The sequence below is a fragment of the Streptomyces sp. NPDC046909 genome, from assembly GCF_040644695.1.
Taxonomy (GTDB): Bacteria; Actinomycetota; Actinomycetes; order Streptomycetales; family Streptomycetaceae; genus Streptomyces.
Map to the genome: position 1 here is coordinate 736,887 of NZ_JBEYXC010000005.1, position 57,671 is coordinate 794,557.

General features: G+C 70.1%; 46 protein-coding genes and 5 pseudogenes (1 of these 51 only partly in view). 18 read left to right on the top strand and 33 right to left on the bottom strand.

What is annotated here, in order from left to right; all coding sequences use genetic code 11:
- Positions 1-134: 134 nt before the first annotated feature.
- From ABZ928_RS20405 to ABZ928_RS20465, 13 genes and pseudogenes are all read right to left on the bottom strand, one after another.
- Positions 135-764 (bottom strand): annotated as a pseudogene (locus ABZ928_RS20405) (DUF2637 domain-containing protein); the annotation flags it as partial.
- Between the two features lie 146 nt (positions 765-910).
- Entirely contained in the window at positions 911-3,442 is a 2,532-nt protein-coding gene (locus tag ABZ928_RS20410; protein WP_361520507.1) for a hypothetical protein, read from the bottom strand.
- Positions 3,443-3,453: 11 nt separating this feature from the next.
- Positions 3,454-4,047, bottom strand: coding sequence for a hypothetical protein (locus ABZ928_RS20415; RefSeq protein WP_361520509.1), 594 nt, complete (start codon positions 4,045-4,047; stop codon positions 3,454-3,456).
- 117 nt (positions 4,048-4,164) lie between these two features.
- Complete coding sequence (locus tag ABZ928_RS20420; protein ID WP_361520512.1) at positions 4,165-4,398, bottom strand: hypothetical protein; 234 nt, start codon at positions 4,396-4,398, stop codon at positions 4,165-4,167.
- A gap of 444 nt (positions 4,399-4,842) precedes the next feature.
- The gene (locus tag ABZ928_RS20425; protein WP_361520515.1) at positions 4,843-7,470 is read right to left on the bottom strand and encodes an ATP/GTP-binding protein; all 2,628 of its coding nucleotides are present in this window, start codon (positions 7,468-7,470) and stop codon (positions 4,843-4,845) included.
- A 35-nt stretch (positions 7,471-7,505) separates the two neighbouring features.
- Positions 7,506-8,093 carry a hypothetical protein gene (locus ABZ928_RS20430; RefSeq protein ID WP_361520518.1) on the bottom strand — a complete coding sequence of 196 codons (588 nt, stop codon included), beginning with the start codon at positions 8,091-8,093 and terminating at the stop codon, positions 7,506-7,508.
- On the bottom strand, positions 8,090-9,196 hold the full coding sequence (locus ABZ928_RS20435; protein ID WP_361520521.1) for a bifunctional lytic transglycosylase/C40 family peptidase: 1,107 nt from the start codon (positions 9,194-9,196) through the stop codon (positions 8,090-8,092). Before ABZ928_RS20435 ends, ABZ928_RS20430 begins: the two co-directional genes overlap by 4 nt.
- 41 nt (positions 9,197-9,237) lie before the next feature.
- On the bottom strand, positions 9,238-12,105 hold the full coding sequence (locus tag ABZ928_RS20440) for a hypothetical protein (protein ID WP_361520524.1): 2,868 nt from the start codon (positions 12,103-12,105) through the stop codon (positions 9,238-9,240).
- A complete protein-coding gene (locus ABZ928_RS20445) occupies positions 12,106-12,519 on the bottom strand; it encodes a hypothetical protein (RefSeq protein ID WP_361520527.1) in 414 nt (137 codons plus the stop codon). It lies immediately after the preceding gene.
- Positions 12,519-15,206 (bottom strand): ATP-binding protein, encoded by a 2,688-nt coding sequence (locus ABZ928_RS20450; RefSeq protein WP_361520529.1) that lies wholly within the window; start codon positions 15,204-15,206, stop codon positions 12,519-12,521. The genes ABZ928_RS20445 and ABZ928_RS20450 overlap by 1 nt, the downstream gene beginning before the upstream one ends.
- On the bottom strand, positions 15,203-15,793 hold the full coding sequence (locus ABZ928_RS20455; protein ID WP_361520532.1) for a hypothetical protein: 591 nt from the start codon (positions 15,791-15,793) through the stop codon (positions 15,203-15,205). The genes ABZ928_RS20450 and ABZ928_RS20455 overlap by 4 nt, the downstream gene beginning before the upstream one ends.
- Positions 15,790-16,131: a hypothetical protein gene (locus tag ABZ928_RS20460; RefSeq protein WP_361520535.1), complete on the bottom strand. Its 342-nt coding sequence runs from the start codon at positions 16,129-16,131 to the stop codon at positions 15,790-15,792. The genes ABZ928_RS20455 and ABZ928_RS20460 overlap by 4 nt, the downstream gene beginning before the upstream one ends.
- The gene (locus ABZ928_RS20465) at positions 16,128-17,069 is read right to left on the bottom strand and encodes a conjugal transfer protein (protein ID WP_361520538.1); all 942 of its coding nucleotides are present in this window, start codon (positions 17,067-17,069) and stop codon (positions 16,128-16,130) included. Before ABZ928_RS20465 ends, ABZ928_RS20460 begins: the two co-directional genes overlap by 4 nt.
- 982 nt (positions 17,070-18,051) lie before the next feature.
- Here ABZ928_RS20465 and ABZ928_RS20470 point away from each other — a divergent pair.
- The 5 genes and pseudogenes from ABZ928_RS20470 (at position 18,052) to ABZ928_RS20490 (ending at position 23,662) form a co-directional block, all read left to right on the top strand.
- On the top strand, positions 18,052-19,488 hold the full coding sequence (locus tag ABZ928_RS20470; protein ID WP_361520540.1) for a hypothetical protein: 1,437 nt from the start codon (positions 18,052-18,054) through the stop codon (positions 19,486-19,488).
- Positions 19,485-20,951, top strand: coding sequence for a hypothetical protein (locus ABZ928_RS20475; protein ID WP_361520543.1), 1,467 nt, complete (start codon positions 19,485-19,487; stop codon positions 20,949-20,951). Before ABZ928_RS20470 ends, ABZ928_RS20475 begins: the two co-directional genes overlap by 4 nt.
- A 324-nt stretch (positions 20,952-21,275) precedes the next feature.
- Complete coding sequence (locus ABZ928_RS20480; RefSeq protein ID WP_361520546.1) at positions 21,276-21,827, top strand: GNAT family N-acetyltransferase; 552 nt, start codon at positions 21,276-21,278, stop codon at positions 21,825-21,827.
- Between the two features lie 246 nt (positions 21,828-22,073).
- Positions 22,074-22,268: pseudogene (locus ABZ928_RS20485) on the top strand (transposase); the annotation flags it as partial.
- Positions 22,269-22,492: 224 nt separating this feature from the next.
- Entirely contained in the window at positions 22,493-23,662 is a 1,170-nt protein-coding gene (locus tag ABZ928_RS20490; RefSeq protein WP_361520548.1) for a UDP-N-acetylglucosamine--N-acetylmuramyl-(pentapeptide) pyrophosphoryl-undecaprenol N-acetylglucosamine transferase, read from the top strand.
- Between the two features lie 18 nt (positions 23,663-23,680).
- Here the strand turns inward: ABZ928_RS20490 and ABZ928_RS20495 are convergent, their stop codons facing one another.
- The 5 genes from ABZ928_RS20495 to ABZ928_RS20515 form a co-directional block, all read right to left on the bottom strand.
- Complete coding sequence (locus tag ABZ928_RS20495; RefSeq protein WP_361520551.1) at positions 23,681-24,100, bottom strand: low molecular weight protein-tyrosine-phosphatase; 420 nt, start codon at positions 24,098-24,100, stop codon at positions 23,681-23,683.
- A complete protein-coding gene (locus ABZ928_RS20500; RefSeq protein WP_361520554.1) occupies positions 24,097-25,227 on the bottom strand; it encodes a DegT/DnrJ/EryC1/StrS family aminotransferase in 1,131 nt (376 codons plus the stop codon). The genes ABZ928_RS20495 and ABZ928_RS20500 overlap by 4 nt, the downstream gene beginning before the upstream one ends.
- Complete coding sequence (locus ABZ928_RS20505) at positions 25,227-26,234, bottom strand: ATP-grasp domain-containing protein (protein ID WP_361520557.1); 1,008 nt, start codon at positions 26,232-26,234, stop codon at positions 25,227-25,229. Before ABZ928_RS20505 ends, ABZ928_RS20500 begins: the two co-directional genes overlap by 1 nt.
- A gap of 2 nt (positions 26,235-26,236) precedes the next feature.
- Positions 26,237-27,253 carry a dTDP-glucose 4,6-dehydratase gene (rfbB, locus tag ABZ928_RS20510; protein WP_361520559.1) on the bottom strand — a complete coding sequence of 339 codons (1,017 nt, stop codon included), beginning with the start codon at positions 27,251-27,253 and terminating at the stop codon, positions 26,237-26,239.
- A gap of 342 nt (positions 27,254-27,595) precedes the next feature.
- Positions 27,596-28,159 carry an ATP-binding protein gene (locus tag ABZ928_RS20515; protein WP_361520752.1) on the bottom strand — a complete coding sequence of 188 codons (564 nt, stop codon included), beginning with the start codon at positions 28,157-28,159 and terminating at the stop codon, positions 27,596-27,598.
- Between the two features lie 243 nt (positions 28,160-28,402).
- On the opposite strand from ABZ928_RS20515, the gene ABZ928_RS20520 reads away from it, so the two are divergent.
- Complete coding sequence (locus tag ABZ928_RS20520) at positions 28,403-29,656, top strand: helix-turn-helix transcriptional regulator (protein WP_361520561.1); 1,254 nt, start codon at positions 28,403-28,405, stop codon at positions 29,654-29,656.
- Positions 29,641-30,171 carry a GNAT family N-acetyltransferase gene (locus ABZ928_RS20525; protein WP_361520564.1) on the top strand — a complete coding sequence of 177 codons (531 nt, stop codon included), beginning with the start codon at positions 29,641-29,643 and terminating at the stop codon, positions 30,169-30,171. Before ABZ928_RS20520 ends, ABZ928_RS20525 begins: the two co-directional genes overlap by 16 nt.
- Positions 30,172-30,499: 328 nt before the next feature.
- Here the strand turns inward: ABZ928_RS20525 and ABZ928_RS20530 are convergent, their stop codons facing one another.
- Positions 30,500-30,637 (bottom strand): hypothetical protein, encoded by a 138-nt coding sequence (locus tag ABZ928_RS20530; protein WP_361520566.1) that lies wholly within the window; start codon positions 30,635-30,637, stop codon positions 30,500-30,502.
- A 485-nt stretch (positions 30,638-31,122) separates the two neighbouring features.
- Here ABZ928_RS20530 and ABZ928_RS20535 point away from each other — a divergent pair, with 485 nt between their 5' ends.
- On the top strand, positions 31,123-31,662 hold the full coding sequence (locus tag ABZ928_RS20535; RefSeq protein ID WP_361520755.1) for an AAA family ATPase: 540 nt from the start codon (positions 31,123-31,125) through the stop codon (positions 31,660-31,662).
- A 101-nt stretch (positions 31,663-31,763) separates the two neighbouring features.
- A complete protein-coding gene (locus ABZ928_RS20540) occupies positions 31,764-32,018 on the top strand; it encodes a hypothetical protein (RefSeq protein WP_361520568.1) in 255 nt (84 codons plus the stop codon).
- An 85-nt stretch (positions 32,019-32,103) separates the two neighbouring features.
- Here the strand turns inward: ABZ928_RS20540 and ABZ928_RS20545 are convergent, their stop codons facing one another.
- From ABZ928_RS20545 to ABZ928_RS20555, 3 genes are all read right to left on the bottom strand, one after another.
- The gene (locus ABZ928_RS20545) at positions 32,104-33,756 is read right to left on the bottom strand and encodes an ISL3 family transposase (RefSeq protein WP_361520571.1); all 1,653 of its coding nucleotides are present in this window, start codon (positions 33,754-33,756) and stop codon (positions 32,104-32,106) included.
- 138 nt (positions 33,757-33,894) lie between these two features.
- Positions 33,895-34,140 (bottom strand): hypothetical protein, encoded by a 246-nt coding sequence (locus ABZ928_RS20550; RefSeq protein ID WP_361520574.1) that lies wholly within the window; start codon positions 34,138-34,140, stop codon positions 33,895-33,897.
- A gap of 343 nt (positions 34,141-34,483) precedes the next feature.
- Positions 34,484-36,130 (bottom strand): helix-turn-helix domain-containing protein, encoded by a 1,647-nt coding sequence (locus ABZ928_RS20555; protein WP_361520576.1) that lies wholly within the window; start codon positions 36,128-36,130, stop codon positions 34,484-34,486.
- Between the two features lie 479 nt (positions 36,131-36,609).
- Between ABZ928_RS20555 and ABZ928_RS20560 the strand changes: the two genes are divergently transcribed.
- Both ABZ928_RS20560 and ABZ928_RS20565 read left to right on the top strand, forming a co-directional pair.
- Positions 36,610-37,137: a hypothetical protein gene (locus tag ABZ928_RS20560; protein WP_361520579.1), complete on the top strand. Its 528-nt coding sequence runs from the start codon at positions 36,610-36,612 to the stop codon at positions 37,135-37,137.
- Complete coding sequence (locus ABZ928_RS20565; protein ID WP_361520582.1) at positions 37,122-38,591, top strand: amidase domain-containing protein; 1,470 nt, start codon at positions 37,122-37,124, stop codon at positions 38,589-38,591. Before ABZ928_RS20560 ends, ABZ928_RS20565 begins: the two co-directional genes overlap by 16 nt.
- 138 nt (positions 38,592-38,729) lie before the next feature.
- Here the strand turns inward: ABZ928_RS20565 and ABZ928_RS20570 are convergent, their stop codons facing one another.
- A complete protein-coding gene (locus ABZ928_RS20570; RefSeq protein ID WP_361520584.1) occupies positions 38,730-38,933 on the bottom strand; it encodes a hypothetical protein in 204 nt (67 codons plus the stop codon).
- 280 nt (positions 38,934-39,213) lie between these two features.
- Between ABZ928_RS20570 and ABZ928_RS20575 the strand changes: the two genes are divergently transcribed.
- Complete coding sequence (locus ABZ928_RS20575; RefSeq protein WP_361520587.1) at positions 39,214-40,053, top strand: IS5 family transposase; 840 nt, start codon at positions 39,214-39,216, stop codon at positions 40,051-40,053.
- A gap of 122 nt (positions 40,054-40,175) precedes the next feature.
- Here ABZ928_RS20575 and ABZ928_RS20580 read toward each other — a convergent pair.
- Positions 40,176-40,494 (bottom strand): annotated as a pseudogene (locus ABZ928_RS20580) (transposase); the annotation flags it as partial.
- 310 nt (positions 40,495-40,804) lie between these two features.
- Here ABZ928_RS20580 and ABZ928_RS20585 point away from each other — a divergent pair.
- From ABZ928_RS20585 to ABZ928_RS20600, 4 genes are all read left to right on the top strand, one after another.
- Positions 40,805-43,057, top strand: coding sequence for a DUF2278 family protein (locus ABZ928_RS20585; protein WP_361520590.1), 2,253 nt, complete (start codon positions 40,805-40,807; stop codon positions 43,055-43,057).
- 147 nt (positions 43,058-43,204) lie between these two features.
- Entirely contained in the window at positions 43,205-43,990 is a 786-nt protein-coding gene (locus ABZ928_RS20590) for a pentapeptide repeat-containing protein (RefSeq protein WP_361520593.1), read from the top strand.
- Between the two features lie 107 nt (positions 43,991-44,097).
- A complete protein-coding gene (locus tag ABZ928_RS20595) occupies positions 44,098-44,493 on the top strand; it encodes a tetratricopeptide repeat protein (RefSeq protein WP_361520596.1) in 396 nt (131 codons plus the stop codon).
- 296 nt (positions 44,494-44,789) lie between these two features.
- Positions 44,790-45,443 carry a hypothetical protein gene (locus ABZ928_RS20600; RefSeq protein ID WP_361520761.1) on the top strand — a complete coding sequence of 218 codons (654 nt, stop codon included), beginning with the start codon at positions 44,790-44,792 and terminating at the stop codon, positions 45,441-45,443.
- Here ABZ928_RS20600 and ABZ928_RS20605 read toward each other — a convergent pair.
- The 3 genes and pseudogenes from ABZ928_RS20605 to ABZ928_RS20615 form a co-directional block, all read right to left on the bottom strand.
- Positions 45,424-45,516, bottom strand: a pseudogene (locus tag ABZ928_RS20605) (GNAT family N-acetyltransferase); the annotation flags it as partial. The gene ABZ928_RS20600 and the pseudogene ABZ928_RS20605 sit on opposite strands and share 20 nt — an antisense overlap.
- Positions 45,517-45,607: 91 nt before the next feature.
- A pseudogene (locus ABZ928_RS20610) lies at positions 45,608-46,345 on the bottom strand (radical SAM protein); the annotation flags it as partial.
- Between the two features lie 34 nt (positions 46,346-46,379).
- Positions 46,380-46,943, bottom strand: a complete 564-nt coding sequence (locus tag ABZ928_RS20615) for a hypothetical protein (protein WP_361520599.1) — start codon at positions 46,941-46,943, stop codon at positions 46,380-46,382.
- A gap of 129 nt (positions 46,944-47,072) precedes the next feature.
- Between ABZ928_RS20615 and ABZ928_RS20620 the strand changes: the two genes are divergently transcribed.
- Positions 47,073-48,410 (top strand): transcriptional regulator, encoded by a 1,338-nt coding sequence (locus ABZ928_RS20620; protein ID WP_361520602.1) that lies wholly within the window; start codon positions 47,073-47,075, stop codon positions 48,408-48,410.
- 18 nt (positions 48,411-48,428) lie between these two features.
- A complete protein-coding gene (locus ABZ928_RS20625; protein ID WP_361520604.1) occupies positions 48,429-48,995 on the top strand; it encodes an NUDIX hydrolase in 567 nt (188 codons plus the stop codon).
- Positions 48,996-49,612: 617 nt separating this feature from the next.
- Here the strand turns inward: ABZ928_RS20625 and ABZ928_RS20630 are convergent.
- The 6 genes from ABZ928_RS20630 to ABZ928_RS20655 form a co-directional block, all read right to left on the bottom strand.
- Positions 49,613-50,527, bottom strand: a complete 915-nt coding sequence (locus ABZ928_RS20630; RefSeq protein WP_361520607.1) for a replication-relaxation family protein — start codon at positions 50,525-50,527, stop codon at positions 49,613-49,615.
- 260 nt (positions 50,528-50,787) lie between these two features.
- A complete protein-coding gene (locus tag ABZ928_RS20635) occupies positions 50,788-51,519 on the bottom strand; it encodes a hypothetical protein (protein ID WP_361520609.1) in 732 nt (243 codons plus the stop codon).
- A 124-nt stretch (positions 51,520-51,643) separates the two neighbouring features.
- A complete protein-coding gene (locus ABZ928_RS20640; RefSeq protein ID WP_361520612.1) occupies positions 51,644-51,988 on the bottom strand; it encodes a hypothetical protein in 345 nt (114 codons plus the stop codon).
- A 648-nt stretch (positions 51,989-52,636) separates the two neighbouring features.
- The gene (locus tag ABZ928_RS20645; protein ID WP_361520614.1) at positions 52,637-56,809 is read right to left on the bottom strand and encodes a trypsin-like peptidase domain-containing protein; all 4,173 of its coding nucleotides are present in this window, start codon (positions 56,807-56,809) and stop codon (positions 52,637-52,639) included.
- Entirely contained in the window at positions 56,793-57,104 is a 312-nt protein-coding gene (locus ABZ928_RS20650) for a trypco2 family protein (protein ID WP_361520616.1), read from the bottom strand. Before ABZ928_RS20650 ends, ABZ928_RS20645 begins: the two co-directional genes overlap by 17 nt.
- A gap of 381 nt (positions 57,105-57,485) precedes the next feature.
- Positions 57,486-57,671 carry the 3' portion of a hypothetical protein gene (locus ABZ928_RS20655; protein ID WP_361520619.1) on the bottom strand. Its footprint extends 174 nt past the window's final position, so only the last 186 of its 360 coding nucleotides appear in the window; its start codon lies off the right edge, out of view — the gene reads right to left on this strand; it ends in the stop codon at positions 57,486-57,488.

The window sequence follows — 57,671 nt, forward strand, 5'->3', positions numbered from 1 at the left end:
GGCTGAGGGCGGGGTTGCGGCCGGGTGCGGGGCTGTGAGGGGCTGCCCGGGTTGTCGGTTCGGGTGGTTGCCGGCGGCGGGCTGGGCGCCGGGCGGGTGGCGGGTGTGGTGGGTGTCGGTGGTGTGGGGGGTGTGAGGGGGATGCCGTAGCGGGTGAGGCGGAGGGGGAGGAGGGCTTGCACGGGGGCGTTGCGTCGCCATCGGCGTCCGTAGCGGCTTTCCAGGTGGGCTTGGTAGGTGAGGCGGTGTTGTTCGAGGGTGAGGACGTGGGTGTAGGAGCGTTGTTCCCAGAGTTTCATGCGCCGCCAGAGTAAGAACGTGGACGCGGGGGCGAGGAGCCAGCGGGCGGGCCGGATGTGGTCCATGTGGGTGCCGGCGGTGATGTGGGCGAGGCGGCCGGTGGCGTGGCGGGCGGCTTCGATGGTGGTGATGAAGAGGAGGGGGATGACGGCGTGCATGCCGGTGGCGAGGGGGTCGGGCCAGGCGGTCGCGGCGTTGAAGGCGATGGTGGCTGCGGTCAGCAGCCAGGCGGTGTGCCGGAGCAGGGGTAGCGGGATGCGCAGGCGGGTCAGCAGGAGGTCGAGGGCGAGCAGGACGCAGATGCCGGCGTCGATGCCGAGGGGGAAGAGGTAGGCGAAGGTGCCGAAGCCTTTGTCCGTGGCGAGGTTGCGGACGGCGGTGTAGGAGCCGGTGAACCCGATGCCGGCGATGAGGACGGCCCCGGCGGTGATGGCGGCGATGAGGGCCGGGTGCACCCGCGGCACCGCCGGCGGTGCCGATGCGGCGGGCGCTGGCCCGGACGGTTGTCGGCTGTGGCTGCGGTTGTGCTGTACGGGATGGGGGATGCGGCGGCCGGGGGCTGTGGTGCGGCTGGTGGGTTGTTGGGGCTGTGTGGCCTGGGGCGCGGTGGTCATGGTCGGGTGGCCTGGGTGTGACGGGCGGGGCCGAGGAGCGAGTTGATGAGCTGTTCGGTCTCCTTTCCCAACGGGCAGTTGAGGGTGCGACTGATGTGCTGGACGCGGCTGATGGCGGTGTGGACGCCCTGCCGGTTGCCTGCGGCGTCCTCGACCAAAATCCAGTCCCTGTAAAGCACTTCAGCCGTGCCGTCGACGTCGATGCCGCAGGCGATGGCCTGACGGGCCTTGCCGAGATCGTGGTGCGGGCCGGGGCTGGTGCGGTGGGCGGCGATGGCGTGGACGACGGCGGTGATGGCCGTGGTTATTTCCTGTTGGAGGGGTTCGGCCCAAGGCAGGGCTTTGCCGTCGAAGGGTGTGCCGCGGACCAGAGCGAGTGCCGCTTCGAGCCGCTCGACGTCGATGTGTGCGGCGCTTTCGCTGGAGCGGGCGTGGCGGGTGAGGTGCTGGAATCGGGTCCAGTCGCTGGTGATGGCGGGGTGGAGGTGGTAGGGGTCGTCGCCGGATTTGCGGCGGGGGACATAAGGCCTGCCGTCGGGGTCGTTGCCCAGGGCGGCGCGCAGGCCGTGCAGGCGTGCGTTGAGGGTGGCGGCGGACCAGGGGTGGGTGGGGTCCATGTCGGTGCAGAGGGTGTCGGCGGTGCGGCCGGGTTTGAAGTAGATCAGGGCGGCGAGTTGGGCGATGCGGGGGCCGTGGCCGCTGGCGTCGACGCCGTCGACCTCGACCGGTCCCAGGACCCGGATCTGCGGCGCGCTCGGGATCTGGCCTTCGTCGGTGCCGGCCGCCGGAGGGGTGTGGTTCTTGGCGGCCCGGACCGTGCCAGTGCTTGTTGCCGGGGGCCGGCCTGCGGCCGTGGCGGCGCCGGTGTCCTGGCCGCCGGCCGGAGGAGCCGGCTCGGCAGCTGCTGTAGGGCCGGTGCCGGTGCCGGCGGTGCGGGCGGCGGTGAGCAGGGCAGGAAAAACACCATCGTCCTCGCCGGGAACGTCCTGATGCGGCGCTGCCGGGGCGGCTGTCGGGCTGGGTCCCGGCGGCATGCCGTCCGGCGGCGCCGCGGCCGTGGCGGATGACCCCGACAGTTCGGTCTCGCGGGTGCTGCCCGCTGCGTTGTCTGGTCCGGTGTGCGTGCCGCTGTCGTGGAGGGTGGTGATGATCTCCTGGTAGGCGGCGGGGGTGAGGTGTTGCAGGCGGATGCGGGCACCGATCTGTTCGAGGTGCTGGGGCTGGTGGTGGGAGGCGTCGAGCACGGGGGCGTGTGGGAAGTGGGGTGCGGTGCTCGGTGCGGGGGCGATGAGGGTGAGTGCGCGGAGGCGGGTGGTGGTGAGGTCGGCGAATTGCCGGGCGGTGTCTGCGGGCAGTGGGCCGGCGCAGACCACGATCAGTGGTTGCCGGCTGGCGCGGGGGAGCTGGTGGGCTTCGAGGAGGCGTTCGCTGGTTTCCTGCAGCGCTTGGGCGGCATCAGCCACCTGGGTGAGGTGGGTGGCGGGTAGGTGGCGGGCCAGGTCGGGGGCGCATCCGGTGGTGATGATCTCGGCGTCGTGGGCCCAGGGGCTGATGGCCACTTCCACGGTCAGCGCCGTGCACACCTCGGCCACCTGGTGGGGTTCGCCGTCGAGGAGCAGGGCGGGCAGCAGGGCGAGGTTGACCAGCGCCAGTTCGCCGTCCTCGGTGGTGCCGAGGGTGACCAGTGCGGGGTAGGGGGCGGGCGCCTGCGAGGTGGCGGCCGTGGGGAGGGCGGCGTCGGCGGGCAGGATCCAGCGGCCGTCGTCGCCGGCGGTGAAGGGGGCGAGCGGCGGGCTTGCCGGGTCGGCGGGCAGCACGTGCACGGCGGCGGCGTCGATGAAGGCGCCGCGCAGCGGCGGCCAGCCGTCCAGCCGCGCCTTGGGGCTGTGGCCGGCCAGCGTCCGAAGTGCCGCATCGAGGAGCGTGACGCCGTCCGGCGCGGCCGCCACCGGCGCCTGTCCGGGTGCGGGCGTGGTGGCCGTCTGGCCGGGGCCGCGGCGTACGGTGCGGCGCCGCCGTATCCGGTGCAGGGCCAGGGCGCCGGTGACGGCGGCTGCCAGGAGCGTGCCCGCGCCGATCAGTGCGGGCCCGCTCGCCGGGTGGCCGGTACCGAAGGGCTCCGGCTGCGAGGACTGCGCGGCGGAGGAGGCGGGGGTGGTGGACGGCGTGCCGGGGGTGTTGGCGGACGGTAGGGCGGACGGCGTGCCGGGCTGTGCGGCGCCGGGGGTGTCCGCGGATGGCAAGGCGGACGGCGGCTGCGTGCTGTGGCCCTCGCTGGGTTCGCTGGCGCCCTGGTCGGTGACGACGGAACTGAGGGCCAGCGGGGTGGAGTAGATGTCGAGGATGCGAGGGGGTGCGAGGCGGGCGCCGTTGCGCAGCGCGAGGCCGGCAGCGGCCGAGGGTTCATCCGATCCGCTGCCGCCGTGCGGAGCGGCGGCCAGGGTGCTGCTTTGAGCGGTGCCGGCGGCCAGGACCAGCAGCAGGGTGGGGGTGAGGAGGAGGGCGAGGCGCATACGGACGGGATGCATGCCGGCGCGCCTCACCCGGGGATGGTGATGGTGGCGGTGTCGAACAGGGGCATCTGGAAGCCGACCTGGCGGCTGGTGGCGGGCGGAGCGGGGAACTGCATGAACACCTCTGCGCTCTGGCCGGCTTTGAGCCGGGTCAGGCCGATGGTGGTCAGCGGGTTGCCGTCGGTGTCGCGCAGCACGTAGTAGCGCTTGTGCCGGGCGAAGTCGATGAGGGTGGCGCCGGCCAGGGAGGGGCTGGTCTTGACGATGTCGTCCTCGGTGCCACGTAACTGGGCCGGCACGACGACGAGGTCGGGGCCGTTGTTGCGCAGCGTGCCGCGCAGGGTGAGGTAGCCGGCCCGGTCGCGTTCGGCCGCGGTGAGGGACAGCGTCAGGCCGGACGGCCCCTCCAACTCGGCCAGCGGCGCTTGTTCCTGCCCGGTCTGGGCGCGCGGCGCACTGCGGCTGGCCGGGGCGGCCGCGCTGGGGGTCGGGGTGGGGCTGCCGGTCGGCTGCGGCGGGTGGGGGGAGTCGGCACAGCTGGTCGTGGTGAGCGTGAGCCCTGCCGCGATCGTCAGGGCGGACAGGCGCCGGGTGACCCATGTGGTGCCCACTCTGGTCATGGAACGCGGTCCTTTCGGCAGGAAAGACGGGAGGGAGACGGGGCGATCGGAGGAGGGGCTGGGGCGCGGAACGCCGTCCGGGCCGGGGCCGGGGCCGGGGCCGGCGGGCCGTGCGGGTCAGGGGCGGGGCGGGGGCCAGACGGTGATGACGTCGCCGTCGAGGGTGACGTGGCGGGCCGGGAACAGGCCGCGGACCAGATTCAGGTCGTCGGGGCCGAAGTCCGCGAGGCCCTCGATGACGCAGGCCCGGCCGATACGGGTCACGGCCCGCGTGGCGGCCGGCCAGACACCCCTGCCGTCACCGGTATCCAGGTCTTCGTTACTGCGAACGTCACGGGCGGGATGGTTCATCGGACACTCCCTCAAGTGCGGTATGTAGTCAGTGGGATGTGGGGCTGCGTGCGGAGTGGCAGAAGTGAATCTATGATTCGCTTACGCAAATATCAAGGGGTTTGGTGCGCGTTACAAACCTGCGACATTCGCCCCGGCGTCGGGCCGCAGCGTCACAGCTGTGTCCATGGCCGCTGCGCTCCTCCGGTGACCGGCGTCCATACGTCGGTGGCGGGTCCGCCTTCTGCGAGGTCTTCGCGGACGGCGGCGCCCATGGGCACTTGACGGGACAGGGCGGTCCCGCGGGCGTGCTGGGCGGTCTGCCGTGCGGCGTGGGGCCGCAGCAGGGTTTGGAGCCGGCGGAGGGTGGCGGTGCGGTGCGCGGCGAGGGCGGCGAGCAGCTGGTGCGGCAGGGGTTCAACCGGGCAGGGGCGGCTGGAGCGGAGTGGCTGGTGGTGGGGGTGGTCACTGGTAGCCCTTCTGCGGGTTGTGGTGTGCGGGTGGGGTGGTGGGGGTGTGCTGGGTGAGGAAGGCCAGGACGCGGGAGTGCTGGGTGGCGGCGGTTGCGGTCAAGTCGTGCAGAGGCCGGGCCCGGGCGGTGGTGTGGGCGGCGCGCTCGAGTGCGGGCACGTTGCGGGGGCGGGCGAGGTGGGCGAAAACCTCGTCGAGGTGCGGGCCGGTGAGGCGGACCGGTCCGATGCGCCGGCCGTGGACGGTGAATGATGCGTAGTGCTCGAACCGGTCCAGGGCGGCGACCTCGTCCGGGCTGGGTTTGTCTCCCCACTCGGCGGTGATCGGGGCGATCGCGGCCTGGGAGCCGGCGGTGGAGGCCAGCGTGGAGGCGTTCTGGGTCAGTGACATCCGTACCGGGGCGGGCAGGCGGCCGAGGAGCTGGGTCATGCCGTGCACGGTGACCCGGTATTTGCGGAAGTCCTCGAACATGGAGGCGATGGTGTCGGGGGCGGCGCCGGTGAGGGTGATGAGTTCGTCGAAGTACAGCCGGAACGGGCGGCGTTGGTTGTGGGGGGTGTCGCGGCGGGAGCGGACCGCGCGCAGCAGGTCGCGGGCGAGGAGTGCAGTCAAAAGCCGGTCGGTGGGTCCGGTGCCGGCTGTGCAGATCCACACGATGAGGCCGTTGTCCATGGCGGCGCGGCTGTTGTAGACGCCGGTGGGCTGGCCGAGGAAGGCGCGGGTGACGGGGTGGGCGGCGAGCCGGGCGAGGGGGTTGAGGACGACGCCGAAGGCGTCGGCGGGGAAGGTGGGGAAGACGGTCTGCCACCAGGTGCGGGTGTCGTCGTCGAGGCGGTCGGCCGTCGCGGCCAGGGCTGCGGTGCGGAAGTGGGGGTCGGTGATCAGGGAGCGGATGTGGAAGAGAGTGGCCTGGTCTTCGGGCCGGCCGGCTTGGCAGGCGGCCTGGTTGACGGCGCTCAGCACGCTCAGGGCGGCGGTGAGGATGGTCAGCGCGCGGGGCGCGGTGGCGTCGTCCCAGCCCAGGACGGAGGCGAAGGCGTCGGTGACGGCCTCGGTGACCTCGTGGGGCGCCTGCCCGTGCTGCAGGGACAGCGGATTCCAGGAGCTGAGCAGGGGGTTGGGGCCGAGTGCGTTGAGGTCGATGAGGGCGATCCGCCGCATCAGCGGGGGGTGGGCGAGGTAGGGCAGGGCGCGTGGCCAGGAGTCGCGGTGCGGGTCGAGGAACATCAGTGCGCCGCTGGCGTGGGCCCAGGCGATGGCCTGGGCCAGGGCCCGCTCGGTCTTGCCGGCGCCGGCCTTGCCGACCGCGCACTCGAACAGCGTCTCGGCCGCATACGTGGCGACCAGGCGGCGCCGTCCGTCCGGGCCGCGGTAGATGCCCTGCAGCAGCAGGTCGGGGTCACCGAAGGCGAAGGTGGGCAGGTCCGCGGCCAGCAGCGGCAGCCGGCAGTGCACGGTGGGCGGTTTGAGTAGCCCGGTGAGCTCGTCCAGGCGGACCCAGTTGGCGCGGGGCGGCTGGCAGTGTCCCAGGTTCCAGCGCCGTTCGAAGGCGTGCCGGGTGGGCCAGTGGTCGGCGCCGATCCGCCACCCTCCGATCCGCCAGCCGCGCATCGCCCACCGGGAGCGGCCGCCGAACACATCGAAGGCGGCCTGGAGTTGGGCGAGGCGGGCCTGGGCGCGGCCCTCGGTGTCGGAGGCGCACATCACCAGCAGCTGCACCCGGACCAGGTGGTCGTCCTCGGCGAGCTTGCCCAGCGCCTCCTCTCGGTCCACCCGGCGGGGCACCGGCGGCATCACCAGCCGCCGCCCGGAACCCGTCCCGGGCCTGTCACCGAGGAGCTGCTGCAGCTGCCAGGACAGGGAGTCCTCGCCGTGGGCGGCGTCCTGGCGCACCCAGTGTGCGGCGCGTGCGGATTCGCGGCGCTCGGCGCGGCGTGCCGCAGTCATCAGCTGGGTGCGCCGGGTGCGCAGCGCCCACTTGGGGGCCCGCTGGATGTCGAGGCGGATCTCGGCGAGATCGCCGAGTTCGGCGCGCAGGTCGCAGACGGCGTCGACGAGTGGCTGCAGCGGATCCGGGTCCAGCGGCACCTCCCGCAGCGGCGCTGTCGGCCGGCCGCGCAGGACGAACTCCGCCCGCACCGTGTGCTGGCGCGGCTTGTCCGCGATCGGGCGGGCCCGTTGGACGGTGAGGTGCGGGCCGAACGGGGTGATGGACAGCAGCCGTTCGCCGCCGGCCGGTCCTTCGATGCGGTAGCGCAGCGGCGCACTGCCGTCCGCGCGCAGCCGGATCTGCACTGCCTTCGACCGTCGGGGCGCCCACCACGGCATCGCTGTGGAGGCGCGGGCCAGCTGCACACCACGCCGGAAGATTTCCTCCAGCCCGGGATCGAAGTGCCGGCCGGGCAGCAGTTCCAGGGCCATCCGCTCGGCCGAGGCACGCGCGGCGAGTCGCCGCACAGCCAGCTCCGCCACGGCCCAGCCCGCCGCGATGGCCAGGGCCGGCAGATACCAGTGGGCGACCAACCAGCCCGCCGCGTCGGCCAGGCCGCTGAACAAGCTGAGCAGCGGCCCGCTCGCCGTCTGGCCGGCCTGATGGGTCACGTAGGGGGCTGCGGTGTCCACGTCGGGTCTCCCTTCTGGACGGTGCGGGTGAAGTATCAGTCGGTGATGCGTAGATCGGTGGAGGTGCCGCCGCGGTCGGTGGCCGCCCACACGAGGTGCACGACCGCCTTGTCCGGGCTGCCGTCGCGGCGGGCGAGCGCGGCCTGGACGCGGAAACCGTCGGTCGCGAACGCCGCAGCCGCCGCCTGCGCATCGGGGAAGGCCTTCGGCCACTGCGAGCGGCCGACGCCGGTGGCGTCCGCGCGCAGCAGCGCCCGCCCCAGGGCGAGCAACTCCCGTTCATCGGCGGCGGGAAGATCCGCCGGCCAGGCGGTCGCAAGCGCCCGCTGGATGGCCTCGTCCCCGGCCGCGCCCTCGCCGTGTGGCGCCAGCACGGTCGCAGCGCCCGACGACGGCGCGGCGGCGAGCGACGCGGAAGGCGCTGCCTCGGTGGTCGGCGCGTCGGCCGATGGCGCGGCGGCCGCCGGTGACGGGCCCGGTCCCCAGGTCAGGCCGGAGGCTGGCGACGTATCCACCGCCGGCCGTTCGGGACCGTGCGGGAGGAGCAGCAGGGCGGTGCCGACGGCGGCGAGGACGACGGTGGCGAGCACCAGCAGGCGCGCAGAGCGCGGGGCGGCGGTCATAGCAGCCGGGCTCCTCCCGCATAGCCGGACATGGCGCTGACGGCGTCGAGCCGGACGACGGTGCCCGGGCGGGCGGCGTTGATCATCTGGCCGCTGCCGAGGTAGATCCCGACGTGGTAGATCGTGGAATCGCGTCCGGGCTCGTAGGCGTAGAAGACGAGATCCCCCGGCTCGAGGGCACCCGTGCCGAGGCTGGCGGGGATGCGCTGTCCGGCACCGGCCTGGGCGGCCGCGGTGCGCGGCAGGGCGATGCCTGCCCTCGCGTACGCGTAGGTCGTCAGCCCGGAGCAGTCGAAGCCCTTGATCGTCGTGCCGCTCTTGCCGCTGGGTGAGCAGCAGATTCCGTACGACGGCCCCTGGGTGTTGCCGCCGCCCCACGAATACGGCACACCCTGCTGGGAGAGCGCCGCCTCGATCACGGTGCGGGCCGTGCCCGAAACGCCCGTCAGGCCGGGGTCTCGGGCGGCGGCCGTGTACTGGTCGATCCAGCCGAGCACGTTCGCCACGTATGCGCTGGAGTGGTTGTACTGGTAGAGCGCCGCCGTGAGCTGGGTGCGTTGGGTGAGGTCGCGGCCGTTGCCGCACAGGTAGATCGCGGCGCCGAGCGCGGCGTCGTCGGCGTTGTGCGGATCGGCGACCTGGTCGCCGTTGCCGTCCGCGCCGGTGCTCTGCCAGGTGGAGGGAAGGAACTGGAACGGGCCGACGGCTCGTTCGCCCTGGGCGGTGCCGTCCCATCGGCCGCCGTCGGTGTCGGGGAACGCTGTGGTGTTGCCGCCGGCTCCGGAGCCGTTGAGGAGTACTCCGTAGATGCGCGGGCGGATGTCTCCGTTGGCGGCGATGCCGCGGCCGGTGGCGTGGTTGGACTCGACCTTGGCGATCCCGGCGAGGACCGGCCAGCGCATCCCCCGGCAGGCCGGCACATGCTGGCCGGTCTGCTGGACGGCCTTCTTGTAGGAGGTGAGCATCCGGGCGGGGATGTCCGCCGCGCTGCCGCCCTCGGCGATTCCCCCGTCGTTCTGGGCGCTGTTCTTGAGTGCGGCGTACGCGCTGATCGCGTTCCCTACCGGGGCAGCACAGCACACGGCGGCGAACAGCAACACCACTGCCAGGCATCCCCATTTCGCGATGCGGCGCCGAGCTGGCCTCACTCCTGATCACCGCCCTCGCTCTGCTGGTCCCGTTCCTGGCGGGCGCGTTCTTCGTTGCGCTGCATGATCCGCCGGATCATGTCCCGGCCCTCGGCGCGTGCGGTGCTGCTGGTGTTCTCGGGCTGTACCGATCCCCGGCCGGACCGGGACGGCGGCGATGGTGCTGACGGTGAGGCAGGGGGAGTCGAAGAACCTGGAGAGGGCGGCCAGTTGGCGTGGGCGGGGCCCCTTCGGGTGGGACGGGTCGGCGGGCTTGGGGGGTGTGGTGTGCTGGTGCCGGGTCCGTTGGGAGGAGGGCTGGCCGGCGGCGGGGGCGGCGTGTTCGTGTTCGAGGGTGTGCTGGTGGTGGGGCGTGTGCTGGTCGGGGGCCAGTTGCTGCGCTGAGGGCTGGAGGGGCTGAGGGGGCGGGGTCCGGGTGTGGTCGGCCCGCTGGGGGAGGGGGGAGTGCTGTTGCCGGTGGTGCCCGGCGCCGGGGGTGGGCCGGGGCGCGGCGGAGGCTGGTGGGGGCCGGGGCCGGGGGAGCGGGGCGTGCGGCGCCAGGCGGCGCGGTCCTCACGGCCGGTGTTGCCCCAGACCTGTATTTGCTGGCGGGCGTCGTGGGAGTAGTCGGAGCCCTTGGCGCGGGCGCGGCGGCTGTTGGCGGGCAGCCCGAGGGTTGCTCCGTATACGATCCGGCCGCCGCGGTGCAGGATGCGGTAGCCGCGGTAGCGGACCAGCCGGTTGTGGGCGCGGGTGGACAGCAGGGTGCGGTCGGTGTCCTGGTCGTGCAGGACCTCGCCGGTGCGGCGGTCGACGATCTGCCCGTCCTCGTTGCGGTAGCGGTCGGGCGGCCCGCCGGGCCGGCGGGGCCCCCCACTCCCGGGGCCCCCGCCGCCGCTGCTCGGCGGCCCGCCGTGCGGTTCGCCGTCGGCGGTGGGCTTTTGCCACTTGGCCAGCTTTTCCCGGTCCGGACGGCGTCCGATCAGCAGCCAGTGCGCGCCCTTCGCGCCCAGCCGGGCACCCATCCAGCCGAGGCGGGCGCCGAGCCCGCCCACGGCAGCCGCGGCGGTGAGCGGGGCCAGGCCGCGTCCGGCCTCGGCGGTGGCGTCGGCGAGGATCCGTCCGGTGTCCACCGGCATGCCCGCGCCGTCGGCCAGCGAGGTGAGCGCACCCATCAGGCGCTGGCGGGTGCCGAGCATCCCGAACCGGCCGCCGCCGGTGAAGGCGCGCAGCCCGCCGCCGTAACCGCCGAGTGCGGCGGGGGAGTTCATGGCGAGGGCGGCGCCGAGTTCGGAGGTATCTCCCGGCATGTGGGTGCCGCCGACCTTGGCGTAGCGCATCCGCATCGCCATCCGCCGCCCGAACGAGGAGATCCCGGTCAGCAGCCGGCGGTGGAAGGCGGCCCCGGCGATGGCCAGCACGTCGATGAGCAGGATCCGCTCGACCATCAGGTCGGGCCCGTCGGTGACGGTGGCGTCCATGGCGATCCCGAAGAACGGCACGAACGCGCAGATGCCGACCATCGCGAGGATCGCGATGCCCCAGATCGACAGCCACTTCCACACCGACTGCCGGGCCGGGCCGGGCAGCATCCCGGCGATGAACGTGATGGCGCCGGCGGCCGCGGCGCCCGCGCAGATGCCCTGGGTACCGAGCAGCACAATCGCGCTGGACAGCAGCATGCCGCAGATGAAGAACGCGGCGATGAGCAGCAGGAAGGCGCCGCCCACCCGCCACCAGGTGGGCTTTTCCGCATAGTCGGCACACGCCTTGCCGACGTCTCCGGCGTTCTTGAGGTCTTCGAGGAAGGCGGCGAACTGCCGGCCTTCGTCGCTGAAGGCGGCACTGTCGATGTCCGCCAGGGACTGGCCCGGCGCGAGCCCGACGTCGTCCGCGCCCTTGGCAAGGTCTTGTGCGGCGCCGCCTGCGGTGTCGCGTTCGCAGTACTGCTTGGCCGGACCGTAGATCTTGCTGCAGTAGTCCTTGCGTTCCTCGCTGACCGGACCACTGCCCGTCTTGTAGCCGCCGGTGATCCATTTCAGGTGGACGGCGTAGGCCTTGCGGTCGGACGTCTTCGCGGGGTCGAGGATGCGTCCGTACTGCAGCAGCATGTACGGCTTGACGATCAGCGCGTTGCTGATCGAGTCCTGCAGGGGCCGGGCCACGTCGGCGGCGGCGACCGGCGCTTCGGCCTCCTGGGCAAGGCACTTGGCCTCCTGCTGGCCGGCCATCCGGTCGCACGGGCCGAGGCTGGCGAGTTTGCCGCCCCAGTCGTAGGAGCTGACGCTCTCCTGGGCGACCTCCGCGGCCACCTGCTGGGTCTGCCCCAGCGGGCCGTCCTGGGTGAGGAGGTAGTCGGGGCGGACGAACGCGGAGGCGGCGAACGCGCCGATCGTCAGGGTGAGGAAGATTTCGCCCAGGCCGCGGCCGACCCGCCCGCGCACGATCATGAAGGCGGCGAACACGAACGCCCAGGCCAGCAACAGCCCCTTCAGACCGAGGGTGTCGACGACGACCGTGTTGTAGGCATCAGCGGTCCGCTGCGCCGGTGTGATGAGGAGCTTGAGCAGCGGGAACCGGAAAGCGAGCTCGATGGCCCATCCGGCCAGGCCGACCAGGACCCGGATGACGGTGAACAGCCCGGACAGGGCGAAGGCGAGGGACTGCGACTGGAAGCTGAAGATGGACCCGCCCTGGGCGTTCAGTTCGTAGCCGTCGATCGGCACGCCCTCACTTGAGGTGATGTTCAGCGGGGACAGGAGGTCTCCGGTCTCGCTGCTGCTGCTCGCCGCGTACACGACCTGGGTGTTGACCACGATGAACACACCGGCGAGCAGCACCACGAAACCTGCCGAGCGGAGCGTGCCACGCTCTGGTCGGAACATTCAGGCCCGCTCTCGGGCCGTGGCACTCCGACGCCAGATCACCAGTGCGGCCAGGCCCGCTCCAACCGGCGCCAGCGGCCACACCGCATCGGCAAGACCCTGCCCGCGGGCGGCGACTGGGGGAGAGATGGAGGCGGAGGTGGTGGTGGCGCGCTCGCAGTACTCCTTAGCCGGTCCCGCGATCAGGTCGCACGAGTCCTGGCGCACGGAGGACGGGGACGACGGAGAGGCTGTGGAGGCTTCGGCGGCGAACGCGGCGCCGGTGCGCGGCCACCACGCCTCCGGCAGGCTCGCCCCGACCGCCAGGGCCAGGACGGCGGCCGCGACGGCGATCACGCTGAGCACGCTCGTTACTGCGGCCAGTCGCCGGACGAGGGCGGGGGCGAAGGATGAGGACGAAGTGGTGGTGGCCATCAGATGCGCTCCTTCGGACGGGCACCGGCGGCCTCACCGGCGGACTGTTCGGTCGCGGTGGGAGGCTGCGTGTCTGTGCGGCGGCCTGGGGTGGTGGTGATGGAGGTGGCGATGCGTGCGATGCGGGGGATGACGGCCTTGACTCGGCCGGTGTTCTGGCGGGGGCCGGTGAGGAGGAACTCGCCTTCGCGGCCCTTGTGGCCGACCGGGGACAGGCCGGTGGTGACCAGCTGCAGCAGGGCGGGGTCGTCGGGGTCGAGGCCGATGAACTCCAGGCCGCGGCGGGCGCGTTCGCGGTCCGCGGTGCGGGCCAGGGCCCGGTAGGCCATCAGGCCGCGGTCCGGGCCGAGTTCGGCGGCGTCGTGCGAGCCGGCCAGCAGGCCGGCGCCGTGTTTGCGGCCGTCGTGGAGGATCTCGTGGACCAGGGCGGTGCCTTCGGCGGAGGAGGTGAGCCAGTACAGCTCGTCCAGGACCACGGAGGTGAACCGTGCGGGGTCCTCGAACGCGGTCTGCCGGGCGAGCGCCGCGATCAGATAGAGGACCGCCCGCCCGATCAGCGCCTCCAGGGGCTGCTGGTGCAGCACCTCCGGGTTGGCGAACGCCGCTTTCGGCGGCAACTTCAGCCCGGTGGTGGTGATGACGATCATGTCGTGGGCGCTGGAGGCGTCCAGCCGCACCGGCGGCAGTACCGGGTCGAACACCATCGCCGCCAGCGCGTTGGAGGCGACCACCCGGATGAGGCCGGCCAGGGTGGCGGCCGCGTCCTGCCGCCTGCCCGCCTCACCGGCGGCCATCTCCTCCAAGACCTCCAGCACCCGGTGCATCGACGGGGCGTCACTGGCCGCGGCCTGTTCGACGGCGTGATGCAAGACCTCGCCGTTGGTGCTCATCGGCCCGATGCCCAGTTGCAGGGTGAGGTAGGACAGGGCGTAGTGGCGTCCCTCGGGGCCGGGAAACATGCGCAGCGGGTCGATGGACACCTCGGCCCGCGCGGCGTCGATGATCTGCACACGCCCCCGGGCCGCGGTGCGGGCGAACGTCGCCCATTCACGGACGGGGGTGCGGTCGATGCAGATCGCGCAGCCGCCGCGCGCCCACACCGCCTCGCTGATCAGTTTCTGCAGGACGCTCTTGCCCGCGCCGAGGTCGCCGACGATGCCCATGGAGGCGGAGGCGTCCTGCTTCGGCGCATCCGCCACGTTGATCATGACGGGGCGGGTGGTGCCGCAGTCCAGGTCGATCCCGAGGAACATGCCGTTGGGATCGCCGACCTCGGTGGCGGTGAAGGCGCCGGACAGCGCCCAGTCCTCGCTGACCTGATGCTGGGTGAACTCCCGCACCACCCCGGGCCGCACGGTGCCGGGCAGGCCGAGGGTGAACAGGGCCTCCTGGAGTCCGGCCGGGCGCACCGCCCGGTAGTCCGCGCCGCTGAGGAGGGCGGCCAGCGCCCGGGCGCGGGAGTCGCAGACGGCGGCGGTCGGCCCCCACACCGTCAGCACGGTCACCGACTGCACCTCGACCTCCACGCTGGTGCGCGACAGCCGGGCGTCCAGCTCGCCGAGATCGCGGGCGGCGTCGGCCAGCGAGGCGGGCATGCCGGTGGGGCGGGCCTCGTACTGGTCGGCCTGGTCGACGAGTTCGTTCTTCTTGCGCTGCACCTGCGCGCGGGCCTTCTCCGCCGGTATCAGGGTGAGGTCGATGGTGTAGTCGACGGGAAAGTCCAGGCTCTCCAGCTGCGCGAACAGGTCTGCGGCGTCCTGGCTGACCGTGGGCGGGCACTCGGCCAGCGCCAACTGGGCCTGGTAGCCGGTTCCGGCGTCGGTTTCGACCTGCAGCCAGCGCCGCCTCAGCGGCGAGCCGCTGTTCAGCCGCCACCAGGCCGTGCGCCCCGACCGCGTGATCCGGCCCGTGTGCTTGAGCTCGGCGGCGTCGTCGAGTTGCGGGTCGATGCCGCCCTCCTGCAGGCGCACCTGCCCGAGGTCGGCATAGCTCGGGGAGCGCAGCACCCCGCCGCGCAGCCGCCCGCCGTACAGGTCACTTGCCTCGGCCTCGGCGAGGAGGGGTTCGGCGAGGCCGCGGTGCAGGGCGTGCTGGATCATCCACACCACTTCCGCCGGGCGGGCTGGCCGGAACGCGATCCCGCCGGCGAGCGCGGCCTCCACCCGGCCGGCCTGCTCCCGGTACGCGCTCACCTCGCGGCGGGCCACCGGGGCGGGGCGCAGGCCCAGCAGCGGGGCCACCTCTGCCCAGGCCGCGCCGAGCGAGGCGGTCACCTGCAGACCGGCGGCCTCGGCCTGCAGCGGAACGGCCAGCCACAGAGTGCGGCGGTGCATCTCCTGCTCGTCCAGCAGGTCCAGGGTGGCCTCGACGTTCTCCACCCACGGGTGCACCGCATCCGGCACAGCGTCGGCGGGCTCGATGCCCTCGATCATCTTCAGGGCGATCTCGCCCGGATCGACCTGCGCGGCCAGTCCGAACAAGCGCGGAGCCCCAGTCAGGGACCGCACCATATGGGTGATCCTGGCGAGCTGCTCGTCACGGACCGCGGCAGGCACATACGTGCCCTGCGCGCTCTCCTCGACCTGACCGTCCGCGTCCGGCCCGGGGTGCAGGCGGTAGACCGCCCAGACGCTGCCGTGCGTCGACCAGACCAGGTGCCCGGCGATGTGACGGATCGGAACCCTCACCGCACACCCCCGCCCTCGGCGAGCGCGAGCAGTTGCTGAACACCCGACGCTGGACCCGTCGCCGCGGCCGCAGCCGCAGCCACGGCAGTAACTGGCTGCGTCCGGCGGGACGTTGACGAGCGAGTGCTGTGCGGACTCGGCTGCGCCATCCGCGTGGTGCTTCGCTTCTTCCGGTGAGACGGTGCGATGGACACAGCGGGGCTGGGGGTGTCCTCGATGGTGAAGCCGCCGAGCAGCGGGCGGGGAGCACGGTCTCGGGCGGCCCGCCCGCCGATCCGCCCACCCTGCGGCTGCCACCCCAGCAGCACCCACCCCAGCGCCGCCTGCACGGGGGCGCGGCCCCGGAACTTCGGGCGGCGGACCGCCCAGATTGCCAGCAGCCAGCCGGCGATCGGCACCGGTCCCAGCACCGACCACCAGCTCATGGTCTTCACCAGAACGAACCCGCCGATTACACCGACCGCGATCTGCGCCGGCGTATACGGCCCCAGCGGGATCTTCCAGTCCGCGACCTTCCCCAGCACCCAGGGATGACGGCGTGCGGCGGTGTAGAAACGCCCCACCCGCCCCGCCGCCGCGGCGCTCACCGCAGGTCCCCGACGCCGGTGGTGTGTTCTCCTGCGACGGGATCAGAAGTGTGGACGAGGCTGGGGGTGGCGGGTGCGCCCTGGGCGGGGTTGTTGACCTCGTCGGTGAACATGTCGGCGAGGTCTTCGCGGGAGTGGTACAACCCCAGGGCGATGATCATCAGGAGCAGTGCGCCGATTCCGGCTTTGATGCTGAACCTCTGGATCATGATGACGACGACCACCACGAGCAGGCCGGCCTGCAGGCCCTTGGTCGCCCATTGACCGAACATGTCGATCCACGAGTCGCCGAGATCGTCCAGCTTCCCGGCGAGCACCAGGTGGTTGACGGTGTTCACCGGGCACCCCCGCCCTGAGCGGTGCCGGACTCGAGCGCTGAGATGTCCCAGCGGCCGGAACGGGCGGTGAGCGTGAGTTCGTACGCCAGCGGCCACCGCCCCTCGGCGTCTTGCGCCTCTACGTGGGCGAGGACGCGGACCTTCGTGCCGTCGGCCGGTACCTGCTCGGCGGCCGCCGCCTCTTCGACGGCCGACACCTGCCGCACCGTGACGGCGGTGTAGGGGGCGGGGGAGACGGCCCGCATCGTCACGCCGGGTGCGAGGTAGCGGTCGACTTCGCCAGCAGCGGTGAGGTAGGCGGCGAGGAACTCCCCGACGGCGGACGACAGATCCCCCTCGGGGACACTCACCCCATACACCGGCTTCGGCACCTCGACGCGGGCCGGTGCGGCCACCACACCCGGCGCGCCGGTCACCGTGAACGAGGCACCCGCACGATCCGTGGCCACCGGCACCGCGTAGTAGCGCACCCGGCCATCGTTGTACTGCGCAGCCACCGTCACCGACCACGCACCACCGTCGCGCTGCACACTGCGCACCGCCGTCACCGACACCGGCCCCGGCGCGGGTTGCGCATCCGCTGCGGGGTCGGGCAGCTCGACGTCCGGCGCCATCGACTGCGCAAGCCGTGCTTGCGCAGTCGAGGCGTCATCGGTGCTGCTGCGCAGCCACGTGCTGAGGAACAGCTGCGCATAGCCGGCCGGGTCGGCGGCCCCCGCCGTGCTGCGCACCGGAGGGGTGGGCGCGTCCTGGGCGGCCGCCTCGACCGTGGCCGGGGTGGAGGCGAGGGCGACGCCCAGGGCGATCGGGCCGGCCGCGATGAAGGCCCAGACCGTCACCCGCGACAGCCGGACGCGGCGGCGCATCGTCTGCAGCGCGACGCCTGCCGCCATCGGAGCAGCGGCTGCTTCCTCTGTGGCCTGCTTGCCACGAGACATGGTCAGACTCCCAGGTCAGTACGGATGTTGCTGACCTGGAGCAAAGTCGCCGACCCCGACCGGACCACCGACCAGGACAGCCCGACCACGATCACGAAGCGGACACAAAACTGTGGTCGGGTCTGTGGTCCGGTCCCACCACAGACCCGACCACGACATTTCGCACCCCACCGGGTCCGGCTCCACCGCAGCGGTTCCCACGAGTTCGGGGACGCCACCGACGCCTCGTGCGCAACCGGGACGAGGCCGCCGGTGCGGGAGCCTTCTGGGCTTGCGTACCGGGAGACTGCGCAGGAGCAGGCCGATGCGCACCCAGGTCCCGACGACCCCGGGGCGGGGGTGCGCACTCACCCGCGCACGACGATTGCGCAGGATCCGCGCCCCGGTGCGCAGCCGTCTGCGCAACGGCCCGCGCACGGTTGCGCAGCAGGCCGATGCGCAGCCCCCGAGGGGCCCGGGCCGGCCGCGCACTCACCCGCGCACGACAATTGCGCAGGATCCGCGCCCCGGTGCGCAGCCTGATCAGGCTGTCGCTCAAGGCCGAGTGGGGCGGCCTCAATCCGCTCCGCTTACGAGGAAGGCGTCACGGAACGTTCCGGAACACGCTCGGCCGAGCGCAGTGAGGCTGGCCCTCTTCGCGAACTCCCTACACTCCGTGCCTGCCTCGCGTAGGCAGACGCAGCGGTGCTCCACCGGATCGGGGGGTCCCATACCTGGTCGGGGGCGTGGTCGGGCCTGACCACGCCCCCGGCCAGGGCGGCCCGGTGCGCTTGTTGCCGGATTGTGATCGGTGGTCGGGGGTCATGGCTGGCGTCCTGGTCGGCGCCGGCGGGTGAGCTGACGGCATGGATCTCCCGCACCCCGTCTCGTCCGCAGGCACGCGCGGTCTCGCCCACGCGAGCGGTGCGGCACGCCCCGGCGGCCGCGCACACAGCGCACCTGCGGATGTGCGATGACCGGAGCGCACATCCGGCGCGGTGTGATGGCCGGTGACCGGTTCACGCAGATCGCCAACGGCTTGTTCCGTGACAGCCGGCTGTCCTACCGGGCGAAAGGCATCTTCGGATCTATCAGCACCCACCGGGACGGCTGGCAGGTGACCGTCGCCGGCCTGGTCGGCTCCGGTCCTGACGGCCGGGATGCGGTGCGCGGCGGGCTGAAGGAACTGGAGGCTCACGGCTATCTGATCCGTGAACGCCTGCGCCGTGCGAACGGCACGCTCGGCGAGATCGTCTATGCGATCACCGACCGCCCCGCCTTCGTCGACGCCCTCCTGGCGGACGCGGCCGCAGGCGTCCACGCACCGACGGTTTCGGCCGAGGGCTGGGGCGATGACGGTGTGGGGATCCGCCGCGGCGTGATGGCCGGTGACCAGTTCACCCAGATCGCCAACGCGTTGTTCCGCGACAGCCGTATCTCCTTCAAGGCGAAAGGGCTGTTCGGACTGATCAGCACGCATCGCGAGGGCTGGCGCATGACGGTCGCGGACCTGGCCCGCCGCGGACGCGAAGGCGTGGACGCGGTGACGACCGGGCTGGCGGAGCTCGAGCACCGCGGTTTCCTGCGGCGGGAGCGCGCCCGCAACCCGGACGGCACCCTCAGCTCGGCCACATACTGCATCACCGACCTGCCGGCCGTGCAAAACCCCACGTCACGGCCAGAGTCGGGTTATCCAGGACTGGATAAGCCTACGTTGGTCAATCGCCCCACAAAGAACACCATCGTTAAGAAGACCAACGAGCAGAACACCAGCCCCGTCCCTCCGTGCGCCCGCGGCGAGCGAACGAGCGGTCCGGGGGCTGCGGTGCCGAAGGGGACGGGCACACCGTTGCCGCCGGATCCGGATCCCGGTACCCGGCTGCTGCTGTCGATCGGCTCGGCCCGCCCCGAACTGCTGCTGCAGGCAAAGGCCCTGTCCGACCAGGGCCGGGTCATGACCGCGATGCTGGAGGCGGGCTGGAGCCCGCAGCAGCTGCGCCACGTCGTCACCGGCCGCCCGCTGCCCAGCCGGATCCGCACCTCGGTCGACGCGATCGTCGCGGCCCGGCTGCGCTCCGCCCAGCTCTACCCGCCACCCGCCCCGGGCATCGCCGACGCCGACGCCGACGCCGACGCCGTCGGCCCGGGCGAGGCCTTTTGGCGGGAGCGGTCCAGGATGCCGGAGCGTGCCACGGCGTCCGCTGCCGACCGCACGGTCGATGAGGCGCTCACCTATCGGGCGCTTGTCGAGTGTTCGGGCTGTGGCAGGCCCGGCACCGCCCCCGGTGAGGACCTCTGCCCGGCGTGCCTGAACTGGCCGCTGTGCCGCACCTGCCCCGGTCCGACGCCCCGGCGCGCTCATCCCGACGGCGACGGCTGCTGCTCCACCTGCACCTCCGCCCTGACCGCGACCGACCTTGTGGAAGCGAGTTCGTCATGACCGATACGCCCCACACACCGCGTACGCCACCGCCAACGGCTCCCGGGCAGGCGCTGCGCCCCTTCGCCCGCGACCCGCGACGGTGGCAGAAGGAACAATTCCGTGTGCTGCGGATCGGCCACGTCTGCCCCGACGCCGGATGCGCCGGCAGGTGCGAGCCCGCGCTCGTCTACGAACGCACCGGGTGGGGCTGGCTGGCCTGGACCGTGCCCGACGACGGATCCCTGCCCGAACTCCCGCAGCAGATCGGCGTGATCACCCCCGGCGCGCCGCTACGGCAGCGGCTGGCCGTCCGCCGGCTGACCCGGCGCCCCGCCCACCGCATCGCCCTGACCGAGCAGAACCCCGCCTCCGTTCGGCCCAGCGCAGCCTGGGTGGCGGCCATCAGTCTTTTCGCCGCCGTGTTCGCCGTCAGCCGCGGTATCCCCGCCGGCCTGGTGCTGCCGCTGATGCTGCTCGCCCCGCTGCTCGCCGAGCACCTGCCCGACCGCCTCGACGACCGGGCCCGCACGCACGTCCGAAGCGTCGAAGGGGACGCCGCCTGCCGATACCTGAAGCGCCTCGCCGCCCTGCACACCTTCCTGGCCCAAACCGCCGCCGACAGCGACCGCTACGAGCTGCGCCGTTCGGCCGAGATCGGCCACCACCTGCTGTGGGACGCAGCCGGCCTGCTCCAGAGCCACGAAACCCGCACCGTCTCGGCCCGGCTCATCGACCAGGAGCGGCTGATGGTCCAACTCGCCGACCAAGTCACCCAGATCCTCGACCGCACCCGCGCCGAATCGGCGCCCAGCCAAACGGACCGGCCCCGCGGCGGCGACGGCCCGCTGGGCCCCCTCCCGCCCGGCTTCGAGCCAGCATCCCAGCCCACCCATGCATCCGCGCCCGGCACTTCACCAAAGAAGGGACCCCGGCCCATGCCCCACACCCCGACCGACAGACCAGCCCGAACCACGGACACCTACCTGCTCTTCGCGCACGAGCCGTACTACCCCGACACCGGCACCCAGGAAATCAACACCACCGTGGTGGCCGCCAACACCCTGCTCCACCCCCACCTGCGCCAGCCCGACGGCGCCCGCATCCACGACCTCCTCACCCGGGGCCGCACGCCGGGCGAGATCATCCCGCTCTCCACGCTCACCCACGAACTGGACGGCGGCGCCGGCTGGCCGCAGGTCGGCGACTGGGAGAGGGTCACCCACGACCTCGTGTACCTCGTCCGCACGGGGGAGTGCGACGCCCTCAGCCTCGGCCTGCCCGAGATCGCCCGCGCCCTCCTCTGCGCCGGCCCGAACAGCCGGGTGCGGGCGGTGGACGCGGCCGGCCAGGTCATCACCTACGGGCCGCAGGAACGCGCCGCCGTCCTGGCCGAGGCCGACCTGTTCCTCACCGGCCTCGTCACCGAGCAGAAGTTCTGGCCCGGCGACGACCTGCTCCCGCCCCTCCACCACCCCGCGTAACCCCGACTCTCCCGGCGCGGCGGCGGTCCGGCGATCCCGCGAGGCGCTGTCCAGGCCGGTCATAGCCGGGTTGCCGCCGCATCCCGCTATCGGCATCCTCACGGAGACGCCGTCCATGCTCCCCACCCCCGGACCCGAAGCCTCGATCACGGTCGGGCTCGGCGCCGTTCCCCTGTACAACGCCACACGGTTGCCAAGAGCGCGCGCGTCCTGCGGTACGTGGTCTTGCGTAAACGTCGCGGCTGCCTGCCGGGATTGGTCGCAGACGCTGCTTCTGACGGACTGTGATGGCGTGCATCTGCGGGTTGAGGCAGCATGCCGCCCATGGAGCAACCGCCCGAGTTCCTCCGCTGCGGCGACGTCGAGCTGCGTCGCTGGCGCGAGGACGACCTTGAGACCTTGTGCCAGGTGGCCAGTGAGTCACTCGATCACCTGCGACCGTGGATGCCGTGGGTGGAGGATCATGGCCGCGAGTTGTACGAGGAGTTTATGGCGCGCAGTGAGAGGGGGTGGAAGGCCTGCTCGGACTTCCGGTATGCGATCACTTCAGGGGGAGAGGTGATCGGCAGTTGCGGGCTCCGTCAAGTCGGTCCAGGCGCGTGGGACATCGGCTACTGGCTCCATCCTGCAGAGACGGGCAAAGGATTCGCGACTATGGCCGCTGCGGCACTGGTGGGCGCGGGGAAGAGGATCCCCGGTGTCCATCGGATCGAGATCCGTCACGATGAGGCCAATCCCGCCAGTGGCGCGGTCGCGCGTCGGCTCGGGTTTACCGAGGCGGAGCGGGTGAGGGAACCAGAGGGTCCGCAAGCCCCCGGCGAGGCGGGGGTCACGGTGGTTTGGCGCATTGACACCCAGGCAGAGACAGAACCCTGAAGACGGGGTCGGCGATGCTCTGAGCCCGTAAGAAGCCGTATCTCAACCAATCATGGAACGTGCGAGTCGAACAGGTCTCTCGCTGGGGTGATCTTCTGGCGGTCGGCGCATGAGGGCAGGGCCCCTTGGTAGCTCGGAGGTGCGAACCGAACCGAGCAGTACCAGGAGGCCCTGTTGTCGCAGTTGTACGCGCTCACGCCCGCTGTTCTCAACTCGGGCTCTCGATCGTGTGATTGCCTCGCGCACGTGTACGGGAACGCGTCCGATCATCCCGATCGGCTGCGGCGGTATCCGTCGGACATGACGGACGCCGAGTGGGCAGCCATCCGGCCGTTGCTGCCGGTGCCGGCCTGGCTGAAGGGGCGGGGCGGGCAGCCGGAAGGCTACTGCCACCGTCAGATGTTGGACGCGATCCGGTATCTGGTCGCGGGCGGGATCTCCTGCCGGGACGATCAGGCGGTCCAGGCGCGCGTGCTTCCCGCCGATGTGGGTGGCCTTGCGCCCTTGGTGTCTGGGTGAGTCGTGGGCACCGGGCGGCGGGGCGGCTGTCCGTGGCTGGTTGGGCGCGTCGTTGTGTGTGGTTGTGGGAGGCTCGGGTGCCAAGGTCTTGAGCCGCAGTGGCGGGCGGGCTTGGCCGCGGCCCGCTTCAAAGTGACTGGAGCAGCATGAACAGCGATCACCGCCGGTTTCGGTTGATGGTGACGGGAGGCGGGACGGGCGGTCACACGTATCCGGCGCTGACCGCGGTGCGCACGCTGCAGTCTCGTCTGGCCTCGCGTGGGGCCGGGCTGGATGTGGTGTGGGTGGGGGAGGCGGACAGTCTGGAGTCCAGGGTCGCGGTGGGGGAGGGGATCAGGTTCGAGTCGGTTGCGGTGGGCAAGATCCGCCGGTCGAAGAATCCCATCAAGCTGGTGTCCCCGGCGAACATCGCCGACATGAGCCGTGTTCCGCTCGGCGTGCTCCAGGCCAGGAAGGCGGTCACCGCGTTCGGTCCGGACGTGGTGCTGGCGACGGGCGGCTATGTGGCGGTCCCGGTCGGTGTGGCGGCCACGCGACTGTGCCGCGTTCCCCTGGTGGTGCATGAGCAGACGGTGCGGCTGGGGCTGGCGAATCGGACGCTGGCCGGCGCCGCGACCCGGATCGCGGTGTCCTCGCCGTCCACGCTCCCGCTGCTGCCCGAGAGCGTGCGCGCTGCGGCGGTGGTCACCGGCAACCCGGTGCGGCCGGAGGTCTTCACCGGCCAGGCGCAGAAGGCCGTCCATGCGCTGGGTCTGCACGGCTTCGACGGGCGGCTGCCGACCGTGTATGTCACCGGCGGCGCGCAGGGCTCGCAGCAGGTCAACCATCTGGTGCGGGATGTGCTGCCGTGGCTGCTGGGGCACGCCAATGTGGTCCACCAGTGCGGTCCCGGCAACGTCGACGAACTGCGCCGTGAGACGGCGCAGTTGCCCGCGGCGAGTGCGGCGCGCTATCACCTGGCCGGCTACATGGGGGCCGAGCTGCCGAATGTGTTCGCGCTGGCCGATGTGGTGATCTCCCGCAGCGGTGCGGGGACGATCGCGGAGCTGACCGCGCTGGGCAAACCGGCCGTGTTCGTGCCCTTGGCCACCTCGGCGGGCAACGAGCAGGTCCACAACGCCCGGCACCTGGCGGATGCCGGGGCGGCTGTCGCGCTGACGGGCGAGGTGACGCCCGAGCAGCTGCGGGCTGCGGTGGCGCCGCTGCTGACGGATCCCGGGCAGCGCGCGGCGATGGCCGAGCGCGCGCGTGCGCACGGGCGGCCGGACGCCGCGGAGCGCCTGGTCGATGTGGTGCTGGCCGCGGCCGACAGGTAGCCGGGCCGCCACGCGCGATCACGGCAGGTGGCGGTGGGCGCCCTGCTCGATGAGGTCGGCGGCGTGCGCGAAGCCGTCCTTCGTGCCGCCGTACGGGTCCGGGACGTCCTGGTCGTCGAGGTAGAGGGCCATCTTGCCGAAGACGGTGGGATCGGCCTGACTGCGCAGTTCGTCGAGGACCTTGTGATCCATGGCGAGGACGACATCGGCCCACTCCATCAGCTCCGTCGTGACCTGCGTGGCGCGGTGGCCGGTGAGGTCGAAGCCGCGGGCGGCGGCGAGCTCGAGCATCTCCTCGTGGGCGGGCCGGCCCGCCCACTTGTCGCGCAGGCCTGCCGAGCAGGCGTCCACGGCCGGGCCTCCACCGTACTGGAGGACGATGGCGGCGTAGGGGGAGCGGCAGATGTTGCCGAGGCAGACGGTCAGGATGTTCTTCACGGGGTCTCCGTTTCGAGGGCATGGGTGAGGGCGGAGATGACGTAGTGGACGTCGTCTTGGTTCATGGCGGGGTGGAAGGGCAGGCTCATGAGCCGCCGTGCGGACGTCTCGGTGATCGGCAGCGGCCGGTGCCACCGATGGAAAGCCGGCTGGTCGTGGTTGGGCGGATAGTGCACGCCGACTCCCAGTCCGCTGCCGCGGAGCGCCTCGAACACGCGGTCGCGGTCGGCGAGGTGGATGACGCAGTTGAAGGGGACGGTGCGGTCGATGTCGACGTCGACCAGGCGGACGCCGTCGAGGGCGTGCAGACCGTCCGCGTAGGTGCGCCACAGCTCCTGCCGTTGGGCCGCGACCTCGTCAAAGTGCTGCAACTGCGCGAGGCCGATGGCGGCGTTCAGCGCGGACATGGTGGCCCGCAGCCCGAACCCCTTGACGGTGTAGGAGGTGGTGGCGGCGCGTCGTGTCTGGCTCTGCATGATTCCCAGGGCGCGCATGGTGCGCAGTTCCTGGGCTTCTGCCGGAGTGCGGGGGATGATGCCGCCGCCCGTACCGCAGGTCAGGTTCTTGATGGGGCCGAAGGAGAAGCAGGTCAGGATGTCCGGCCGTGCCCCGACGAAGGTGTCTTGGCAGTGGGAGCCGAAGGCATGGGCGGCGTCCTCGACGATCGTGATGCGCCGCCGCGTGAGCTCGGCGTGAAGACTGGAGAGATCAACCGCGCGGCCCCCGTAGAGGACGGGAACGACGGCGCGGGTGTTGGGGGTGAACGCGTCGCGGACACTGGCGGCGTCGGTGCACAGGGTGTCCGGATTGATCTCGACGAACCGGGGGTGTGCGCCGGTGGCGACGATCGCGTGGATGGTCGCGCAGAACGTCTGCGAGGGAACGATCACCTCGTGGCCGGGGCCAACCCCTGCGGCCGTGAGGGCCAGGTGCAGCGCGGCAGTTCCGGAGGCAACCGCGACCATGTCGGGAACGCCGAGGTAGGCGGCGACAGCCTGCTCGAACTGCTCGACGATAGCGCTGTGCCCGTACTGGCCCCCCTGGAGAGCGTCGGTCAGTGCCTCGGTCTCTGGCCCGTGCAGGTACGGACGGGCGTTCATACTCACCTGGAGCGGCACGGAACCCATCAGGATGCTCCTCCAGCGGATTCGTCGAGGCCGCTGAGGGCTGGTGGCGGCCAGACGCCGGTAGCCACGGTCTCGAAGCACTTGGTGAGGTACACATCCGGCTTGTAGGCGAGCCTGGAGTGGTCGACCGGGAGCTCGACGAGCCCCTTGAGGGTCTGCTCGACGAGGTCGGCGCCCGCCGCGACGGCGAGGGGGAACCCGCCGGCGAAGCGGGCGTTCACCTCCGTCACCGTCACACCGCCGGACTCGCACAGGAAGCCCTGGACGCAGCACGGGCCGACCACGCCGACGGCGTCCAGGGCGCGCTTGACGAGTTCGGCAGCCTCGCCGTCGTGGAAGGTGCGCCCCACCACGGACAGCCCGGCCTTCACCAGGAGGCGGTGGCGAAGGATGACGGAGGCGCTGCCCGTACGGTCGACGAGGCAGTCGGCCGTGAACTCCTGCCCGAGAACGTGTTCTTGGACGATGGCGTCGGGGACGAGTTCACACAGCACGGCTGCTTGCGCGCCGGTGCGGCACACGTGAACGTTCTGGCTGCCGTGGCCGCGTCGCGGCTTGACGACAAACGGGCCGGGCACCGCGACAGCGTCGAGCTGGTGCGGCAGCCATGTGGCGGGGGTGGGGATGCCGCGCGCGGTGAGCACGGAGTGGAAGGCGGCCTTGTCCCCGGTCACGGTCACCGTGCCGGCATCGGGAAGCCATGTCCGCACTCCCAGGTCGGCCAGTACCTCGCGCTGCGCGATGAGCGCAGGCAGTTCCCACTCGATCGTCGATATCAGCGCCTCTGGCCGCAGCCGTCGGCATACGTCCAAGAGGCGTACCCCGAAGTGCGGGTCGTTGCTGGACGGCAGGAGGCAGGGCGTCACGCCGTCCAGCACCAGGCCACAGGCCAGCGGGTTGGCATCGGAGGCGATCACGTGGCAGCCGAGCCCCATCAGGTGACGGGCGAGGTCGAAACCCGGAGCCCCGCCAGTTCCGGTCACCACAATGCGCATGTTGGAGATCATGCTCACTTCTTCTCCACGGTGTCGGTGATGCTGAGCGCCGCCATCGGTGCGTCTGCGTCTCGCGATGCGGGCGCCCAGCGCTCAGGGTGGGCCCGGTACCACTCGACGGTCTGCGCAAGACCGTCCATCAGCGACCATGCGGGCTGGTAGCCGAGGTCGCCACGCGCTTTGGACCAGTCCATGGCGTAGCGAACGTCGTTGCTCTTGCGGTCCGGGACGTACGTCACCGCATTCCAGTCGGCTCCGCAGAGCCGGAGGAGATGACCGGTCAGTTCCCTGCTGGTCTGGTCGGTGCCGCCGCCGATGTTGTAGATCTCGCCGGGGATGCCCCGCCGCAGGACGAGTTCGATGCCTGCGCAGTTGTCCTGGACGTGGAGCCAGTTCCGCACGTGCTGGCCCTGACCGTGGAGGGTGACCGGCGCGCCCTTGAGCAGGTTCGTGATGAACAGCGGGATGATCTTCTCGGGGTGCTGCTGCGGCCCGTACTGGTTGGAGGAGCGGGTCACGCACACTGGGACGCCGTCGGTGAGGAAGGCGGAGAGGGCCAAGAGGTCGCTGGCGGCCTTCGACGCGGCGTAGGGCACCGTCGGGTTGAGCGCGCACTGTTCTGTGGCGCACCCCGTCGGCATCGGCCCGTACACCTCGTCGGTGGAAACGTGCACGAACTTGCTCACGCCGTGGCGACGGGCGGCATCAAGGAGCGTGTGCGTACCCAGGACATTGGTGGTCAGGAACGTGCCCGCCTCGAGGAACGAGCGATCGACGTGCGACTCGGCCGCGAAATGCACCACCGCGTCGTGTCGCTGCACCAGTTCGTCCACCAGGTGCTGGTCAAGGATATTGCCGCGTACGAAGCTGAGCTTGGGTGATGTGAGGACGGGTGCCAGGTTCTCCTTGTGCCCGGCGTAGGTAAGCGCATCGAGGACGGTCACCTCGGCGATGTCGCCGCACGCCAGCATCCGTGCGGCGAAGTGCGAGCCGATGAAACCGGCGCCGCCGGTAACCAGGATCTTTTCCATGGGCCTGACCAATCTCGGTCGAGTGATGGCCTGAGCAGGGAGGGCGGAGGGCTCCGGGAGGAAAGAAGCTTGCTCCGCACGGCGCGAGGTTCTGCGGGCAACGCCCGAGGAGGCCCTGAGGTCTTGCGGCGGACTCCCGCGCGAGCCTCGCCGGAGACGAGCCCCGCGTTGGAGCCGGGACGATCAGACGCCTCTGAACCCTTGATTGAGAGCGCCCTCGCGCCGCCAGGGGGCGATGAGATCCTCGGTTTGTCGAAGCCGACGGTGATGTCCAGGCCTTCGGCGTGGCCCGCCTTTGCCGCGTGCGGCTGGGCCGGGCAGTTTGGGCGTGGTTGGGGACCCTCATCGCGGCGGCCTCGGCGCACTCGGTTCAGCCGTGTGTGGGCAGGGCGCGTGTGAACCGGACGGTGGTGCTGAGCCAGGCGGAGCGTCGTCTCCCTCGCGCCGCGATGTCCTGGCGTCAAGGGATAACGCCACGGCGAACTGATGCTCTGCGGTTGGTGGCACCTCCAACTCGGCCCAGACGACTTTGCCCCAGGGGTTGCGGTCGTAGCCCCATCTGGAGCTGAGGGCATCGACCAGAAGCAGGCCGCGTCCGCCCTCAGCCTCGCCATCGGGTCTGTCCATCGCTGGTGTGTCGCGGCAGGTGTCGGCGACTGCGATGCGCACCCTGCACTCGGTCGTGCGTGTGACCAGAACGCGTACGGTGCGGCACCGGGTGTGCTCGACGGCGTTGTTGACAAGTTCAGCAACGATCTGCACGCCCGCCTCAGACATCTCGCTCATACCCCATGCGTTCACAGCGGCCGAGACGAGCAGGCGGGCGCGGCGAGCGGATGCCGGCTCGCACACAAGCGTCTCGCTGTACCTGCGGGCGCCGGATGGGGTAAGTCGGGCAGCGATCATGGTCACGGGTATCCCTCCGGGATGGGCGCCCGCCCCGACGACGAGGGCGCCGGGGCGGGCTCTCCTCCAGCCGTCGAGGAAGGGAAAGCAGGACCCCGACGAGCTGATACCGAGTCAACGACCTGGGCCCCATGAGGAACAGGAAAGGTCGTGCTCCCACCAACCGCCTTGGACCGGAAGACTTTGCCCTCCCGTGACCTGGAGTCTGGTGCGGCCAGTGCCCACCGGTTTACCGTCGATGCCATGGCAGCGAACGCCGTGCTCAAACGCCGGATGGAGGAACTCGGGCTCACCCAGGACGAATTGGCTGGTCGGATGAACACCGCGCTGGCAGAGATCACCGGCAGACCCGGCGACGTCTCGGCCCGCGCGGTCCGCAACCTGCTCAACGGAACGTCCCGCCGCCCCATCGGCCGTACCTGTGCTGCCCTGGAGCGGGTGTTCGGCTGCTCCGTCCAGGACTTAGGGTTCAGCCCACCACGCACCATGCACCATCCACAGGAGGACCCTGTGCGGCGTCGCACTTTCATCGCCTCGGCCACCGGGACCGTGGCCGCCGCGGTTCCCCTGGTCGCTCAGCGCCGCATGGTCGGCATGTCGGATGTGGCGCGGGCCGCCGCCGGGATGAACATCCTGGTGGCGACCGACGACCGCCAAGGCGGTCATACGGAGTTGGAGAGAGCGGCGACGAAGGGCCGCGACAGCGTCCTGGAGTTGCAGCAGCGCAACGCCGGCGAACGTGTCCGCCGCGCCCTGTATGCGCTGGCCGCCGAGTACTCCACCATCGCGGCCTGGTCGTGCATCGACGCCCGCAACCTCGGCCAGGCGCAACGGCACCTCAACGAGTCAGCGACCTACGCCGGCCTCTCCCAGGACGGTCCCACCGAAATGCGGGTGTGGGTCAACCTGTCCATGCTCGCCTACCAGCGCCAGAACTGGCCCGAAGCCCTCGCCGCCGCTCAGGCCGCGCAAGCTTCTTCAGCCGCCCGCCGCGACCCGTTCTTCGACTCCCTGGGCCGTGTCCGCGCCGCTCTCGCCTACGCAGCCCTCGGCGACGGCCACGCCGCCATGCGTTCGCTTGGCTCTGCTCAGGATGCCTTCACCAAGGTTCCGGACCAAGAGCGTCCCCGCTGGACGGCTTTCTACGGCCAGGCCGAACTCGACCACCTCGCCGCGATCGTCCACTACCACAGCGGGCACCACACGCACGCGGAAGCCATGGCGCACCGCGCCCTTGCCAAGATCCCCACAGTCTTCAGACGCAACAGGGCACTGGCCACAGCCCAGCTCGCCCTCGCCCAGCTGCAGCAGGGCGATGCTGAACAAGCCACGGTGACAGCCGCAGACGTCTTCACCATCATGGACGGAGACGCGCTGCCCGGCCGGATGCGCACTCTGATCGGCGACTTCCACCGTGGCCTGTTCGCCCTGTCCCCTTCCGCGTCCTACGCACGAGACTGGGCAGAGCGCATGCGAACCGAATGGAGCCGAGCGTGATTGAGCTGCGTCACTTCCAGCACGGTAGCCTCCCCGACGGCTTCCGGCAGATGCTCACCGACGTACACGCCGACGCCTACGCGGACCAGATGGAGGACCCTTTCCACCAGCGCTTCGCCTGGTTCGTCGACCACTGGACCGCCATGGAGGGCTTCTCCTGCGTCGTCGCCTACGACAAGGACGAACCTGTCGGCTTCGCGTACGGCGCCCCGCTCGCGCCCGGCCGGGAGTGGTGGCGCTCGACAGACTACGAGCCGGCGGGTGGCTACTCGTCTACCTATGCCGTGTCGGAGGTGATGGTGCGCCCCCGGTGGCGCAAGCAGGGGGTCTCGGAGCGGCTGCACGAGGCCCTGTTGAAGGAGCGCACGGAAGACCTCGCCGTCTTGCTGGTCGACGTCACCCACCCCAAGGTGCAGGAACTCTACGAGACATGGGGTTATGCGAAGGCCGGCGAGCAGCAGCCGTTCGCCGACTCCCCGGTGTACGCGGTCATGGTCAAGGATCTTCGGGCCTGAGACGGATCAACAACCCGCAGCCCTCATCTGCCACCGCCGACTCACCAGGTGAGGTTTTCGGCAGGCTTCACCGGTCCTCCTCGACCAGGCGGAAGCCGCACGATCCGCAGACCGCACGCCCGTCGGGCGCCGTCCGCTTGCACTGCGGGCAATGAAACGACGGCGGTCCGGCAGGAGGAACGGTGGGAGGAGGACTTGTCGGCCAAGCCCAACCACCCCGCTGAAGCACGTCGAACATGCGCATCCCTCCATGATGCTTCGCGATGGCCGCCAGAACGAGCACCACGTGAAACGACCGTCGAAGGGGCAACGCACTGGCTTGCCCTGGTCAGTGTTGACCCAGCTGGGAGCGGCACGCGTCGATGACGGCCGAGCCCATGCCGCTGTCCTGCGCCCACCCGCACACCATGGCCGGGTCGTACGCCGCACCCGGCCCGGCCGGCAGACGGTGCTCGGCGCGAGGCACTGCGGCGCCTCACGCCGAGAAGGCGCCGCCGACCGCGCCGACCGATCGGGCCGTGCTGCTCGACGCGCCGGCACCTCGGGTCTTGCGGGGGAGGCGGGCCGGTGATGTGGCTCGGAGAGGTGCCGTGTTCACGGTGCTGTTTGCGCGGTTCGGTGCGGACGAGGTGTGTGTTGCCGGTTGGGGCGGATGCCTGCACGAGGGGAGCGGCGACGGGGAGGCGGGGGCCGCTGCGTCGTGCTGGTCCGGTCGGGGCGTGGCCGTGGGCGGGACGCTGACGCAGCCTGAGATGAGCAGTGTGCTGGCGGCGGGGAGGAGCAGGGTGCGGCGCTTCGATTCACTGTGTCGCCTGTGGTGATGTCGATGATTCCGACGTGCGTAGCGGCCACCGGTACGGGTGACCTCGGTGTACGGAGAGCGACGAGCGGCTGTCGGTGGAGATGTGACGTCCTCGGCGGTGCCCGGGCGTCGGTAACGTGCTGGAGGTGGTGGGAACCGAGGAAACGAGACTGGTCGTGTTGCGCGGCAACAGCGCGTCGGGGAAGTCGTCCATTGCGGCCGGTGTGCGCGAGAAGTTCGGACGGAACCTGGCCGTCGTCGGGCAGGACAATCTCCGGCGCACCGTGCTGCGTGAGCGCGACAGACCGGGAGCGGCGAACATCGGTCTGATCGGCTCGGTCGCCCGGTACGCCCTGGACCACGGCTTCCACGTGGTCGTGGAGGGCATCCTGTACGCGGACCGCTACGGCGACATGCTGCAGGACCTGGTGCGTGAGCACCGGGGCGTCACACGGTGCTACTACCTGGACATCCCGTTTGAGGAGACGCTGGCCCGGCACGCCACCAAACCCGATCCGCAGTACCTCGCGCAGGTCACCGAGCAGCATCTGCGTGACTGGTTCCGGGAACGCGACCTGCTGCCCGGCGGAATGGAGAGCGTCATCGACGCCGCGAGCACCCTGGACGAGACGGTCCAGCGGATCCTGCGCGACACCGGCCTGGACCAGGTATCCCCGGTTGACCGTTGACCGCTGACCGCGGGCGCGGCTGCTGCGCTATCTGCCATGCCCAGGTCCGGCTCGTGCGTTGGCGCAGGTCAGAGCAGTGCAGACGGGTGTGGATCGCCCTGATGGGCGAGGCCAGAGGGAAGCACGGCATGCACGGCATCGCCAAATTCCACGACTACACCGGTCAGCGGGTCGAGGTGAAGCCGCACAGCGAGGCGGACGTGTACCACCTGGCCCGCTTCCGGGTCACGGGCAAGGTCACCGAGGACCTGTCCGGCTGCCGCTTCCGCTGCCGGCAGGGCAAGACCGACTACCAGCAGGACCTGCGGTGCGTCGCCGAGATCCGTCTCGGCCCGCCCCTGAAGATCAAGGACTGAACACGGCTGTGGGCCGGGACGGAGTCTGACACTCCGTCCCTGATGGGGCTCTCTGAAAATGGTTCTGGCCGTAGTTTCGTGAAGCTCATGGTCGGGTGAGGATGCGGATCCGGAGGAGCCGGAAGGATGCCCGGTTGTACATGCTCCTCTTGATCGTTTTCACTCGGTTCACGTTGCCCTCGACGACGCCGGAGTTCCATTCCAGGGTGAGGCCGGCCGTGACGGCGTCGAGGTCCTGGCGGAGGAACCCGGCGAAGCTGCGAACGGGTGCTGGAGCGTCCTGTTCGGCCTGGCGGATCCAGTCCATCAGCAGGTGCCCCCGGCGGCATGTGACCAGGTCGTGGAAGGTGCGGGCGAGGTCGCAGGCCCGGGTGATGTCCGGGCAGGCGAGCCGGACTTGGAGGAGTCGTTCGTCGTCCTTTGTGCTGAGGTCTTCCCGGCGGCACATGATCCACGAGGTGATCTTCCGGGGGCTGGGGGTGTCGGCGCGGACGGGTTCGGCGGTGCCGTCGCGGAGGGCGGCGAAGTGTTTGCGGATGGCTTGGACGCTGCCGCGGTAGCCCTGTGCGCGGATCTCGGCGAGGACCTGGGGGGCGGTGACGCTGCCGCCGGTGTCGGTGAAGCGGGCGGTGGCGTATGCCTTGAACGGGGCGAGGACGCCGGTGGGGCGTCGGTCGCGGGCGGAGGCGAGGAGGATGTCGAGGTCGGTGTCGCGGAAGCGGCGTACGGTCTTGCGGTCCAGGTGGAGGCGGCGGGCGATGGCGCTGATGGTCCAGCCGGCGTCCACGAGCCGGAGGACGTCGGCGTGACGCTGGCGGGTCCGCTCGATGATCTGGGTGCGGGGCAGTTCAGCGGGCGCCAGCTCGGTGATCGTGACGGTTGCCGTCACCGGCACCTCGGTCTCCTCTTCCGCGTGTTTCCGCAGGCAGGAACGGTGTTGGTGGCAGGTCTTCTCCACGGCCGCGCCGAGGTTCTGCAGCAGGTGCCACCTGTCGGCGACCTCCAGAGCGTCCGGGGCGGCCTCCTTGATGGCCTTGCTGTAAGCCGTGGCACGGTCCCTGCAAATGATCTCGGCGCCAGGATGTTCGGTGAGCCAGGCGGAGAAGGTGTCGCACTCGCGGTCGGGCAGGACGTCGACGACGCGGCCGGATTCGACGTCGACGAGCAGCGTGCCGTACCGCTTTCCCTTGCGGAAGGCGAAGTCGTCGACACCGAGGACGCGCGGCGCCCATTCTGGGACAGTCGGCTCCGTGAGCAGGCCCAGCAGCCGGGTCCGGCCCGCCTTCAACCGCAGCCGCCGGCACAGCCGTTGACCGGGACGGCCATCGAGCTCGACCGCAACCGCGTGCTGCCACTGCTTCAGTCCGAGGCTGGAGCGGCGGTACCGCTCGCTGAGCTGGGCGACCTGCTCGACGAACGTCCGCCGCGGACACCGGCCGCGGTCGCAGAAGAACCGCCGGACCCGTAACCGCACGGTCAGACCTCGCCCGTTCACCGGCAGCCCGGCCAGGCCCCGCTCGTATGACGAATGCACCCTCGATGCCTGCGAGTTACACCCCGGACAACGCGGTGGCGGCCCACACGCGACCGCCTCGACGACCAGCCCCTCGGCGGCCTCGGCGACGCGCGTCAACCGCACATCGAAACCGGAAAACAGCACATCAGCGAACGATTCGACCCCCATGCGGAGGATGTCCCACAGATGAACGTTCCTGCATGCCGCCCCTGACCTGGGCATTCACGGAACTGCGGTCAGAACCATTTTCAGAGAGCCCCATCATCCCGGCCCACAGCCGTTCCGGGTGAGTCGTCGCGACACGATCGCGCTATCCCTGAGAACGACGCCGCGGTCTTCGCGCGTCGGCAGCCCCGAGGGTCATGGGGGTGCGGCGGGTGGCGCCTCGCTGGAAGGGGCGGTTGGGGTCGGGGTGTTGGTCTGTAGGCGTTCGAGGTGCCCCAGGCCCGCGTAGAGGTCGGTGATCCCGTTCAGGAGTCTGTCTTCCTGCCGGCAGCGCATGGACGCCGTGCGGAAGCGGGAGATTCCGGTGAGGATCTCGTTGACGCTGCGCGCCGTGTCCAGGAGCAGCACGTCGAACCGCTCCCAGCCATCACCTTGGCGCAAGCCTGGAGTAATCACAGCCCCACCCGCAGCTCCATGACACAGCAACTGGTCACCTGACGGCCTGGGTCTGTCGGTGGGTTTCGGGACCGCGTGTCGGTCGGCGGGGGTGTCAACGGTGCTGAAACCCGAGGTTGACTTGTACGCGGTGATCAGCAGGTACTGGCGTGCCGGGTTGGGGGGCGGGCGCAGCATTTCAAGGATGCGGGGTGCGGAGCCGGGCGGTCTCCCGCCGGTCTCCGGCCCGGCTACCTCCGCAGTGGCTACAGATCGCCTCGCCTCCACTGTGTAGGAGCCGGTGTCGGTCTGGATCTGTATGCCGGAGGGTACGCCGACGACTTTCCAGTCAGCTGTAGCGGATCAGTATCGGTCGTTCCGTGACGGGCAGGGTGTCGTCGGGGTCGACCTCGCGCGCGGTGCCGTCCAGGTACTCGGCAGTGCGGGCGCCGGCACCGACGCGGGTGTCGGCCGTGCCTGCGTGGGTCCAGCGGATGCGGGCCGTACGGGGAGTGCCTCGTTCATCGGGGATGAGGAATTCGCATTGCCAGACGTTCTCGGGCAGGGCGATGGGGAGGCCGTGGCCGCAGGAGCGGAGGTCTGCGTGGGCCAGCCACTGCTGGAGGCGGGCGACGAACAGGCCTGCCTTGGTGGGTGGTTGGCCCTCGGCCTGGAGGACCAGGGGTAGCTTGCTGTTGCCCCATGCGTAGAAGTACATGCGCTCCAGGTTCCAGTTCCGGGCGTACAGGCCCGTCAGGTAGAAGCGGACCGCGTGGTCGGCTGCTGTTTCTTCGTCCAGCGGATCGTTCAGTGTCACGCTCTGCGTGGTGCCGGTGCTCCACAGCGGCAGGTGGTACCCCGCTCGCTGGAATGTCCGGTCGACCTTGCGCACTGCCTCCAGCATGGTTTCCGGGGGATCGCTGATCTGCCGCTGGTACAGCTTGATTCCTGCTGCGTCGCAGTACTGGTAGCCGCCCAGTTCGGCGAACCGCAGCAGGTACTTGTGTGCTTCGGCCGCCCACAGGTTGGTGATCGAGGGGCACACCACGGTCGCGTTCCTGTCGGCTTCCCGGATGATGAGGCTTGCCCGCCGGGTCATCTCGACGAGTGTCGTGACGCTGCCGTTGTAGTGGTGCGCATGGTTGGCCATGACCCACAGTTCGTACGCATCGATTCGGGCCCCCGCGTGCCGGACGAGAGCGTGCACGAAGGCGTCCCAGTCGTCGAGATCGTCCGGTGGTGCGGCTCGGGAACCGTCCGGATACGCGGCCTTCCGGGCGTCCGGGGCCGCCCAGGCGGGCGTACCGCCGAACACGAACAACGTGGGCAGGCCCTCCCGTTCGGCGCCATCGAGCAGCCGGTCGAGCGTGGACCAGTCGTACTCCCCGCGTACGGGTTCCACTTGGGCCCATCGGGTCTCGCTGTCCCACAGCCTCAGCGCGCCGGTCCGGAAGGAGGGCATGGCGCCGCTGGAGCTGTTCATCGTCACGCCGAACAGTTCCGCATCGACGGACCTCGGCTCCTGCGCCCAGCTCGTCGCCCCGACCGGCGTGGGCACGGCCGCCGCCGGTGTGGCCTCGTACCGGGTGCTGGCGACGGCGGTACAGAGAACAACAAGGGCCATGACGGCGCCGAGGACGAATCTCATTCCCAGGGGACGCCGCCTGGCTGCCGGACCATCGGGAACGGCGCTGACGGACGCCCCGGCGGCGTCGGTACTGACGCTGGAGGGCGGGCCGAGATTCACCGCTGCAGACACTGAACCGGGATCCTGCTCCTGCCCCGCCGCAGCCCTCCAGCACCGCAGGAGTGTGTTGAGTTCCTCCGCGTCGGCCCCGCACTCCTTGGCGATGCGGACGACGAGGTCGTAGCTCCCCGGCGTCCCCTTGCCGTTGCAGTACCGGTGAAGGGTCGAACTGCTCGTGAAGACCCGCCGCCCCAGCTCCTGGTAGCTGAGACCACTACGCTCCTTCAGCCCTGCCAGAATGCTGGCCAACTCCTGGGACCCCGATGGCCCGTCCAAGCTCCCCACCCCCGTGGCGTCTGCCTGCAGCTCCCGGCACAGCATTTCACGCGCGTCCCATTCCGTCTGCAACATGCCAGGTCAGCGGGGTGGCGCGCATCCCACGCCGATGTGGAATGCGAGATCACTGGCCCTCGGCCGGGGCGGAACAGCACAGTTGATCTCGCTGTCACGACACATCGGCATCACACCGGTCCGCACACTGACGTCTCACCTGCGTACGGACCGCCGTGCGCCGGCTGGCGCACCGGCACACAAACCTTCGGACACGGGGACGGGGACGGGGAACGCACCGGAACACGTGTCCGGCGCGGACACACGACAGAACGGAGAGGGGGCGGTGCCACGATCACCGACACCGGCTTCCTCTTCAGTCGCGCTGAACTCGCTTGCTGGCATTGACAAATCGGGCGTACCACGGGTGCGCCCACCCGCACACAGGGGGATCAAGAATGAAGCTTGGCCGGAGCATGCTCACCGCAGGCACGGCGGCATCCGTCACGATGCTGTCCGTCATAGGAACCGGTGGCCTGACGCACGCGGCCGACGCCGCGTCCTGCACATACAACTCCTACTCGACCTTTGGTGTCGGCGAGATCGTCAGCTACAAGGGCAAGGACACCGACAAGTACAACGACGGCGTGACCAAGAAGCACAGCCGGGTGCTCAAGCTGATGACCGGGAAGTTCTACGACCGCTCGGCCGGGCGGCTGGAGAAGACCAAGAAGGGCGACAAAGTCTGGGTCAACATCAGCCACGACAAGGGCAAGACCTGGAAGTCCTGCGGCTACGCGACCTCGGACGAGGACGGGCAGACCATCACCAGCAAGCGGTACATCCACAGCAGCGACGATGTGAAGAACCGCTACATGCGGGCCTGCGCCAAGACCTCGGGCTACACCTGGTGCGCCGACATCGGCGACAAGAGCAACTCCTACGCCTCCGACGGCCAGAAGCGCTACTGGTGGACCGACAGCTGAACCCGGATCGCCGCCGGCCTCGCCGCAACACGCGAGGCCGGCGCGCGCTTCGACGGGGGAATCCGCGACGTTTACCGGGCTGCCCGGTGTCCTGTCTGTCTCCGTTCCCCTGGCCCCGCGGCGAATTGATGAAGAGAGGACACCACATCATGAAATCCCGCAGACGGCGCATCACCATCACACTTGGCTTAGCCACCGCGTTGGTCCTGCCGGCCGCGCCGGCCTCCGCCCTCTCCGGCACCGGAGTCGACGTCGGCGTTCGCCTTGGAGGCAAGCGGTTCCTGGACATGTCGGTGACTCTGGGCGGCCACAAGCGTGTCGTTCTGGATCTGGTGCGGGAGTACCTCGCCGCCCGGGACGAGGGCTGGAAGGACACGCAGTCCTCGGCGGCCGCGCTCGCGGCGATCAAGACAGAAGGCGCTCAAGTAGCCGCGCAGCCGACGGCTTTCGCGGCCGGGCCCGCCACGCTTGCGGCCGAAGCCGAAGACGACAACGGGCTGCGGGCGACCGAGGTGGCCACCGGCTTCGCCGACGATGCGAAGGTGAAATTCAAAGGCCGCACCGCGTCCGTGACGATCACCTCAGGCACGGCGATGACCTGGAACGACGCGAACCTGGGCGAGTCGAGTCTGAGCGACACCTACGTCGTGACTCTTGAGCGCGAGAAGCGGACATGGACCATCACGGATGTGTCCTACGCGCCAACCCCCTCCGCCGCCGCACCGACTTCCGGCAGTGCGGACACCGCCGCTGCCGGGAGTACAAGCCCGGCGGCAGACAAGCCAGTGGGTGTGCTGGCGGAGCACACCTACGACCGGGGTGCCGCGGTCGCGTACGCGAAGAAGTGGTCCAAGACCATGTACTTCGACGGCATGGAGTGGGTCTACGACGACGTGCGCAATCCCGACTACGACGACCTGGGTGGCACGAACTGTGCGAACTTCGTCTCCCAGGCCCTCTATGCGGGCGGCTGGACCAAGACCGGGGGCTTCAACGCCAGTAACCCCCTTAACTGGGACGACAACCTCACCGGACCGATCTACGCCCAGTCCAAATCGTGGATCTACGCCGACTGGCTGCGCGGCTTCGCCGTCCTGAGCGGGCGGGGAGAGAACAAGGTGGCCTGGCCGCCGGAGGACGTCACCGACCCCGGCAGCCAAGACGTGTGGGAGCTCGAGCCCGGTGACCTGCTGTTCGCCGACTGGGATCCGAACAAGGTCGCCGACGGCACCATCGACCACGCCATGATCATCACTGGGACGTACACCAGCATGGGCTTCACCGAGCCGACTTATTCCCAGAACTCCCCGAACCGGTACAACCTGCCGCTGAGTATCGGTATGAAGATCGCCACCTCGCCTGAGCCCGAGGCGGATCCCGGCACCGGCTATGGCGGCCAGGGCCGCACCGCCGTCTACTACCCAGTCCGCCTCTATGACACCTTCAGCGACTGACCGCCGCGCCCTGTGTCAACGGAAACTTTGATCTCCCCGGTGGTGTGAGGTCCCAGGTGATCTTGGACAGTTTGGCACCACAACATCCTTGACGGTCTCAGGACATGGTTGTCGAGTCTGTGACGTTGGAGGTTGGGCTCACCAACAGGGGCGGAAGCCCAGGATCGGTCCGGTGGTCCTGCGCGGGTGCACGGACAGTTCGATGTCGCCGTCGAGGACGCGGAAGACGGTGTCTTCGATGACGATGGTGACGGTCTTGCCGGCGTGCGAGGCCCCGACGCGCAGACGTTGGTTGGCGACCATGGTGACGCCGTCCTTGGGGACCTTACGAGTCGCACGCATGGGCCCAGGGGGGTGGCGGTAGCGGGGTGGTGGTGATGCGAGCGCCGACGATCTGAGAGGGCGTTTACGCAGGTCAGGACCGGTAAGAGGCTTTCGTCCGTGTCATATTTTGAGGTGTATGGGTGGATAGGCGGCTATAGAGCCTCCAGGAGCTGCGAACTCGGCTGTCCGTCTCATCCAAGGTTGCGCACTGAAGTTCGTCTGGTTCGAAAAGACCACGGAAACGCCTGAAAGGCGGCGGAACAACAACTTCCGGTGTGGTCCATGATCACGCTACCGCGTGAGCCAGCGGAAGCCGTACCCCAGCGACCTGTCCGACGCCCGATGGGCCCTGATCGAGCCGACGTTGACGGCCTGGCGCAAAGCCCGGCTCGACCGCAGGCCCACCGGCCAGCCACCCAAAGTCGAACTCCGCGACGTGTTCGACGCGATTCTCTACCTGAACCGCACCGGAATCCCCTGGAAATACCTGCCGCACGACTTCCCGGGCCACGGCACCGTCTACTTCTACTATGCGGCCTGGCGCGACGAGGGAATCTTCAGTCAACTCAACTACGACCTCACGGGATTGGCCCGCGTGAAGGAGGAGCGCAAGCCCGAACCCACGGCCTCCGTCATCGACACCCAGAGCGTGAAGACCTCCACCAACGTGCCCGTGACCAGTCAGGGAACCGATGCCGCCAAGAAGATCGTAGGCCGCAAGCGCGGCATCCTGACCGACACGCTCGGCCTCATCCTCGCTGTGACCGTCACCGCCGCCGGCCTCCACGAGAACGCCCTGGGAATACGTCTTCTCGACCAGGCGAAGGAAACGTATCCGACCATCTCCAAGAGCTGGGTCGACACCGGATTCAAGAACGCCGTTGTCGAGCACGGAGCGAAGCTCGGAATCGACGTCGAAGTCGTCAACAGGAACCCAGGAGTTCGCGGATTTCGCGTCGTGAAAAGGCGCTGGGTGGTGGAGCGGAGCATCGGGTGGATCATGATGCACCGGCGCCTCGCCCGCGACTACGAGACCCTCGCCGCCAGCTCCGAAGCCATGATCCACGTTGCGTCGATCGACAACCTTGCCAAGCGCATAACGGACGAGACCACGCCAACCTGGCGAGGAACCTACTAGGGCATAAGTGTCAATCCGCCTAGATCAAACGCCCACTGACACCGAGATCGGTCGCATGGTGCGCGTAGAAGGATGGGACCAGGCGACTGGGACTGCACTGGTCGTCGATCCCAAGCGTGGTGGTGCAGCATCAGCCAGCCGTAGGTTCGCTCGACCGCCCAGCGTTTCGGGATCGGGGTGAAGCCCCTGGTCCCGGGGGGTGCGTTGGACGATTTCGAGGTCGATGCCGAGGGTGGCGGCGTGCTCGAGGAGGGTGCGGCCGGCGGTGGAGTCCTGGACGCCGGCCGCGGTGACCAGCACCGCCAGCAGCAGGCCGAGGGTGTCGGTGATGATGCTGCGCTTGCGGCCCGCGATCGTCTTGCCGGCGTCGATGCCCTGCGTCCGGGCGGGCACGGAGGTGGAGGTCTTCACGCTCTGGGCGTCGATCACGCAGGCCGACGGGTGGCGGTGCTGGCCCGCCATGTCCGTCCCCTTCACCACCCTCCCCTCCGGTTCACCACCCTCCCCTCCGGCGCCCCCTGCGCCGTACGGCTGGTGGGCCGCCCGGGCGCGGAGGCGATCTGCTGGCGCTGGCGGAGCAGTTGCAGGAGCTGCGACCCTGGCGACGGACGGCTGACCTCGGCTGAGGACCACCACATTCGCGCCGGGGCGCGGAAGGCCGTAAGACCGGCGCCGCGCGGCGGCTTCCCCACTACCCTGTCTCTCATGGGCGGGGCAGCACCATGCCTGCCCCTGGGGGGAGTTGGCCCTCATGCCGCTCAAGAGCTACGGCGTGCTCGTCGCGCGGGCGGTCGGTTTCCGGCGCGAGGGCGCCGTCGACACCCCGCACTACCAGATCCACCTGGTCGACGACGCCGGGCGGCACTATCGCGCCGTGGTCGACGTCCTGTCGCAGGAATCTCCCTCGGAACTGCTTCACCTGGTCATCGAGGACTTCTGGCATCCCGTCACGGCCGAACTGACCGGCCTGCGCAGCGGGTGGACCAACCTCTCGGGCGGATCCGGCGGACCCGTTCTGGACTTCGTCCGCGGCGATCTGATCGACCCCGCCCTGCTGCGCCCGTTGCCGCTGGACGCCGCGTCGTTCCAGAACCCGCTCGCCGACGTCCTCGACAACTATGTGCAGCACGCCGTGCACGACCCCGGGGCCCGACTCTACGTCTTCGGCCAGCGCTGGGGCCCGCAGTTCAGGGGGAAGGACGAGGTCTTCGGCTTCCTGCCCGCCGACGGCGTCCACGACATCCACATGAACCAGGGCAACAGTCGTCGCTTCCGCAGCGACGACGGCGTGTGCCAGGACGGCGCTCTGCTCATCCACTTTCCTGGCGAGGACCGCTGGGTTGGCTTCTTCCTCGCATTCCGCAGTCAGAGCTGGAACACGGACTACATCACCGGCCACGCCCTGGATGCTGGCGCCGAGGTGCTGGTGCGCGACCGGCGGCGGGCGCGTGCGCCGATCGCAGGCCTGCGACTGCCCATGGTCACCACGGACCTGCCGGAGGAGCAGCCCGTATTCGTCGGCCGCGAGGCGGAGTTGGCCGGTGTGCGGTCCGTACTGGATGCCGCCTCCGGGCCGGATCCCTCCGTCCGGGTCTGTGTCATTTCCGGTCCACCGGGCAGCGGCAAGACCGCCCTCGCCCTGCACGCCGCCCACCGGGCAGTGCGCGCCGGGGACTTCCCGGGCGGCACGCTCTTCGTCGACCTGCAAGGGGACAGCGGGGCCGAAGTCACCTCCGACCAGGCCGTGCTCGCTCTGCTCGACGCCCTGGGAGCACCCGAGCCGGACGTACCCGCCGACCCGGTCGCCCGCTACGCCCTGTACCGGACGCTGCTGGCACGGCGGAGCGGGCGCACCATGGTGCTGCTGGACAACGCGTTGGACGCGCGGCAGGTCAGTCCGCTGCTCCCGGGCAGCGAGGAACACCGGGTGCTCGTCACCACGCGCAGCCCGCTCGCGGAGCTGCCCGCGCGGCTCGTCCAGCTGGAGCCTCTGGCCGAGGACTCGGCAGTGGATTTGCTCACCGACGTACTGCGACTGGGCGACCCTGATGACGCACGTGCTCGTGAAGAACCTCGTGCGGTGCGTGAACTCGGGTCCCTGTGCGGGGGGAACCCACTGGCGCTGTGCATCGCCGCCGCCATCCTGCGCCGTGACCCCGGTCGCGGTGTCGCATCGCTGGTCCATGAACTCCGGGTCGTCGTCGAGGCGCAGGGGACCGGTTTTCGGGATCTGATCGTCCGCGCATACCGCGCCCTGCCGGGCGAACAGGCCGGGATGCTCCGCGTGTTGACTACGGCGCCGGGGCCCGAGACCTGCACGGAAGCCGCCGCAGTCCTGTCCGGGCTCCCGGTGAGCCGGGCCCGTGCTGCGCTGAACGGGCTGGCCACTGCGGCGTTCGTAGCTCCGGTGCGCGATGCCGAAGGCGACGACGATCGCTGGCGCCTCCACACTGTCGTGCGGAACAACACGTCGCGGACGCTCGCCGTCGACGCGTCCGAGACCGCCGAGGCCCGCCACAGGCTGATCCGGTTCTACGCGCAACAGGTCTCGGCGGCGATACGAGCCCTGGGCGGAAGCCCGGCATCCAGCCCCGCCGGCGCACGGATGCTGCACCGACTCGACGCCGAGCGTCCCAACCTCGTCGCCAGTGCACAGTGGGCAGAGGAAGAGCGCGGCCCGGGCCTGCCGCCCGCCGTCGGCCTCGCCCTGAGCCTCGGTGAGTACCTGCTGCTGCGGGGCCACCTGCAGGACGCGATTGCCGTAGGGACGGTCGCCCTCCACGCCGCGCGGAGGATCGGCGACAGCGCGGGGGAGAATCGCGCCCTGGAAACCCTCGGGCTCGCCTGGCTGCGACGGGGAGACGTGCCGGAGGCGGTCACCGCCCTGGAGAAGTGCCGGGACCACCACCACAGGGAGCGGAACCAGGACGGGGAGGCTAGGGCCTGGCACAACCTAGGCATCGTGTTGGTGGCCAGATCAGATTCCCCACCGGCGGCCATTTAGCGGGGAGCTATCTGGCCGCGAATGTCACAACGAGTGATCGATACTGTGCATGGTCAGCCCGGTCCATCCTTGTCAGCAGTTGGGCATGGCCTTCATGCTTCGGGCATGCGGCGGACTGCGTGGCTGGCAGTGGTGATGACGGTGGGGATGGGCGTGCTGCTGGGCTGGGGCGTGGCGTTCGCGCCCGCGTGGATCGTGCGGCACGACATCGGTGTCCACGGCGGGTCCCAGCTTTCGGCTGTCGACTGGCTGAAAGCGGTGAACGACGTACGCGTGGTGCTTCTGCAGGGCGCGGCGGGCTTGGTCGCGCTGGGCGGCATCGGGCTGGGTGCGGTGCTGACCCTGCGCCAGATCCGCGTGAGCCGGGAGGGGCAGTTCATCGACCTGTTCGCGCGGGCCATCGAGCACCTGTCGAGCGAGAAGGTGTCGGTGCGGCACGGCGGCGTGTACGCCATGGAGCAGATCGCCGACGCGGCGCCGCACTACCGCGGTCATGTGGCGGCGCTGCTGGCCTCCTTCGTCCGGCAGCAGGCCCCCTGGCCGCCGACCCGTCCGCCCGGTGAGGTGGACGTGGAACGGCCGCGCTACACCGGGGGCCTGCGCGATGACGTCGGCGGGGCCATTGCGGCGCTGAGCCGGCGCAGCATGGTTCTGCCGGGAGACAGCATCGAGCTGGAGAAGGTCGATCTGCGCGGCGCCGAGTTGATCGACCACGACCTGAGCGGGTTCTGCTTCGCCGGGTCCAACCTCGACGGAGCCAACCTCACCGGCTGCGACCTCTCGCACACGACGTTCGCGGATGCCAGCTTGAGGAACGCCAACCTGACGGGCACCACACTCACCGATGCGGATCTCACCGGCGCGGACCTCACCGGGGCCATCGGCATCGACACATCCCCCACGCCCCGTCGTGCTCCGGCCCCACAGAGCTGACGCCAAGTGAACTCGCCCTTCGTGTACGAGCCCTCACGCCAGACCCCAGTCCTGCGAATGATCACAGAGGGTTAGATTCGCATCTGGCCGTACGTGGGGAATTTCTGGTGGCCGCCGTCAGCATCGCCCTGCGTCAGGCGGGGCGCACGGACGAGGCCGTCGTCGCCCACTCCCGCGCACGCGACCTGTACCAGGAACTCAGCAACCGCGACCACGAGGCAACGGTCTGGAACGACCTCGGCATCGCCCTCCAGCAAGCGGGCCGCGTGGACGAGGCACGCTCCGCGTTCGTCACGGTCCGTGATCTGCGGGAGGAATCCGGGGACTGGTACCAGGCCGGAGTCGCCCTGCACAACCTGGCCTTGGTCCACCGCTCCCGTGCCGAACTCGGAGCAGCCCGCGCGTGCTGGGCACGCGCCGCCGAGGCGTTCTGCCAGGCGGACGCGCCCGCCGAGGCGGCCGAGGCGGCCGAGGCGCGGGGCTGGGCCCGGGGTGGTGAATGACGTGGCAGCCATCTGGGGAGACGCCAACCCACTCCGCAACGACCGGGACCACATCGACTTCCGCGGATCCCGGTTCATCGGACCGGTCACGGGCACGGCTGTGCACTTCCACTCCCGGGCCGACCGTGTCGCCGACGACTCACTGCCCGCCGGGCCGGTCATGTTCCTGGGACGCGACGACGAACTGGGCAGCCTGCTGAGCGTGCTGTGCCCGACCTCAGGGGCCGAGGAGCCGCTCGACCTGAGGGCGAACATCGTCGCCGGACCGCCTGGCATCGGAAAGTCGGCGCTGGCGCTTGGCTGCCGCACATCTGGCCAAGGAGCGGGACCGCTTCCCGGGCGGCGTGTTCTACGTCGACCTGTGCGGTCAGGAGGCGGAACCGCTGTCCGACAGCCGTGCCTTCGGGGTGCTCCTCAACTACCTCGGGCTGCATGATCTGGAGCTGCCCGAAGAGCCCGCGGCACGGCGTGGTCACTACCAGAGCCTCATGCGTCAGCGGCCGGGAGCCGCCCTCGTCCTGCTCGACAATGCCGCGCACGTCCACGGAGTGGAGCAACTGCTGCCCGCCGACGACCGGCACCGGATGCTCGTCACCACCCGTGGGAGCTGCGACGGCCTCGACGCCCACGGGCTCGTGCTGGGCGTGCTTCCCGACAAGGTCCGCGTCGAACTGCTCACCGCCCTGATCTGCATGGGTGACCCGACCGAGTCAAGACCGGACCGGGAGCCCGAGGCCCTGCACCAACTGGCCGAGATGTGCGGCGGGGTGCCGGGCAGGATCCGACAGGCCGCGGTCAGGTTGCGGCAGAACCGTGCCATGCCGATCGCCGCCTGCCTGGCCTCCCTGTGCGAGCAACGCGTCGCCGACGACTGGCTGTTGCCGCCCGGCCCAGCCATGGGGCGGCTCGGCGATCGGGGTGCGGTGCCACCTACAGGGCCCGGTCCATGATGTGCAGCCCCACCAGCCCGTGCCGCGGATGCTCGAACGCGTCCGGAACCGTGCCCAGGATCGTGAAGCCGAGGTCCAGCCTGCGGGTCGGCGGCGCGGCCCACCTTGCGGACCCGGTCGACGTTGATGGCCGTCACGCCCAGGTGGCGCAGTTCCTCCTGGGCGTGGTCGACGCGCTGCCCTGGCAGGACCTCGACGATGCCGACGCGCAGCGGGATGCCGCGGTATACGGCTTCGGCGATGTTGGCGCGGGTGCGCTGGTAGCTGCCCAGGCCGTTGGTGATCTGCTTGTGTTGGCCGGCCTGGTCGCTGTAGTAGCTGGTGGCCAGGCACACGCCGGGCTGCTGGAACGCCGCCCACAGGGCGGGCCGGACGTGGGTGAGGTTGGAGTACACCTCCACCCTCAGACCGAGGCCCAGGGCATGGCCGATGTACTGCGGCAGGTAAGGGGCGAGGGTCGGCTCGCCACCGATGAACTGCACGGCGGGAATGCCGAGTTCGGCGACGTCGGTGATGACCTGCTCCCAGTCCTGGCGGGTCATCGCGCCGGCGGATGCTGTGGGGCCGGAGCTGGTGCAGCAGTGATCGCACGTCAGCTGGCAGCGCTCGACCGAGCGGATGCCCGCCGGCGCCGAGTTGGTGGTCTGTGGGGACAGGGCCGTCGTCAACGGAGCCTCCTGGTGGTGGGTGAGAGTGTGAGGCCCGCCCCGGGCGCTCGACCTGTCCATGGCGGGGGACCCGGGGCGGGAGTTCAGGTGCCAGGCCTGTCGACGTAGCCGTGACAGGTGCACCCGCAGCGGCGTTGGATCAGCACGCCCGTATATCCGGGCAGCGGTATGTCCTTGGTCTGGCGGCAGTCTTGGTGCAGGCGTCGGTATCCGGGCCGTTGGGCGACCGCGCATTCGGCCGACAGCGACGAGGCCTCGGTGGTAGGCGTCACGACTCGGCCTCTTCGTTGGTGAGGATGTGGCCGAGCAGCGCGAGCTCGCATACGTCGGCCAGCGCGCACAGGGCGCCGGGCCTGGTTATCGGTGCCGACCAGTACGAGGCCAGCGTCCCCTTGTCCAGTGCCGTCAGGTCCGTGCGCGGTACCCCCAGGTAGGTTCCGCCCCCTAGGTACTCCGTACCGGGCGGTACGCGCACGGGGCCGGCGCTGGTCGGGACGAGGGCGTAGTAGCGGTCAAAGCCGGGGTCATGAATCACCGGCCCACGCAGACGTTCAGCAAGGCGAGCACCAACAGCGGACCCCTCGTCGCACTGGACCGCAGCGCGGACCAGTGCACCGGGGATGCGTACAGCCGACAGGTGATCCCCGAGCGGCAGCACAGTCACGCCGAGCTCTTGCCACTCCACGCGAGAGCGATCTCGCCCCTCGCGGACGAGACTCGACAGAAGCCAGCGCTCCACATCCAGCTGACGGTCCCCAGCGTGCACGAGCACGCCGGGCTCTGTCGCAACGGGCAACCGGGCCCGGTCAGTTGCTTCGTGCATGTTCTCCATGTGGCGATGCTGGCGGCCCTGAGCAGCGGTGCGGGAGTGTGTACGGGGCGTGAGCCGCGTTGGCCGCTTCACACACTGTGTGAAACGCAAAGCCGTACGCTCCACACACTGAGTGAATCGGGGGCACTGATGGAGCCGAACACACTCCTTGACGCACTACTCGACGAGGCCGGAATGTCCCGTGTGGGACTCGCCGCGCGCATCAACAGCGCGGGAGCAGCACAAGGGAAGCAGATGCGCTACGACCACAGCTCCGTCATCCGATGGCTCCGAGGCCAGCGCCCACGCGGCCGCACACCGGACATCATCGCCGAGGTCCTCAGCGCCAGACTGGGCCGGAGACTCACGCTTGAGGACATCGGCATGGGCGCCCGGTCCGCGCCCCAACCCGCGGGCACTCCCCTGGACGGATTCATCGGCAAGGCAACTGCCCTGTGGCGGGGCGACCACCAACAACGAGACGACCTGCAGAGAGCGCCCGTGATCACCGGTCTTCCTGCGGTCGGCCCCGTGTGGGAATGGGAAAACCCACCAGACGACTACGACGTCAGCAGCCGCGGCACGATCCGGGTGGGCCTGCCCGATGTCGAGCAACTGCGAACCGCGCGCAGCCACTACGAGCAGATGTACCGGAAGGCCGGCGGAGTCGCGACCCGCGGCAGAGTCCTCCGGTTCCTTGTAGAAGACACAGCGCCACTGATGCGGGGCACCTACTCGGATCAGACCGGACGCCAGCTGCATCGTGCCGTCGGCGGCCTGGTCGCCATCGCGGGCATCTGCGCCTACGACTCGAACGCCCAGGGCCTCGCCCAGCGCTACTACCACCAAGCCCTCCGGCTCGCCAAAGCCTCCGGCGACCGTGCGTTCGGCGGGTACGTGATAGCGCTGCTCGTCAACCACGCGTTGTTCATGGGCGAATACCGGCAGGCCATCGCGTTCGCCGAGGCCGGTCTACGAACCGCCGGAAGGGCGATCAGCCCCGCGCTCGCCTGTGACCTGCACGCCATGCAGGCCAAGGCCTACGCCCGCATGGGGGACCAGGAAGCAGCGCACCGAGCCATCACCGCCGCCGAGACTGCGTCCGGGCTGATCCGCCCCGACGAGGAACCCGCCGAGACCGGATACGTACAACCCGGCCTGCTGGAGAACGCGCTCGCCGACACACTGATGCGGCTCGGCGATACCGGCCCGGCGCAGCAGTACGCCGCCGAAGCTGCCGCGACCCAGACCCATGCCCGCGGCCGGGTACATCGCCTCGCAACTCTCGCCGATTGCGAGCTGCGCGCCGGCGAGGTCGATCGCGCGGCCGGGACGGCGAAGCTGATGCTCGACACAGTGCAGGGCATGGAGTCCCACCGGCTGTACGACCGGCTCACCTCGGTACGACAGAACCTCGCGGCCACCCGGAGCACGATCGTTGCGGAAGTAGTCGGCCGCATCGACGACACCCTGCGCATTCCGCTGTAGCCCTCGCGGCATGTTGGGATGGGGTGGTACCCGACGAGAGGCCGGACTGTGTCTGTGTGGCGGAACCTTGGCGAGCGCACCGTGTACGAGAACCGGTGGGTCAACGTCGCGATGGCCGATGTGGCGCTGCCCGACGGGCGGCACCTGGATCACACGGTCATCCGGCTGCGCCCGGTAGCTGTCGCCACGGTGGTGAACGAGGCGGACGAGGTGCTGCTGTTGTGGCGTCATCGGTTCATCACCGGTGCCTGGGGGTGGGAGCTCCCGTCGGGCGGCACGGGCGAGGGCGAGGACCCTGCTGTCGCGGCCGCGAGGGAGTTCGAGGAGGAGACGGGTTGGCGGCCAGGACCGATGCGCCTCCTGCTTGCCGTCGACCCGATGCCGGGGATCTCCACGAGTCACCATCGCGTCTACTGGTCCGACCAGGCCGAGCAGGTACGGGACGTTCCGGTCGACGCGATCGAGTCCGCGCGCCGCGAGTGGGTTCCGCTGGGGAAGGTTCCCGAGCTGGTGACTCGCGGCGAGGTCCGCTCGGCGAACGCAGTGGCCGCGCTCTTGATGTTGCATCACCTTCGTCTCGGCTAACGGCCCGGGCAGGCCGGCGCAGGGCGCGAGTGGCCTTCTCGGCAGAGCGCCAGCGGTCCGGTTTCGTCAGGATGCTGCATACCCGGCTCCTCGGAACGGCCTTCCGCCAGCGCGCACTTGGAAGGGTCGCGGTCGTTGGTTCAGCAGGCCGCGGAGCAGGGTGCTGTCACTGAGCGCTTTGAGAGTGGCCACTGATCGAGTGCCCCAGACCGGTTCGGGATGAGGACCGCAACGCACAAGGCTCTCGCGCCGTTGACGGAGGTGTTCGAAGTCTCAACCCATCGGCACCGGAGCCCTGTTGGTGATGGCGCTATTTGAAAACGGTTCTGGCCGCAGTTCCGGATGCTGTTGGTGATCTTCATCCCACCGGGTGAAGATCACCAACAGCATCCGGCGGACTGAACCGCTCCGGGTCTGATGGAGGCTCCGGACTGCCCCGAGTTGGGTGGAGTTGAGTTGCTTGGTTTCACGCTACTGGTGGGGTGCGGTAGTCGCTCACACACGGTGCCGCATCGAAACGTACAGTCCTGTGAAGTTGGCGGCCCCACGAGTCGGGCTCACCAGGGCGAGCGCGTTCAGCCGCGGTCGCCTCCGCTCTAGGCGCGTGGTCGATGTGATCACAGGTCGGTCCAGGGGCGGGGTTCGCCCCCGGCCAGCGGTACCCATACAGGCGCGGACGGGCTGTGTTCCTCGATGTCTTCCAGGACGGAGGCTGCCAGCTGGACCTCCCGTGCGAGGGCGGCGACGAGCGGGTGCTGGGCGGTCATGGCCTGCAGGTCGTTGATGCGGCCTTCCAGTCTGGAGCGGGAGGCGCCGGTGAGGATGAACAGGACGCGGGGGAAGACGGGATACCAACGGAGCCAGACCGGGCCGGTGGAGACGGGTCTGCGGCGGCCGACGGGCTGGGCTTCGTAGTGGAAGAGCCGGGCGTATTCGATGAGTTTTACGGCCAGGCGTTCGCTGCTCATGGTGGTGCGGTCGATTTCCACGAATGCGCGCAGTTTGCGGCGGTGTTCGCCGTCGACGACGGTGTAGTGCATGACCGCGTCGGCGACGAGCCGTTCGGCCTCACCGATGGAGTGGGCCACTTCGGGGGTCCAGTCCCAGGGGCCGTGTTCGTGCCCGAGTCGGCGGGCGTCTGCCGCGAAGGTCAGGTGGGTGCGTACGACGGTCAGGGTGTGCGGTGTTTTCAGCGATGCTGCGGTGGTCGAGGTGATGGGGTAGGGGGGCCGCCCTCGCAGGACGGGGAGGTCGCGGGTCACGCGCGCCCCTTCGGGGGTGAGGTACCAGGCGTGCGTACGAGAGCGGTTCGCGTCCGGCAGCGGGGTGAGGTCGACGAGGCCGGTGGTGCGCAGCTTGTTCAGCACTCGGGAGAGCAACTGGCGGGTGCCGTCCGGCCGCAGCATCTGGCGCAGCTGGCCGGTGGTGGCCATGCGGTGCAGGGCGAGCGCGGTCAGGACCTGCAGGCGCAGCGGTTCACGAGGGCTGGGGGCCAGTTCGGCGGCCGCGGTATCGGAAGGGGAACGGGTCATGGAGGGGAGGCAACCCTCAGCCTCCGACCCGGCCCCCGACCACGGGACCCCGACCACGGTCACGACCCGAGAACGACGTCGTGGTCGGGGCCGTGGCCGGGGCGGTCAGAGGACAGCGATGGCCGGTCCGCAGCAGCATCTGCTGCTGCGGGGCGTGGTGGCGAGCCACGCCGTGCCGGCCATCGTGCGGCGCCCGGTCCGCAAGGGACCAACTCCCCTAACCGGGGGCCGCGTTCAGGGGGTGGTGGGCGGGAGTCCGCTCACTCTCGGGGGCGGCCGGGGGGCTTGCGTTGCGCGGCCTGTTCGAGGATGCGCCGGCGTGTCCAGCGGCGGCGTCCGTTCTGGCGGCCGGCGTGCTCGGCGACGCCGTCGGTGGTTTCCAGGAGCGGGAGGTTGCCCTGGGACAGGCTGCTGGAGAAGGAGCCGAGGCTCTTGTACCCGAGCAGGGCGGCCGCGGCGCTGGCGCCCAGGAGTTCGTCGGGGTCGCCGTCGACGGGAATGTCGGGGAGGGGCGGCGCCGCCTTGTTTCCTGCCCGTCGGCCGCGGCCGGGCCGGGTCTGCAGCCAGTTCAGGAGGGTCTGCACGCGCCATTGCTGGCGGCGGTAGGGGTTGTCGGGTGTGCCCATCTCCTCGACGACGTCCGGTTCGGGGAAGTAGCCGGGGTGGTCGCGTACGAAGGTGGTGACCTGGTTGGCGTTCTTGTAGCCGAGGAACCTCGAGGCGTCCGCCGCGTTCAGCAGCTCCTCCGGATCGCGGGCGGGCGGCTTGTACCCCTGCAGGCGGGCGGGCGCGCGGTGGGCGAACCACTGCGTGACTTCTGCGTGGTCCCACAGGCGGGCGCGGCCGCGCATGGCGACGGGCTCGGGGAAGGCCTTGCCGGTGGCGTTCTCGGTGCGGCCGGTGTAGAGGCCGCTGACGCGCGCGGAGGTGAGGCCGTGTTCGGCCGCGATCTCGGCAGCGTCGGCCAGGCGAGGCTCGCGGCGCGAGGTCATGGCACAACCGTCCGTCCTGTCAGCGGCGGGCCGGCCAGCCCGGCCCGCAAAACAAATAATGGCAGGAGTTGCGGGGGGAGGTCCAGCCTGCGGCCCGGGGTTTCTCCCGGCCGGCCGCCCGGGCCTACTCTTCGGGGATCAGGCAGATGCCGCGGCGTGCGGCGTCCTCGGCCATTTCGGTGTAGGCCATGGCGGCCGGCGTCATCTCCCACTCGACCAGGGCCAGCAGCAGGATCGCCTCGTCGCGGCCCTGCGTGGCGTCACAGGGCATGCCGGCGGTGTCCGCGGCGAACAGCAGGTCCGCGGTGGCCAGCCCGTCGAGACGTGCTGCCACCTCCCGGTGCAGCTCCTGCAGGCCCTGCTGGTACAGCTCGTTCGCCTCGCCCAGGAGCAGCACCAGGTCCTCGCCGTGGCTGGCCGGTGCCGCTGCAGCGAGATCGAGGATGCGCTGGGTGGTCGTCGTTATCATGAGGAGTATCCCCCCAGAGGGGCGGTGCGCGGTGTGGTGGTCAGTGGCAGCCGTCGCACCCGGCGGCGCTGTGCAGGAGCTCGCCCGGCCCGGTGCGGGCCTTGGAGTCCCGTGTAGTGGAAGACGGTGCCGTCCGGCAGGAGCTTCACCGTCCGGGCGGTGGCCCGGCTGGCGTAGAGCGCGTTGGTGGCGGCGTTATGGGGGTCGTTCGTTTCTGTCCGTTGTCCGTTCTCCGCAGTACTCCCACCCACCTGCAGTCCACACACGGCAGCCCGCGCCGACACCATCGCTCGTCGGCCGTACCTCGGGCTCCTGCACAGTGTGGTGCTGGCCGAGGCTGGTAACAATGGCACGGATCGTCTTCTCGTCCGCAGCAGTAATCATGAGGTGAGCCACTCCGTCCTCTCGAAGGGCGGCCCATGGGGCAGCGGCGGTCATTACAACTCCTCGCATGGTCGGCAACGCGGTCAGTTGAGGAGACACTGCTCAACCACAGCACAGTTCGCAGCTCTGGGAAAGATCACCCCAACGGGACTCTCCTCCCAGTGGTCGCCCTGCCTTTCACCAAGGTCAAGTCGACCGGCACATACTCCAGCCAGGTACTGCCGCAGGCCAAGGACCTGAACCTCCCCCACAGCGAGGCAAGCATCAGCTGAACCCCAAGTGAGCGAAGATGACGTCCCGTACGCGGAAGACAGCGTCGGGGTCGATCACCGCGAGTACGGGGACCGCGTGGTGCCAGCAGTTCGGAGTGAGGGCCTCTGCGAGGAGGGCTCGTGCGCGGGGGAGGTCAGGGCCGGAGGGGGGTGGATGGTGGAGAGTGGCCAGGCGGCGGGTGAGCAGCTCGTCGTGCCTGTCGAAGAAGCTGGAGAACGGGACCGGTACGCGGTCTCCGGGCAGTGCGGCTACGTACGCGGCGAGGTGGGCGAAGAGCTTCGCGCGTTGCTCCGTGTCCTCTTCGCGCCGAGCCATGGCCCAGGCCGTATCGTGGTCCCCGAGCGCGGCATAGGCGATGGCCGCCGCTCTCATTGCCGAGGGGAAGTCGGACCGCTCAGAAATTGCCGCGTCGAGGCGGCTGCGGGCGGCGGCCGGGTCGGCCGCAGCGGTCAGCAGGCTGAGCAGCACCTGTCTCATGACCGGCCGGTTCACGTCGTGGTTCTCATCCAGGTCGGCCAGAAGTCGCCCAAGACGTGCACTGCGTTCGCTGTGCTGTGACCCCACAGCGACGAGCACCGGTGCGAGGGACATGAGCTGCGACGGGACATACACGAGATCATGTTGGGAGGCGTGAAGCAGCACGTCGTCCACCAGTTGCCCAGCCATCTCCGGATCGTGTGGCCACAACCCCGCGGCAGCCTCCACGCGTGCATGACGCTCGTCATACGTCGCCGGACCGCTTCTTGCCCCAAGGATGTCCGCAACGCGTTCGGCCGCGCCCGCCCACCCCAGCGCCTGGACGACAGTCTCGATGGGGAATTCGTCCAACACGGGTTCGTCGATCTCGACGGGTTCGTCGATCTCGGCAATCAGGTCGGCGGCTCCTTCGGCGAGACGCAGCGCCCGGCCCGGATTGCTGTCCGCGACAGCCAGGGAAACGGCGGCAAGGCCCCAGGCTCGCCATTTGATCGTACTGATCGCCGCTGCGAGTCGCTCCGCCTCGTCGGGCCGACCGATGGCGGCGAGGGCAGCCGCCAGGGCGGCGAGCCGGCCCTGATGAAGCTCGGGAAACAGTACGGCCGTTGGCCGCGGTCCGTGCTCCGCCATGTGGAGCAGGTCCAGCGATCGCTGCGGATCGTCAGTGGCGCAGTGGTCGGCGAGAGTGACGAGCGCTACGGCGGCCTGACTCCATGACCCGTCCCACACTGAGGTGTACTCCCGGGTCAGCAGCACGGTGACCAACTGCTCGGCGGCACCGGCCCTTGAGAGGAGCTCGGTGACTCGCTGGATGGCATCGTCGGTCTCGCTGCGGAGGTGGAACGTCGTCTCCAGGAAGGTTTCGAGTGCCGCCCAGGCCTCAGCCGCCGCGCCCTTGCGGGCCCACGCCTCAGCGAGCATCAACCAGGTGAAACCAAAGATTTCCTCGATGTCGTGCCAGGCGGAGTCGGCAAGCTGTTGGGCATCTGTCATCCGCTCTGCGGCGACCAACGCCCAGACGGCGCCTATCTCCCACCCCTCCTCCTCGGTCTCCTGCTGTCCTCTGTTCAGTTTCGCTGCGGCCATTGAAGCCATCTTCCGGGCCTTATGGGGATGCCTGTCACACAGCGCCGCCCAGACAGCCGCAGGAACATTGTCGAGTTCGCTCGTGTCACGTTGGGCGAGCCCGACAACCGAGTCGTAGAGCCGAGACGCGTCATCGGGGAAGCCGCAGTCCGACCACGCATCGGCGACGCTCACCAGAACTCGGACTCGGTACGGAACGAGTTTGATCAGCTCGGCGGTCTCCTCCGCCAGCCGAAGCAGGCCGACCACACCCGCTGGGTTCCGCAGAGCGGTGGCGGTCATGACCAATGCCTTGACGCAGGCTGTGGCTTCCCAGCGGTAGTCAGACGACCTAGGCATTTCATCGAACTCGCGCGAAGCTTCTTCCTCGCGACGCGCCAGCGCCAGAGCAGTGGCTCGCGTGCCCTGCGCCACCGAGCCCCTGTATGTGAGGTAGCCGCCCCCCCGAGGCTCTGCCACCGCCTCCTCCGCCAGCCGCGCCGCCTCCTCCGCCAGCCCCGCCGCCCGCTGGTCACCCGCCTCCGCCAGGACCCGCGCCACACCGAGCACCGCCCAGGCCCGGTACTCGGGCACGGAGACACTGCGGGCAAGGCCGATGGCCTGCCGAACCCGACCGAGGCGCGCGTACACGGCCGGGATGTCTCGATTCAGTGCATCATTACGCGCGGCTACTAGATACCCCGCGGCCGCCAGCGCGCCCAGTGCCCCCAGATCGTCGGGCGCGACCCGCCGGACTGTCTCGCGAGCGGTCGCGATCTCCGCAAGGCACACCTCATCGCTCCACGTGGCCTCCCGCAGCCTTTCCCGCCGGCGGGCATTCGTGACGAGGGCCGTGGCCCGGCGCGCGTCCTGGAGGAGCATGACCAGGCGGCCGTAGGGCTGAAGCAGGTATTGCGGGGTCTCCTGCGGCCAGCCCCGGCGCTCGTAGGTCTCCGCCCAGGCATGCACGCGCGCCAAGTACGCGTCTACGTCTGGCCCGAGTTCCTCCTGGGCGGCGACGAGAAGTGTGTCGTGGGCGAAGAGGTAGCCACGGCTCGTGGTGTACGACGTCACGTCGCCGTCGGCGCTGTCGACACCGGCGCCCCGCAGACGCAGGATGCGGCCGAACGCGTTACCAAGGCTCCGCCTCAGCGCATGGCCGGGCTCGCCCGTCAGTTCACGCAAGTCATCGACCGTGAGCGTGCCTCGCGCGGCGGTGAGCAGGCCGACCATGTCCCGTTCCAACTGGTCACCGGAGAGCGCGCGTTGGAGTTCGTATCTGGCCTCGTGCTCGGTGTGGCGGGCCGCTTGCGAGGTAGCAAGCTCCACGACCGGGCAGTGCCTCAGCGGATGTCCGCCACCAACGTCCGGCGGAATGCCGGGGCTCGGCCGACTCGTCACCAGGACACGCAAATTCGGCGGGAGCCGCTCCGGCAGGAGCGATGCGATGCTGGTCCCCGACCCGCCCGGTACCCGGGACTGGTCCTCGTCCAGACCGTCGACGACGAGCAGCAGTGTGCCGCCGTCCCGCCCGACCCGATCCGCCGCCTGCTCCAGCAGCAAGCGGCGTTCGCCATGCCGGGCCGCCGCCGAACCTGGCGGAAGCGGCGCGCGGCCCACGATGGCCGCGAGTTGGTCGACGACCGCCGCCGTGTACGCGTCGCCGTCGGACTGCCCGGCATATCGCGCGGTGATGAAGAACCACACCGGCACGACCCCGCGCGGTGGATGCAGGGCGAACCAGGCCGCCAGTGCCGTCTTTCCTGCCCAGGGGTGACCCTGCAACCAAAGGTACCGCTCCGGGCCGCTGCAGAAGGAGACCAGGTCCGCGAGTTCCGCCTCGCGCTCGTCCAGCAACTCAGGTGCGATATCAGAGAGTTGGGCACGATAGACCTCCTGGACGAGGTCTAGGGAGCCCACGGGCACGGCGGACGGCAGCGCCCCGAGGTCCTGCCCCAACAACTGGGACAGAGCGGCTGTATCCGTCGCGCCCAGCGCATCTGCCCACCGGTCCACCCGCCCCGCCGCGACGCGTCCTGTCCCCTCCCTGCGGTGATGCCGGCTCACGACACCGACCAGATGTCCGCCGCTGAAGACTGCCGCCCCCGACATCCCCTCCCAGGCATCCCGCTCGGGTTCCGGATCATCGGCGGGCGGCGCCGCGATCCTCAAGTCCAGGGTGCCCTCGCGCCGGTTGGCCAGCACCGCGCATCTCGCGTCCATGTGCTCGGCGTCCCGGAAGCGTCCGCCTGCTGCGTTCGTGCGGAGCTTGAAGCGCGGGAAACCCATCGCCGTACAGCTGAGCACGGCGTCCTGTTCGCCGACGGCGCCGAAGGAAGCAGCATCAACGGCATCGGTCTCCGGCAGTGTCAGTACGGCGACGTCGATGCCGTCATGCGCCCACGCCACCGTCGCCTCGACGACCCTCTCGTCCGGCCGGTCGGCCTGGAAGCGGACCCGGACGCCACCCGCGCCCGCGACCACATGTGCCGCCGTGAGAACGGTCCCCGACGCGATGAGATACCCGGACCCCCTCCGCCCCTTGCCGTCCCCGTCCGGCAGACTGACAATGATCTCCGCGGCCCGCTCCGGGCTCAGCCCCCGCTCAGATCTCGTCGTCAACCACGTCACCCGTGATCATCGCTGGCTCCCCCGAACCCCCGCCAGGCGGTACAACCTTGGGGGTGAGCGTAAGCGTGATCCGCTGCGTCTCGGCGTGCCCGTACTTCCCGTTCGCCCCGGCATCCACGACCCACAGCCGCACCTTCGCATCGCCGCCGTCCTCCCGAGTGACCGCGACCGACGCCTCGACCTCGACGGGCCCCAGCTCGAATCGCAGCATCCGCCCGTCACCGTCCGCCAGCGCACTGGTCAGCTGTTCCCGCAACTCCCGGATCATGTCGGCCAGTTCAATCACGCGTCCCCCCTTTGTGTGGCGGTGCTCAGATGCTACAAGCCCCCGGCACCGCATACTGGTTCCGAGAGCACCCAGGCCAGTGCGCCTTGCCGGTCTCGCGGTGACCCGCCCGCGCAACGCGCCCCGGCCGAACGGGGGAAGACCGGCTGGCGTGCCCCACTGATCGAGGGCGGGGCGGGGCCCGCCAGTTGTTGTCGCCGAACGCCTCCGAGAACGCGTTCTTATCCTGGTCGATCGAGCTGCACGTCGCGTCCTCAACACGGAATCATCGCTCGCCATCAACGCGATACAGCCCCTGTCACACACAGTGAGCACAACTCGGGGCAGCCTGTATCCCCCCGAGAGAGTTCGACTGCCCCCTCCGTGCAATGGAAAGCAGCCTCAAGGCACTCTGAACATGTCCGCACCCGCATAAGCCGCGTAGATCGTGCCGACGTGCCCAGGTATGACCAGAACTCCCGACGCGGTCCGGCGCGGGACCGGGTCCGCGAACGAGACGCCCCCGTGTACACCGCTGGCGAGCAGGCGTTTGAGGCAGTTCGCGAGGAACCATGACTCCGAATTCGC

What these genes read in the sequence shown, in the direction of transcription:
- ABZ928_RS20410 (WP_361520507.1), bottom strand. Translation starts at nt 3,442, where the DNA reads ATGCATCCCGTCCGTATGCGCCTCGCCCTCCTCCTCACCCCCACCCTG.
- ABZ928_RS20415 (WP_361520509.1), bottom strand. Translation starts at nt 4,047, where the DNA reads ATGACCAGAGTGGGCACCACATGGGTCACCCGGCGCCTGTCCGCCCTG.
- ABZ928_RS20420 (WP_361520512.1), bottom strand. Translation starts at nt 4,398, where the DNA reads ATGAACCATCCCGCCCGTGACGTTCGCAGTAACGAAGACCTGGATACC.
- ABZ928_RS20430 (WP_361520518.1), bottom strand. Translation starts at nt 8,093, where the DNA reads ATGACCGCCGCCCCGCGCTCTGCGCGCCTGCTGGTGCTCGCCACCGTC.
- ABZ928_RS20440 (WP_361520524.1), bottom strand. Translation starts at nt 12,105, where the DNA reads ATGTTCCGACCAGAGCGTGGCACGCTCCGCTCGGCAGGTTTCGTGGTG.
- ABZ928_RS20445 (WP_361520527.1), bottom strand. Translation starts at nt 12,519, where the DNA reads ATGGCCACCACCACTTCGTCCTCATCCTTCGCCCCCGCCCTCGTCCGG.
- ABZ928_RS20465 (WP_361520538.1), bottom strand. Translation starts at nt 17,069, where the DNA reads ATGTCTCGTGGCAAGCAGGCCACAGAGGAAGCAGCCGCTGCTCCGATG.
- ABZ928_RS20470 (WP_361520540.1), top strand. Translation starts at nt 18,052, where the DNA reads ATGGCCGGTGACCGGTTCACGCAGATCGCCAACGGCTTGTTCCGTGAC.
- ABZ928_RS20475 (WP_361520543.1), top strand. Translation starts at nt 19,485, where the DNA reads ATGACCGATACGCCCCACACACCGCGTACGCCACCGCCAACGGCTCCC.
- ABZ928_RS20480 (WP_361520546.1), top strand. Translation starts at nt 21,276, where the DNA reads ATGGAGCAACCGCCCGAGTTCCTCCGCTGCGGCGACGTCGAGCTGCGT.
- ABZ928_RS20490 (WP_361520548.1), top strand. Translation starts at nt 22,493, where the DNA reads ATGAACAGCGATCACCGCCGGTTTCGGTTGATGGTGACGGGAGGCGGG.
- ABZ928_RS20500 (WP_361520554.1), bottom strand. Translation starts at nt 25,227, where the DNA reads ATGGGTTCCGTGCCGCTCCAGGTGAGTATGAACGCCCGTCCGTACCTG.
- ABZ928_RS20505 (WP_361520557.1), bottom strand. Translation starts at nt 26,234, where the DNA reads ATGATCTCCAACATGCGCATTGTGGTGACCGGAACTGGCGGGGCTCCG.
- rfbB (WP_361520559.1), bottom strand. Translation starts at nt 27,253, where the DNA reads ATGGAAAAGATCCTGGTTACCGGCGGCGCCGGTTTCATCGGCTCGCAC.
- ABZ928_RS20515 (WP_361520752.1), bottom strand. Translation starts at nt 28,159, where the DNA reads ATGATCGCTGCCCGACTTACCCCATCCGGCGCCCGCAGGTACAGCGAG.
- ABZ928_RS20520 (WP_361520561.1), top strand. Translation starts at nt 28,403, where the DNA reads ATGGCAGCGAACGCCGTGCTCAAACGCCGGATGGAGGAACTCGGGCTC.
- ABZ928_RS20525 (WP_361520564.1), top strand. Translation starts at nt 29,641, where the DNA reads ATGGAGCCGAGCGTGATTGAGCTGCGTCACTTCCAGCACGGTAGCCTC.
- ABZ928_RS20540 (WP_361520568.1), top strand. Translation starts at nt 31,764, where the DNA reads ATGGGCGAGGCCAGAGGGAAGCACGGCATGCACGGCATCGCCAAATTC.
- ABZ928_RS20545 (WP_361520571.1), bottom strand. Translation starts at nt 33,756, where the DNA reads ATGCCCAGGTCAGGGGCGGCATGCAGGAACGTTCATCTGTGGGACATC.
- ABZ928_RS20560 (WP_361520579.1), top strand. Translation starts at nt 36,610, where the DNA reads ATGAAGCTTGGCCGGAGCATGCTCACCGCAGGCACGGCGGCATCCGTC.
- ABZ928_RS20570 (WP_361520584.1), bottom strand. Translation starts at nt 38,933, where the DNA reads ATGCGTGCGACTCGTAAGGTCCCCAAGGACGGCGTCACCATGGTCGCC.
- ABZ928_RS20585 (WP_361520590.1), top strand. Translation starts at nt 40,805, where the DNA reads ATGCCGCTCAAGAGCTACGGCGTGCTCGTCGCGCGGGCGGTCGGTTTC.
- ABZ928_RS20590 (WP_361520593.1), top strand. Translation starts at nt 43,205, where the DNA reads ATGGGCGTGCTGCTGGGCTGGGGCGTGGCGTTCGCGCCCGCGTGGATC.
- ABZ928_RS20615 (WP_361520599.1), bottom strand. Translation starts at nt 46,943, where the DNA reads ATGGAGAACATGCACGAAGCAACTGACCGGGCCCGGTTGCCCGTTGCG.
- ABZ928_RS20620 (WP_361520602.1), top strand. Translation starts at nt 47,073, where the DNA reads ATGGAGCCGAACACACTCCTTGACGCACTACTCGACGAGGCCGGAATG.
- ABZ928_RS20625 (WP_361520604.1), top strand. Translation starts at nt 48,429, where the DNA reads ATGGGGTGGTACCCGACGAGAGGCCGGACTGTGTCTGTGTGGCGGAAC.
- ABZ928_RS20630 (WP_361520607.1), bottom strand. Translation starts at nt 50,527, where the DNA reads ATGACCCGTTCCCCTTCCGATACCGCGGCCGCCGAACTGGCCCCCAGC.
- ABZ928_RS20635 (WP_361520609.1), bottom strand. Translation starts at nt 51,519, where the DNA reads ATGACCTCGCGCCGCGAGCCTCGCCTGGCCGACGCTGCCGAGATCGCG.
- ABZ928_RS20640 (WP_361520612.1), bottom strand. Translation starts at nt 51,988, where the DNA reads ATGATAACGACGACCACCCAGCGCATCCTCGATCTCGCTGCAGCGGCA.